The sequence below is a fragment of the Alteribacillus bidgolensis genome (assembly GCF_002886255.1).
Classification (GTDB): domain Bacteria; phylum Bacillota; class Bacilli; order Bacillales; family Marinococcaceae; genus Alteribacillus; species Alteribacillus bidgolensis.
On the sequence record NZ_KZ614149.1, the window covers coordinates 57,672 to 113,023 of the forward strand.

Annotated in this window: 66 protein-coding genes and 1 pseudogene (2 of these 67 cut by a window edge); 49 read left to right on the forward strand and 18 right to left on the reverse strand. The window is 36.8% G+C overall.

Annotated elements, in window-relative coordinates:
* Positions 1-553, reverse strand: the 5' portion of a protein-coding gene (gene mreBH / locus CEF16_RS00285; RefSeq protein WP_091586106.1) for a rod-share determining protein MreBH. The gene continues 455 nt to the left of window position 1, outside the view; the window shows 553 of its 1,008 coding nt (coding positions 1-553); the start codon lies at positions 551-553; the stop codon falls past the left edge of the window.
* A 619-nt stretch (positions 554-1,172) separates the two neighbouring features.
* On the opposite strand from mreBH, the gene CEF16_RS23485 reads away from it, so the two are divergent.
* From CEF16_RS23485 to CEF16_RS00390, 23 genes and pseudogenes are all read left to right on the forward strand, one after another.
* On the forward strand, positions 1,173-1,310 hold the full coding sequence (locus CEF16_RS23485) for a hypothetical protein (protein WP_170031435.1): 138 nt from the start codon (positions 1,173-1,175) through the stop codon (positions 1,308-1,310).
* Between the two features lie 684 nt (positions 1,311-1,994).
* Positions 1,995-2,702, forward strand: a complete 708-nt coding sequence (locus CEF16_RS00290) for a phosphoadenylyl-sulfate reductase (protein ID WP_091586108.1) — start codon at positions 1,995-1,997, stop codon at positions 2,700-2,702.
* A gap of 27 nt (positions 2,703-2,729) precedes the next feature.
* Entirely contained in the window at positions 2,730-3,872 is a 1,143-nt protein-coding gene (sat, locus tag CEF16_RS00295; RefSeq protein WP_091586110.1) for a sulfate adenylyltransferase, read from the forward strand.
* A gap of 35 nt (positions 3,873-3,907) precedes the next feature.
* Positions 3,908-4,503, forward strand: a pseudogene (cysC, locus tag CEF16_RS00300) (adenylyl-sulfate kinase).
* A 41-nt stretch (positions 4,504-4,544) separates the two neighbouring features.
* The gene (gene cobA, locus CEF16_RS00305; protein ID WP_091586112.1) at positions 4,545-5,984 is read left to right on the forward strand and encodes a uroporphyrinogen-III C-methyltransferase; all 1,440 of its coding nucleotides are present in this window, start codon (positions 4,545-4,547) and stop codon (positions 5,982-5,984) included.
* A 30-nt stretch (positions 5,985-6,014) separates the two neighbouring features.
* On the forward strand, positions 6,015-6,779 hold the full coding sequence (locus tag CEF16_RS00310) for a sirohydrochlorin chelatase (RefSeq protein WP_091586113.1): 765 nt from the start codon (positions 6,015-6,017) through the stop codon (positions 6,777-6,779).
* Positions 6,772-7,227, forward strand: a complete 456-nt coding sequence (locus CEF16_RS00315) for a precorrin-2 dehydrogenase/sirohydrochlorin ferrochelatase family protein (protein WP_170031438.1) — start codon at positions 6,772-6,774, stop codon at positions 7,225-7,227. Before CEF16_RS00310 ends, CEF16_RS00315 begins: the two co-directional genes overlap by 8 nt.
* A gap of 164 nt (positions 7,228-7,391) precedes the next feature.
* The gene (locus CEF16_RS00320) at positions 7,392-9,110 is read left to right on the forward strand and encodes a M20/M25/M40 family metallo-hydrolase (protein WP_245917728.1); all 1,719 of its coding nucleotides are present in this window, start codon (positions 7,392-7,394) and stop codon (positions 9,108-9,110) included.
* Between the two features lie 115 nt (positions 9,111-9,225).
* A complete protein-coding gene (locus CEF16_RS00325; RefSeq protein WP_211295838.1) occupies positions 9,226-9,867 on the forward strand; it encodes a thiamine diphosphokinase in 642 nt (213 codons plus the stop codon).
* A gap of 94 nt (positions 9,868-9,961) precedes the next feature.
* Positions 9,962-11,269 (forward strand): Na+/H+ antiporter family protein, encoded by a 1,308-nt coding sequence (locus CEF16_RS00330; protein WP_091586117.1) that lies wholly within the window; start codon positions 9,962-9,964, stop codon positions 11,267-11,269.
* Positions 11,270-11,644: 375 nt separating this feature from the next.
* Positions 11,645-12,949, forward strand: coding sequence for a lysine N(6)-hydroxylase/L-ornithine N(5)-oxygenase family protein (locus tag CEF16_RS00335; RefSeq protein ID WP_091586119.1), 1,305 nt, complete (start codon positions 11,645-11,647; stop codon positions 12,947-12,949).
* A 171-nt stretch (positions 12,950-13,120) separates the two neighbouring features.
* Positions 13,121-13,366 carry a hypothetical protein gene (locus CEF16_RS00340; protein ID WP_091586121.1) on the forward strand — a complete coding sequence of 82 codons (246 nt, stop codon included), beginning with the start codon at positions 13,121-13,123 and terminating at the stop codon, positions 13,364-13,366.
* A gap of 85 nt (positions 13,367-13,451) precedes the next feature.
* On the forward strand, positions 13,452-13,772 hold the full coding sequence (locus CEF16_RS00345) for a helix-turn-helix domain-containing protein (protein ID WP_091586123.1): 321 nt from the start codon (positions 13,452-13,454) through the stop codon (positions 13,770-13,772).
* A 202-nt stretch (positions 13,773-13,974) separates the two neighbouring features.
* On the forward strand, positions 13,975-14,187 hold the full coding sequence (locus CEF16_RS23490) for a transposase (protein ID WP_170031441.1): 213 nt from the start codon (positions 13,975-13,977) through the stop codon (positions 14,185-14,187).
* A 55-nt stretch (positions 14,188-14,242) separates the two neighbouring features.
* Positions 14,243-14,674, forward strand: coding sequence for a DDE-type integrase/transposase/recombinase (locus CEF16_RS00350; RefSeq protein ID WP_245917955.1), 432 nt, complete (start codon positions 14,243-14,245; stop codon positions 14,672-14,674).
* Between the two features lie 3 nt (positions 14,675-14,677).
* On the forward strand, positions 14,678-14,830 hold the full coding sequence (locus CEF16_RS00355; RefSeq protein ID WP_091586126.1) for an IS3 family transposase: 153 nt from the start codon (positions 14,678-14,680) through the stop codon (positions 14,828-14,830).
* A gap of 168 nt (positions 14,831-14,998) precedes the next feature.
* Positions 14,999-15,379, forward strand: a complete 381-nt coding sequence (locus CEF16_RS00360) for a hypothetical protein (protein ID WP_091586128.1) — start codon at positions 14,999-15,001, stop codon at positions 15,377-15,379.
* A gap of 26 nt (positions 15,380-15,405) precedes the next feature.
* Complete coding sequence (gene rnhA / locus CEF16_RS00365) at positions 15,406-16,008, forward strand: ribonuclease H (protein WP_091586130.1); 603 nt, start codon at positions 15,406-15,408, stop codon at positions 16,006-16,008.
* Positions 16,009-16,079: 71 nt separating this feature from the next.
* A complete protein-coding gene (locus CEF16_RS00370; protein ID WP_091586132.1) occupies positions 16,080-16,592 on the forward strand; it encodes a type 1 glutamine amidotransferase domain-containing protein in 513 nt (170 codons plus the stop codon).
* 193 nt (positions 16,593-16,785) lie between these two features.
* Positions 16,786-17,316 carry a peptide-methionine (S)-S-oxide reductase MsrA gene (msrA, locus tag CEF16_RS00375; protein WP_091586134.1) on the forward strand — a complete coding sequence of 177 codons (531 nt, stop codon included), beginning with the start codon at positions 16,786-16,788 and terminating at the stop codon, positions 17,314-17,316.
* Positions 17,317-17,319: 3 nt separating this feature from the next.
* Positions 17,320-17,760 carry a peptide-methionine (R)-S-oxide reductase MsrB gene (gene msrB / locus CEF16_RS00380; RefSeq protein WP_091586136.1) on the forward strand — a complete coding sequence of 147 codons (441 nt, stop codon included), beginning with the start codon at positions 17,320-17,322 and terminating at the stop codon, positions 17,758-17,760.
* Between the two features lie 277 nt (positions 17,761-18,037).
* A complete protein-coding gene (locus tag CEF16_RS00385) occupies positions 18,038-18,472 on the forward strand; it encodes a ferritin-like domain-containing protein (RefSeq protein ID WP_091586138.1) in 435 nt (144 codons plus the stop codon).
* Between the two features lie 308 nt (positions 18,473-18,780).
* Positions 18,781-19,650 carry an alpha/beta hydrolase gene (locus tag CEF16_RS00390; protein WP_091586140.1) on the forward strand — a complete coding sequence of 290 codons (870 nt, stop codon included), beginning with the start codon at positions 18,781-18,783 and terminating at the stop codon, positions 19,648-19,650.
* A 314-nt stretch (positions 19,651-19,964) separates the two neighbouring features.
* Here the strand turns inward: CEF16_RS00390 and CEF16_RS00395 are convergent, their stop codons facing one another.
* The gene (locus tag CEF16_RS00395; RefSeq protein WP_091586142.1) at positions 19,965-20,144 is read right to left on the reverse strand and encodes an FbpB family small basic protein; all 180 of its coding nucleotides are present in this window, start codon (positions 20,142-20,144) and stop codon (positions 19,965-19,967) included.
* Positions 20,145-20,442: 298 nt separating this feature from the next.
* Between CEF16_RS00395 and CEF16_RS23495 the strand changes: the two genes are divergently transcribed.
* The 9 genes from CEF16_RS23495 to CEF16_RS00435 all read left to right on the forward strand — a co-directional run bounded on the left by CEF16_RS23495 (position 20,443) and on the right by CEF16_RS00435 (position 26,125).
* Positions 20,443-20,589 carry a hypothetical protein gene (locus CEF16_RS23495; protein WP_170031447.1) on the forward strand — a complete coding sequence of 49 codons (147 nt, stop codon included), beginning with the start codon at positions 20,443-20,445 and terminating at the stop codon, positions 20,587-20,589.
* A gap of 88 nt (positions 20,590-20,677) precedes the next feature.
* A complete protein-coding gene (locus tag CEF16_RS00400; RefSeq protein WP_091586144.1) occupies positions 20,678-21,097 on the forward strand; it encodes an MBL fold metallo-hydrolase in 420 nt (139 codons plus the stop codon).
* A complete protein-coding gene (locus CEF16_RS00405; RefSeq protein ID WP_091586146.1) occupies positions 21,098-21,652 on the forward strand; it encodes an MBL fold metallo-hydrolase in 555 nt (184 codons plus the stop codon).
* Positions 21,653-21,869: 217 nt separating this feature from the next.
* Positions 21,870-22,316, forward strand: a complete 447-nt coding sequence (locus CEF16_RS00410; RefSeq protein ID WP_139185972.1) for a YtxH domain-containing protein — start codon at positions 21,870-21,872, stop codon at positions 22,314-22,316.
* A 163-nt stretch (positions 22,317-22,479) separates the two neighbouring features.
* The gene (locus CEF16_RS00415; protein ID WP_091586150.1) at positions 22,480-23,280 is read left to right on the forward strand and encodes a VLRF1 family aeRF1-type release factor; all 801 of its coding nucleotides are present in this window, start codon (positions 22,480-22,482) and stop codon (positions 23,278-23,280) included.
* A gap of 196 nt (positions 23,281-23,476) precedes the next feature.
* Positions 23,477-23,866 (forward strand): OsmC family protein, encoded by a 390-nt coding sequence (locus tag CEF16_RS00420; RefSeq protein WP_091586152.1) that lies wholly within the window; start codon positions 23,477-23,479, stop codon positions 23,864-23,866.
* A gap of 64 nt (positions 23,867-23,930) precedes the next feature.
* Positions 23,931-25,292 carry an MATE family efflux transporter gene (locus tag CEF16_RS00425; RefSeq protein ID WP_091586154.1) on the forward strand — a complete coding sequence of 454 codons (1,362 nt, stop codon included), beginning with the start codon at positions 23,931-23,933 and terminating at the stop codon, positions 25,290-25,292.
* Between the two features lie 20 nt (positions 25,293-25,312).
* On the forward strand, positions 25,313-25,501 hold the full coding sequence (locus CEF16_RS00430; RefSeq protein WP_091586156.1) for a hypothetical protein: 189 nt from the start codon (positions 25,313-25,315) through the stop codon (positions 25,499-25,501).
* A gap of 15 nt (positions 25,502-25,516) precedes the next feature.
* Positions 25,517-26,125, forward strand: coding sequence for a histidine phosphatase family protein (locus CEF16_RS00435; RefSeq protein ID WP_091586158.1), 609 nt, complete (start codon positions 25,517-25,519; stop codon positions 26,123-26,125).
* 62 nt (positions 26,126-26,187) lie between these two features.
* On the opposite strand, the gene CEF16_RS00440 is transcribed toward CEF16_RS00435, so the two are convergent.
* Entirely contained in the window at positions 26,188-27,720 is a 1,533-nt protein-coding gene (locus CEF16_RS00440) for an AbgT family transporter (protein WP_091586160.1), read from the reverse strand.
* Positions 27,721-28,067: 347 nt separating this feature from the next.
* On the opposite strand from CEF16_RS00440, the gene pdaA reads away from it, so the two are divergent.
* On the forward strand, positions 28,068-28,838 hold the full coding sequence (pdaA, locus tag CEF16_RS00445) for a delta-lactam-biosynthetic de-N-acetylase (protein WP_091586162.1): 771 nt from the start codon (positions 28,068-28,070) through the stop codon (positions 28,836-28,838).
* 59 nt (positions 28,839-28,897) lie between these two features.
* On the opposite strand, the gene CEF16_RS00450 is transcribed toward pdaA, so the two are convergent.
* A complete protein-coding gene (locus tag CEF16_RS00450) occupies positions 28,898-29,239 on the reverse strand; it encodes a GAF domain-containing protein (RefSeq protein ID WP_091586164.1) in 342 nt (113 codons plus the stop codon).
* A gap of 134 nt (positions 29,240-29,373) precedes the next feature.
* On the opposite strand from CEF16_RS00450, the gene CEF16_RS00455 reads away from it, so the two are divergent.
* The 5 genes from CEF16_RS00455 to CEF16_RS00475 all read left to right on the forward strand — a co-directional run bounded on the left by CEF16_RS00455 (position 29,374) and on the right by CEF16_RS00475 (position 34,263).
* Positions 29,374-30,258, forward strand: coding sequence for a DNA-3-methyladenine glycosylase family protein (locus CEF16_RS00455; protein WP_091586166.1), 885 nt, complete (start codon positions 29,374-29,376; stop codon positions 30,256-30,258).
* Positions 30,259-30,279: 21 nt separating this feature from the next.
* Complete coding sequence (locus CEF16_RS00460) at positions 30,280-31,512, forward strand: PucR family transcriptional regulator (protein ID WP_091586168.1); 1,233 nt, start codon at positions 30,280-30,282, stop codon at positions 31,510-31,512.
* Positions 31,513-31,632: 120 nt separating this feature from the next.
* Positions 31,633-32,745, forward strand: coding sequence for an alanine dehydrogenase (gene ald, locus CEF16_RS00465; protein ID WP_091586170.1), 1,113 nt, complete (start codon positions 31,633-31,635; stop codon positions 32,743-32,745).
* A 226-nt stretch (positions 32,746-32,971) separates the two neighbouring features.
* Entirely contained in the window at positions 32,972-33,733 is a 762-nt protein-coding gene (locus CEF16_RS00470) for a DeoR/GlpR family DNA-binding transcription regulator (protein WP_091586172.1), read from the forward strand.
* A 290-nt stretch (positions 33,734-34,023) separates the two neighbouring features.
* Entirely contained in the window at positions 34,024-34,263 is a 240-nt protein-coding gene (locus tag CEF16_RS00475) for a hypothetical protein (RefSeq protein ID WP_091586174.1), read from the forward strand.
* An 8-nt stretch (positions 34,264-34,271) separates the two neighbouring features.
* Here the strand turns inward: CEF16_RS00475 and CEF16_RS00480 are convergent, their stop codons facing one another.
* The 4 genes from CEF16_RS00480 to ectA all read right to left on the reverse strand — a co-directional run bounded on the left by CEF16_RS00480 (position 34,272) and on the right by ectA (position 36,984).
* Positions 34,272-34,439 carry a PLDc N-terminal domain-containing protein gene (locus CEF16_RS00480; RefSeq protein WP_091586280.1) on the reverse strand — a complete coding sequence of 56 codons (168 nt, stop codon included), beginning with the start codon at positions 34,437-34,439 and terminating at the stop codon, positions 34,272-34,274.
* A gap of 175 nt (positions 34,440-34,614) precedes the next feature.
* Positions 34,615-35,001: an ectoine synthase gene (locus CEF16_RS00485; RefSeq protein ID WP_091586176.1), complete on the reverse strand. Its 387-nt coding sequence runs from the start codon at positions 34,999-35,001 to the stop codon at positions 34,615-34,617.
* Positions 35,002-35,115: 114 nt separating this feature from the next.
* Positions 35,116-36,402, reverse strand: coding sequence for a diaminobutyrate--2-oxoglutarate transaminase (ectB, locus tag CEF16_RS00490; RefSeq protein WP_091586178.1), 1,287 nt, complete (start codon positions 36,400-36,402; stop codon positions 35,116-35,118).
* A gap of 63 nt (positions 36,403-36,465) precedes the next feature.
* Positions 36,466-36,984, reverse strand: a complete 519-nt coding sequence (ectA, locus tag CEF16_RS00495) for a diaminobutyrate acetyltransferase (protein ID WP_281259130.1) — start codon at positions 36,982-36,984, stop codon at positions 36,466-36,468.
* A gap of 756 nt (positions 36,985-37,740) precedes the next feature.
* Between ectA and CEF16_RS00500 the strand changes: the two genes are divergently transcribed.
* Positions 37,741-39,150 carry a Glu/Leu/Phe/Val family dehydrogenase gene (locus tag CEF16_RS00500; protein WP_091586180.1) on the forward strand — a complete coding sequence of 470 codons (1,410 nt, stop codon included), beginning with the start codon at positions 37,741-37,743 and terminating at the stop codon, positions 39,148-39,150.
* Between the two features lie 223 nt (positions 39,151-39,373).
* Here the strand turns inward: CEF16_RS00500 and CEF16_RS00505 are convergent, their stop codons facing one another.
* Entirely contained in the window at positions 39,374-40,276 is a 903-nt protein-coding gene (locus CEF16_RS00505) for a TIGR01777 family oxidoreductase (RefSeq protein ID WP_091586182.1), read from the reverse strand.
* 370 nt (positions 40,277-40,646) lie between these two features.
* On the opposite strand from CEF16_RS00505, the gene recX reads away from it, so the two are divergent.
* From recX to CEF16_RS00520, 3 genes are read left to right on the forward strand one after another with little or no spacing between them, the layout of a single operon-like run.
* A complete protein-coding gene (gene recX, locus CEF16_RS00510; protein ID WP_091586184.1) occupies positions 40,647-41,483 on the forward strand; it encodes a recombination regulator RecX in 837 nt (278 codons plus the stop codon).
* Complete coding sequence (locus tag CEF16_RS00515) at positions 41,464-41,772, forward strand: YfhH family protein (protein ID WP_091586186.1); 309 nt, start codon at positions 41,464-41,466, stop codon at positions 41,770-41,772. Before recX ends, CEF16_RS00515 begins: the two co-directional genes overlap by 20 nt.
* A gap of 15 nt (positions 41,773-41,787) precedes the next feature.
* Positions 41,788-42,054, forward strand: coding sequence for a YfhJ family protein (locus CEF16_RS00520; RefSeq protein WP_091586188.1), 267 nt, complete (start codon positions 41,788-41,790; stop codon positions 42,052-42,054).
* 18 nt (positions 42,055-42,072) lie between these two features.
* On the opposite strand, the gene CEF16_RS00525 is transcribed toward CEF16_RS00520, so the two are convergent.
* A complete protein-coding gene (locus CEF16_RS00525) occupies positions 42,073-43,062 on the reverse strand; it encodes a metal-dependent hydrolase (protein WP_091586190.1) in 990 nt (329 codons plus the stop codon).
* 99 nt (positions 43,063-43,161) lie between these two features.
* Here CEF16_RS00525 and CEF16_RS00530 point away from each other — a divergent pair, with 99 nt between their 5' ends.
* The 3 genes from CEF16_RS00530 to CEF16_RS00540 are packed head-to-tail and all read left to right on the forward strand — an operon-like array spanning position 43,162 to position 45,346.
* Positions 43,162-43,488, forward strand: coding sequence for a hypothetical protein (locus CEF16_RS00530; protein WP_091586192.1), 327 nt, complete (start codon positions 43,162-43,164; stop codon positions 43,486-43,488).
* A 12-nt stretch (positions 43,489-43,500) separates the two neighbouring features.
* Positions 43,501-44,610 carry an A/G-specific adenine glycosylase gene (gene mutY / locus CEF16_RS00535; protein WP_091586194.1) on the forward strand — a complete coding sequence of 370 codons (1,110 nt, stop codon included), beginning with the start codon at positions 43,501-43,503 and terminating at the stop codon, positions 44,608-44,610.
* Positions 44,588-45,346: an SDR family NAD(P)-dependent oxidoreductase gene (locus tag CEF16_RS00540; protein ID WP_091586196.1), complete on the forward strand. Its 759-nt coding sequence runs from the start codon at positions 44,588-44,590 to the stop codon at positions 45,344-45,346. Before mutY ends, CEF16_RS00540 begins: the two co-directional genes overlap by 23 nt.
* A gap of 100 nt (positions 45,347-45,446) precedes the next feature.
* Here the strand turns inward: CEF16_RS00540 and CEF16_RS00545 are convergent, their stop codons facing one another.
* From CEF16_RS00545 to CEF16_RS00565, 5 genes are all read right to left on the reverse strand, one after another.
* On the reverse strand, positions 45,447-45,809 hold the full coding sequence (locus tag CEF16_RS00545; RefSeq protein ID WP_091586198.1) for a hypothetical protein: 363 nt from the start codon (positions 45,807-45,809) through the stop codon (positions 45,447-45,449).
* A gap of 252 nt (positions 45,810-46,061) precedes the next feature.
* On the reverse strand, positions 46,062-46,382 hold the full coding sequence (locus tag CEF16_RS00550; RefSeq protein ID WP_091586201.1) for a hypothetical protein: 321 nt from the start codon (positions 46,380-46,382) through the stop codon (positions 46,062-46,064).
* Positions 46,383-46,450: 68 nt separating this feature from the next.
* Positions 46,451-47,416 (reverse strand): NADPH:quinone reductase, encoded by a 966-nt coding sequence (locus CEF16_RS00555; protein WP_091586203.1) that lies wholly within the window; start codon positions 47,414-47,416, stop codon positions 46,451-46,453.
* A 28-nt stretch (positions 47,417-47,444) separates the two neighbouring features.
* Positions 47,445-48,605 carry an LL-diaminopimelate aminotransferase gene (locus tag CEF16_RS00560; protein WP_091586205.1) on the reverse strand — a complete coding sequence of 387 codons (1,161 nt, stop codon included), beginning with the start codon at positions 48,603-48,605 and terminating at the stop codon, positions 47,445-47,447.
* Positions 48,606-48,806: 201 nt separating this feature from the next.
* Positions 48,807-49,031 (reverse strand): cytosolic protein, encoded by a 225-nt coding sequence (locus CEF16_RS00565; protein WP_091586207.1) that lies wholly within the window; start codon positions 49,029-49,031, stop codon positions 48,807-48,809.
* Between the two features lie 96 nt (positions 49,032-49,127).
* On the opposite strand from CEF16_RS00565, the gene fabL reads away from it, so the two are divergent.
* The gene (fabL, locus tag CEF16_RS00570; protein WP_091586209.1) at positions 49,128-49,877 is read left to right on the forward strand and encodes an enoyl-[acyl-carrier-protein] reductase FabL; all 750 of its coding nucleotides are present in this window, start codon (positions 49,128-49,130) and stop codon (positions 49,875-49,877) included.
* 71 nt (positions 49,878-49,948) lie between these two features.
* Positions 49,949-50,155 (forward strand): gamma-type small acid-soluble spore protein, encoded by a 207-nt coding sequence (locus CEF16_RS00575; protein ID WP_091586211.1) that lies wholly within the window; start codon positions 49,949-49,951, stop codon positions 50,153-50,155.
* A gap of 142 nt (positions 50,156-50,297) precedes the next feature.
* On the opposite strand, the gene CEF16_RS23500 is transcribed toward CEF16_RS00575, so the two are convergent.
* A complete protein-coding gene (locus CEF16_RS23500; RefSeq protein WP_170031450.1) occupies positions 50,298-50,459 on the reverse strand; it encodes a hypothetical protein in 162 nt (53 codons plus the stop codon).
* Positions 50,460-50,648: 189 nt separating this feature from the next.
* On the opposite strand from CEF16_RS23500, the gene ntdP reads away from it, so the two are divergent.
* Positions 50,649-51,176 carry a nucleoside tri-diphosphate phosphatase gene (gene ntdP, locus CEF16_RS00580; protein ID WP_091586213.1) on the forward strand — a complete coding sequence of 176 codons (528 nt, stop codon included), beginning with the start codon at positions 50,649-50,651 and terminating at the stop codon, positions 51,174-51,176.
* 12 nt (positions 51,177-51,188) lie between these two features.
* Positions 51,189-52,931, forward strand: a complete 1,743-nt coding sequence (locus CEF16_RS00585; RefSeq protein WP_091586216.1) for an ABC transporter ATP-binding protein — start codon at positions 51,189-51,191, stop codon at positions 52,929-52,931.
* A gap of 114 nt (positions 52,932-53,045) precedes the next feature.
* Here CEF16_RS00585 and CEF16_RS00590 read toward each other — a convergent pair whose 3' ends face one another.
* Together CEF16_RS00590 and CEF16_RS00595 are read right to left on the reverse strand one after the other, a co-directional pair.
* Positions 53,046-54,128 carry an FUSC family protein gene (locus CEF16_RS00590; RefSeq protein WP_091586220.1) on the reverse strand — a complete coding sequence of 361 codons (1,083 nt, stop codon included), beginning with the start codon at positions 54,126-54,128 and terminating at the stop codon, positions 53,046-53,048.
* Positions 54,129-54,253: 125 nt separating this feature from the next.
* On the reverse strand, positions 54,254-55,352 hold the 3' portion of the coding sequence (locus tag CEF16_RS00595; protein ID WP_091586224.1) for a glutamate-1-semialdehyde 2,1-aminomutase. 200 nt of this gene lie beyond the right edge of the window; the window shows 1,099 of its 1,299 coding nt (coding positions 201-1,299); its start codon lies beyond the right edge, outside the window — the gene reads right to left on this strand; its stop codon occupies positions 54,254-54,256.

Genomic DNA, 55,352 nt, shown 5'->3' on the forward strand with positions numbered 1-55,352 from the left:
AGTTGTCACCGCCCCGGCGTATGGAATGAGAAGATACAACGCCTCCGTAGGAGATAATACCCACTTCAGTTGTTCCTCCTCCAATATCTACAATGACATTAGCTGTTGGTTCTTCTACCGGTAAATCTGAACCTAGTGCTGCAGCAACGGGTTCCTCTATTAAATGTACTTCTTTTGCACCGCAGCTCATTACCGCGTCCCTGATAGCTCTTCTTTCGACTGATGTCGAACCACAAGGGGTGCAAACGATTACTTTTGGTTTTCGGACGGAAAAACCAACATTTTTACTTGTTTTTTTCATGATTTGTTTTAACAACGTGGAAGTTACATCATAATCAGCAATCACGCCTTGTTTCAGCGGTCTCATCGCTACTATTTGACCAGGTGTTTTTCCAACCATTTCTTTAGCTTCCGTTCCAACTGCAAGTACATCCCCTGTATCTGTATTTATAGCTACTACGGATGGCTCATTTAGAACGATTCCTTTTTCTTTAGTATAAACGAGGATATTTGCAGTACCCAGGTCAATTCCTATTTCAGTATTTGATATCATTACAATTCACCCTTCTTCAGGTTAATAGTTCCCACTCGTCATTTTATCGGGAAGTGAAAGGTACAGTAAGGGTCTAATAGATTAGAAAAACTAAGTAGATGAATAGAACAGGAAGTTAAACACAGAAAAAAAGACTCATTTTATAAAAATATAAAATGTTGTTATGTCTAAAGTAGTTAAAAAGAAAGGAAGGAAGGGAGAATGAACATGGGTAAAAGGGCCCTCTTTTAAAATTGCAATCAGTTTTTTTAAAGAAAATGTAAGTTTTTGAGGAAATATGTAATAAAATAGAAATATAAAGAGAGGGAAATAAATTCTTGTCAAGACTCATGTACTAAAGCCAATCCTGCCTTAAGCAAGATTAAATGTATAAACAAAAACCCTGTAAGATAAACAGCCATTTATATGGATTAAGACATACATATCTTATCGGTCTCATTTGTAACAATTGGAAACATAGAAGAGCTTAAACGAGAAAAATTATATTACGGACGTCTGAAAAAGAATGTATCTTTATTATAAAACCTTAACGTCTATTATATAAAAGAATGGGATTTGGTATAAAGATGATAGATTATTATAATAAGAAATAACTAACAAAAGAGAAAGTTGGGGGAAAATGAAGCGTTTGCTTCTTATTCCGTGTTCTATATTAATTGGATTTTTTCTGCACGTAAACATGGATAAATCACTCGCTGAAGAGCCGTCTCTGACATCAGTTGGAGAATCTGCTGCAGTGATTGAACTTATCGACTAGCAAAACGATGCCAAAAAACGGCATCTTTTTTTTATACTTGAATCAATTTCATAAGTGCTATTTTGATTATCAAAAACGAACATTATATGATTGTAGTGGAAGACGGCGACTCCTTTGGGATAAGCTTGAGCTGAAGACCCCGCAGGCCGCTTGCTGCCGAGGAGACTGAAGCCAAGCCCGCGGCAAAGAAGACCCTACGATATTTATAATGATATGGAAATGAATGATGAAATTCATCCACTTAAGAAAAGTTTAACTTTGTTAAAGGAACAAAGTACAAGTAAAACTACCATTTCCGCCATAACGGCGGCAAGCCGAGTTTTTAAATCATCTGGAAAGTGATAATCTTCCCTATTTATAATAACTTTTCAATATTATTGGTCCACATCTAACTGCCGCATTAAGCCACTTGCGTTCAAAAATTAAGCAAAAACTGCTTTATCTTAGCCGCACTCCCTTTCTATACTGTTTTAAACCGTTGGAAAATATAAGGTGGCGCTAAACTTTTATAAATACATTATGGCTCGGCTCTAAGCCGGTTTTTTCTATTTTAGCATTGACTTTTTATGCCATACTAACTAAAATACTGTTTAACAAGTAAACATATAATCCTTATAAACATAGTATGAATTAAAAGTGAAATACAAAGGTGTTCAGTCCAGCAAACGAAAGGGAGGTAAGCGAATGCTGACCTATCAAACTTCAACTGAAAATCGATTGAAAGAAATTAATGATCAGGTACTGGCTAGAAAAGAAGCATTAGATGTTATCCGCTGGGGGTACGAACAATATGGAAACGACTTAGTGTACGCTTGCAGCTTTGGAGCGGAAGGAATCGTCTTAATTGATCTGATTAGTAAGATTAAACCAGATGCTGAGATTATATTTTTGGATACAGATTTTCATTTTAAAGAAACGTATGAGCTTATTGACAAAGTAAAAGAAAAATATCCATTATTAAACATTCACATGCTGAAGCCAAAATGGACGCCGGCCGAACAAGCGGAAAAGGAAGGGGATCGTTTATGGGAGACTAATCCCGACCGCTGTTGTCAAATTCGTAAACTAGAACCTCTTGAAAATGCACTGAACCAATATAGTGCCTGGTTATCAGGCTTAAGAAGAGAGCAATCACCAACTCGCCAAAACACGCAATTTGTAAATAAAGATAATCGTTTTTCCTCTATTAAAATATGCCCTCTTATTCATTGGACCTGGGAAGATGTATGGATGTATATTGAAACATTTAATCTCCCATACAATCCGCTCCATGATCAAAATTATCCAAGTATCGGCTGCGTTCAGTGCACATCTGCCGTACTTGAAGGGGACGATTTAAGGAGCGGCCGCTGGTCAGGACAAGGAAAAACAGAATGCGGTCTGCATAAATAAAAGTAATAGAAAAAAGGGAGTGAAATTATGACTCTAAGCCATCCTCACGGCGGAACGCTAGTAAACAGAAAAGATTTTTCGAAGAATACTGCAAGTATAGATGCAGTAATTCAACTGGATAACATTGCAATAGCTGACTTGGAGCTTATTGCAAATGGAGCGTTCAGCCCGCTGACGGGTTTCTTAAACCAGAAAGACTATGAATCTGTAGTGGATAATATGCGTTTATCGGATGGTACGGTTTGGAGTATCCCTATTACTTTACCAGTTCCAGAGGACACATCGCTTTCCTTAAACACAGGAGATGAGGCTCTTCTTGTATATGAAGGAACGACCTACGGAACGATTCAAATTGAGGAGTTTTATACTCCAGATAAAGAAAAGGAAGCAGCTAATGTCTACAAAACGACAGAAGATGCACATCCAGGTGTTAAGAAACTGTATGAACGGCCGAACATTTATGCAGCTGGAACAGTGACTTTAGTAAAAGAAATACCTCATCAGCAGTTCCAGCAATATTATCTTGAACCTGCTGAAACAAGAGAAACTTTTGCTCAAAAAGGCTGGGAAACCATTGTTGGGTTTCAAACGAGAAATCCAGTACACCGTGCTCATGAATACATTCAAAAAACGGCTCTTGAAACAGTAGATGGGTTATTTTTAAATCCTCTTGTAGGGGCAACAAAAGCGGATGACATCCCAGCAGATGTTCGAATGGAAAGTTATGAGGTTTTACTTAAAGATTATTATCCTGAAAACCGTACCTTCTTAGCTGTTTTTCCAGCGGCAATGAGATATGCAGGGCCGCGTGAAGCCATTTTCCATGCAATGGTTCGTAAAAACTATGGATGCACCCATTTCATAGTTGGAAGGGACCACGCCGGGGTAGGCGATTACTACGGAACCTATGATGCCCAGCACATTTTCAGGGAATTTACAGCAGAAGAACTAGGAATTAAACCGTTATTTTTCGAACACAGCTTTTATTGCAGCAAATGTAAAAACATGGCTTCTGCAAAAACCTGTCCGCACGGTAAAGAAGATCATGTAATCTTATCAGGCACGAAAGTGAGAGAAATGCTTAAAAACGGAGAGCATCCACCGGCAGAATTCAGCAGACCGGAAGTAATTGAAGTATTAATCAAAGGATTGAAAGAGAATGTCTCCTAATTTCATAAATGCCAAAAGAAGAAAGGAAGTACAAAATGGGAACAAAAAATATCGTTTGGCATGATGCTTCAGTTACACGAACGGAAAGAAATAAGAAAAATGAACATGAAAGCTTTGTACTTTGGTTCACTGGTTTATCTGGATCAGGCAAATCCACCTTAGCTAATGCCGTTTCTAGAAAGCTATTTGAGGATAATAAGCAAACGTACGTATTAGACGGTGACAATGTACGGCATGGATTGAACAGCGATCTTGGTTTTCCACCGGAAGATAGAAAAGAAAACATCCGCCGTATGGTGAAATATCCAAGTTATTTGTAGACAGCGGCCAAATAGTCAGCACGGCATTTATCTCTCCTTATCGTGAAGACAGACAACAGTTTCGAGATCTGTTATCTGAAGGAGAATTTATAGAAGTTTTTGTGCAATGCAGCTTAGACACTTGTGAAAAAAGAGATCCAAAAGGCCTTTATAAAAAAGCACGAAACGGGGAGATTCCTTCTTTTACAGGTATTGGTTCTCCGTACGAGGAACCGGAAAAACCAGAAATTATCGTAAACACAGAAGAATATACCATTGAGGAAACGGCCGATTTCTTGATAAATTATCTTAAAGGAAAACAGCTTGTATAAATTAATTCAACGATGAATGGCGAAGGTGGGGAGGACCAAAAATGAAAGAAGGAAAAGTATATTTGGTAGGGGCAGGTCCCGGTGATGCAGGCTTAATTACAATAAAAGGGGAAGAATGCTTAAAAAATGCTGATGTCATTCTATATGACCGGCTTGTTAACCCTCTTTTACTTGAAAAAGCAAAAGAAAGTGCAGACCGAATTTATTGCGGTAAGCTGCCAGACCGTCACCACCTCCGTCAAGATGCCATTCAGCAGCTCATGGTTGAAAAAGCGAGAGAGGGGCTTGACGTTGTTCGTTTAAAAGGAGGCGACCCTGGGATTTTTGGAAGATCAGGCGAAGAAGCTGCGGCTTTAAAGGAAGCCGGGATTGTATATGAAGTCGTTCCAGGAATAACATCAGGCATAGCAGCTCCTCTTTATGCAGGTATTCCAGTTACACACCGCAACATTTCAGGAAGCTTTGCTGCAGTTACAGGCCATAGTAACTCAGAGAATGGACAGCCTTCTCCGAATTGGAAAGCACTAGCTAAAGCAGTGGATACGATTGCTTTTTACATGGGAGTAAAAAATCTTCCGGCTATTACGGAAAAATTAATTTATTTTGGAAAGCCAGAGCATACTCCGGTATTGATTATAGAATGGGGAACTACAGGAAGGCAGCGGGTGATCGATGGAACACTTGCTGATATTTCTGAGAAAGCAAAAATGGAGCAAGTACAGAATCCTGCGATAACGCTGGTTGGAGAGGTAGCAGCTCTGCGTGAAAATTTGTCATGGTTTGAGCATAAGGCTTTACACGGCAGATATGTATGGGTAGTTAAAACGTCCCCTCAGCCAGGAAAAATTGCTAAAACCTTGATAAATAATGGTGCAGAGGTATTGGAAGCTCCGAGATTCATAGAAGAAGATTCTAATACACCAATCCCTGACGATTTAGCTCATTTTGATTCTCTGGTCTTTCATTCAGATGACAGTGTCTCTTTATTTTTTGAAACGCTAAGAAAACAAAAAATAGATATCCGCCGCCTGCCGGAAAGGGTTTATGCTCGTTCTAAACGAACGAAAAAGAAACTAGAACAGCATGGAATTTTTCCGTTTTTAGAGGAAGCGCCAGCAGACGATAAGTCTTTGCTTATTGGAAAAAAAGAAGATTTACCTTCAGATAATGATCATAAAGTGGATTGGATAAGCCATGCATTAAAGGTCAGTCCCCAAACTCGTAAAACAACAGCAAGAATCGTAAATGATAATCTTATTAATACAATTGTACTGCCTTGTGCTAAAGCGGTAGATACCCTTTTAACTGAACTGGACGTTTTAGGAGTGTCTGCAGTAGAATGGGTAAATAATAAAACAATTATTTGCTATGGCCCGCAAACAAAAGAAGCAGCTCAAGCTGCAGGTTTGAATGTCTACTGTACACTGTCTAAACCAGAAAACGAAGAATTGCTTCATAGTTTTTCTGCTTTAAAACGATAATTTTCTATATTTTTAATAAAGGGTGATCCAATGCAAGGAGTACTTTACGTAGGCCACGGCAGCAGGGTTAATGAGGGGAATGACCAATTAAAAGCGTTCGTTGATATTGCAAAAAAAGAGATCGATGTTCCTATTCAAGAAACATGTTTTTTAGAATTGGCAGATCCTTCCATATTAGAAGGAGCAAGAAGGTGTATAGAACAGGGAGCGGAGTCATTAGCAGTGGTTCCGGTTTTATTGCTGGCAGCTGGTCATATCAAAAAAGATATTCCTGAAGAATTGGAAGAAGTTAAACGGAGGTACCCGGATTTAAACCTTCAATACGGTGAACCATTTGGCCTGGAAACAAAAATACTGCTAGTACTGCAGCAGAGGCTCGAAAAAATGGGATGGACGCATGAACAATCGGCAGATATTTTGCTTGTTGGCCGCGGCAGCAGCGATGAACAAGCTATTGATGATTTTCACGTTATTGCCTCACGTCTTAAAGAAGTAACGAAAGCTCAGAAAGTAGAGACAGCTTTTCTGGCTGCCGCTCGTCCTACTTTTGATGAAGGGCTCGAAAAAATAAAGCAGAGCCCTGCGGCTCACGTCTTTGTGGTGCCTTATCTTTTATTTACAGGAATACTTATGCAAGAAATGCAAATGAAAATTAATGCCGCCAATCAAGAAAGTGATACAAACATTCACTTGTGTGATTTTTTAGGGTTTGATGAACAGTTAATCACAATTCTGAAAAAACGGACAGAAGAGACTCTTCAACAACCTGAATTTTTAGCAGATGAGCATGTTTAATTTCCCTGTTTTTATCAACCTTGAAAATAAGGATGTTGTAGTGATTGGCGGCGGCAGTGTTGCGAATCGAAAAGTAAAAAAACTATTATCTGCATCTGCAAAGGTTACCGTGGTAGCACCAGAACTCCATTCCGAGTTGGAACCTCTTTATACGAACGGAAAGATTCATTGGTTAAAAGAGAGCTGCAAACCCAAACATTTAACCTCTGCTTTTATGGTCATATCTGCATCTGGCAATAAAGAAGCTCAACACATTATTAATAGTACGGTTGCTCCTCATCAGTTAGTAAACGGGGCAGACAATCCATCCATCGGAAATATAGCTTTTCCGGCTTCTTTTGAAGAAGAGGACTATCATATTGCTATCTCAACAAAAGGAAAAAATCCATCTGCAGCAAAAAAATTAAAACAACAACTTCAAAAATGGTTTCACCCTAGAGAACAATAGGGAACAGGAGCCCCCAACTTTTGGGAAGGCTCCTTGTTTGGTTAGAAGGCGTACCGGTAAGCACGTTGAAAACATAATATACCAAAAACTCTTTCCTTGCGGCTTGATGAAAAGGAAGAGATAATAAAAAAAGAGGCTCAGCAAGGAATGGAGGGAGCAGCGAAATGAAGCAAACAAAGGCAGAAAAGCGAACAGCTCTTTCCCCTAAAGAATTGTTTCAGACTATTTCTCTATCAAAGGATATGTCTGACAGTTTAGAACGGATAACTACTGCTTTAATGAATATACCAAGCGTTACAGATACAATAGGTGAAAAAGAATTGGCAGATTATCTTTTTGCCTTTTTACGAGAATTTCCATATTTTCAAAGGTATCCAGCTCAATTATGGGAGCAGCCCCTTCCAAATGACCAGCTTCAGCGTAAAAATGTGTTTGCTTTAGTAAAAGGTGAAAACATTTCTTCAAATAAAACGGTAGTGTATCACTCACATATGGATACCGTAGGCATCAAAGACTTTGGCTTTTTAAAAAAGTTTGCCTTTAATTCAAAGAAGCTGTCCCAACATTTTGCCAGCTCTAGTCAAAATGCAGTACTAAAAGAAGAAGCTGAAAGCGGCGACTGGTTATTTGGCAGAGGGTCTGTTGACATGAAAAGCGGCATTGCGGTTCATCTAATGAATCTATTTTCGTTTAGTGAACAGATAGAAGAATTAAATGGAAACGTTTTACTTCTGCTTAACCCAGCAGAAGAAAATGATCATTCTGGAATCATGGAAGCGGTGAGGGAATTTCAAAGACTAGAAGAAGAGGAGTCATTAGAGTTATCCCTTGCCATCAATAATGATTACACCACCGCTCTCTACGATAACGATCCAAACCGCTATATATATACAGGCTCAGCTGGTAAAATTCTTCCTTGTTTTAGTATTTTTGGAAGAGAAGCACACGTAGGAGAAACATTATCTGGTATTGATCCGACGTTCATTTCATCTGAGTTAAACAGGCGAATTAACTACAATATGAATTTAACAGAACGAATGGAAGGGGAGCTTGTTTTGCCCCCGACTTGTTTATATCAAAGAGATAATAAAGAATCTTATAATGTACAGACTGCGCTTAGCAGCAGATTATATTTTAATTATTTTATTTACAAAGAAAGCCCTAAAAACATATTAGACACTCTCCTCAAAGAAACCAAAGCAGCCTGTGAAGAGGTTAAGAATCATATGAAAGATCAGCACCTCAATTTTTTGGCGTATACTCACATGCCTGCCTCTGAGCACCTGGACTGGGAAATTGAAGTGATGACTTTAAAAGAGTATTGTGTACATTTAGAAAAGAAAGGTATACATTCAAGCCTGCTATGGGATGAGGTATTAAACAACAGTGACACTACTGATAAAAGGGAACTCTGCTTTGAATTAGTAGAGAGACTGCATGAAGAAGATCCAGATAAAAAACCGATGGTGATATTGTTTTTAGCACCGCCATTTATCCCTTATAATCATTTGGATGAAGGTATTAAAATCGAAAAAGAAATACTTGATCTATTACAAGAAACAATGGAAGAAGCGGAGAGGGAGTTTGGAGAAACGTTTGTAATGAAACGGTTTTTTCCGTTTTTATCTGACAGCAGCTTTTTGTCATTAAAAGAAACAGGAGAAGAAGCGAATTACCTGAGAGAAAACTTTCCTGAGATGGAAAAAATTTATCCGATTCCGATGCAAACAATTCAAAAATTGAATTTACCTGCGGTAAATCTCGGTGTTTATGGAAAAGATGCGCATAAACGTTCGGAACGGTTATTTAAGCCTTACAGCTTCAATACGCTGCCGGACTTGATTCAAAAAGTAACACTAAAAATGCTGAATCGCGAACAATGACCTTGAGTAACACTCAGTACTCAATGCCAGCGTTAGATCAGTTGCAGAGCCGCTATCTGCATTTTTCTCGATTAAGTATATGTCGGAGTCACTTTTATTAGAAAGTAGGATCTTAATGAGAGTACTATTGTTTGCCGGAGGTGCTTTGTTTCCGGAAGCTTTTCAAGAAATTACAGAAGATGATGTATTAATTGGAGTGGACAGCGGAGCTTGGGCTCTACTAGAGCACGGTTTTTCTCCTGATGCAGCTATCGGTGATTTTGATTCAGTCACTATCGAACAAACAGAATATATTATTCAATGCTCCAAAGAGGTAATTAGTTGTGACGCATATGATAAAGACAAAACGGATACGGAAATGGGGCTTGAATTTGCTTTAGATAAAAAACCAGACAGCATAAAAATGTTTGGTGTCACAGGTTCGAGACTTGATCACACTTTAGCTAACTTACATCTTTTAGAAAAAGCGTTAGAAAAAAGGATTGAAACAGAGATCATTGATCAGCAGAATAAGTTATTTTTAGTGGCGGATTATAAAATCATAGAAAAGGATACTTATTCTTATGTCTCCATTCTGCCAATGACTGAAAAGGCTGAAGGAGTAACATTAAAAGGGTTTTTATATCCATTAAATGAAGCCTTGCTGCTGCGAAAGGAAGCGTTGGGTATAAGTAATAAAATAGTAAATAAAGCAGCAGAAATAGTTGTAAAAAGTGGACTGCTTCTTGTGATAAAAAGTAGAGATGGGAAAGAATGACACATTTGAAATAACAATTAAGTATTGCACCAGTCTAATATGGCCCTTATACTTTAATTTGGCAGAGAGCTAAATGGAAAAGGGGTCTTTTTTTATGATTACCGTTATTATATCTGTACTAGTTATGATTCTTCTTAGTCTTTTCCGGGTAAATGTGGTACTTGCTATACTTGCTGCTGGCGTTACAGCTGGGCTGATGTCAGGATTAGGCTTAAATGATGCGCTTGATCTGTTGATTACAGGAATGGGAGGTCAGGCGGAAACAGCCTTGAGTTATATCCTGCTAGGGGTTTTTGCTATGATGATTGGCTACTCAGGGATAACTGGGGTATTGGTCTCATCTCTTGTACGCGTATTAAAAGGAAAGCGCGGCTTCTTAATTATGGTCATAGCAGCAGCTGCTTGTTTATCTCAAAATGTTATACCTGTACACATTGCTTTTATCCCGATACTTATTCCTCCATTACTAAAGCTGTTTGATGAAATGAGTATCGATCGGCGGGCTGTAGCATCGGCTTTAACATTTGGTTTAAAAGCGCCATATGTTATGCTTCCCGTTGGCTTTGGTTTTATATTTCATAACACGATTGCTCAGGAGATGGCAGCAAGCGGTATGGAGGTAGCAGTAAATGATATTTGGAAAGCGATGTTTATTCCGGGTCTAGGGATGATTGCCGGACTTCTCATTGCTGTCTTTGTTACGTATCGAAATCCAAGAAAATTAGAGGCAGAACACAAAGCATCGACGGATCCTTCAGGTTATCAGGACACAGGAGGTTCTCCATTCACAATAAAACATACCTTTACGATATTAGCAGTCTTAGCTGCACTTATCATTCAAATCGGAATGGATTCTCTTATATTTGGAGCGTTAACCGGCATTATTCTTATGTTTATTTTTAGAGTTGTTCCCTTCCGTCATGGCGATGACATGGTCAATGATGGGGTCAAATTGATGGGTATGATTGCTTTTGTTATGCTGATTGCTTCAGGTTTTGCAAATGTCCTTGAGGAAACTAGAGCTGTAGACGACATGGTTTCTAATGCGGTAAATGCAGCAGGAGGAGCAAATGTAATGACAGCTGCTATTATGCTGCTTGCAGGTTTGGTTGTGACAATGGGTATTGGTACTTCCTTCGGTACGATTCCTATTTTAGCAGCTTTGTTTGTGCCATTTTGTATGAGTGTCGGTTTTTCTCCGCTAGCTACTGTTGCGCTAATAGGAACAGCAGGTGCTATGGGGGATGCCGGATCACCAGCTTCTGACAGTACGTTAGGTCCTACTTCTGGCTTAAATGCAGATGGAAGGCATCATCACATTTGGGACACATGCGTGCCAACGTTTCTTCATTATAATATACCATTGTTTTTATTCGGTTTAATAGCTGCCGTTATATTATAATAATAACACCACCTAAATTAGGTGGTGTTATTTCATGGGGCTGTCCCATAAGTCGAGTCGGCTAAATTTTTTAATTAACTTCAGCTTAAATACCGTAGACAAAAGCGTTGTCAGCTAAGAAAAAGGATCTTTTACTAACGCGTCCTGTGGAAGTACGGCCGACATTAGAACGTCCGGTTCGTCAAAGCAACAGCTGAAGATCTCGCAGTGAGCGGTCTTTGCTTACGAGGAAGCTGAAGCATTGCCCTCGGCAAAGAAGACACTACGAGAACGATCAAAGAGAGTTTGAGTAGATGTCGCACTTGTGCCCTGAGGGTGAAAGCGAAGTTTTGGTACAGCCACTTAAAATTGTAATGTGAAGAAAGGTAGAGATCGATGAATACAAAAAATCTTTATGATGTAATTGGAGTTGGAATTGGTCCATTTAATTTGGGATTAGCCGCTTTACTAGAACGGGTTGATAATATAAACGGCCTTTTTTTTGAACAAAATAGTACGTTTGAATGGCATCCTGGAATGCTGCTTGAGGGTACTGTACTAAATTCGCCTTTCCTTGCTGATCTTGTCACCTTTGCAGATCCAACTAGCCCTTACACAATAATAAATTACTTACATAAGCATAATCGATTATACCAATTTTATTTTAATAAAGATTTGAAAATTCCGAGAAAAGAATATAATTCATATGCAAAATGGGTCGCTAATAAGCTCACCGCTTGTCATTTCGGATATCGAGTAACCGATGTAGAAGAAATCCCGGAAAAAGAGTGTTATAAAGTGCAAGTATTACATGTTAACAACGGAGAAAAGCATACCTATTTCACCCGCCATGTGGTAGTTGGTACTGGAAGCACTCCGCTTTTCCCTCCAGAATTAGATGAAAAAATTGATGAAGACATCTATCACAGCAGTTTATATGGACTGAAAAAAGAACGGATAAAAAATGGAGATAAGATTATGATCGTTGGATCAGGACAAAGTGCAGCTGAAATATTTTATGATCTGCTCGAGGACCAAAAACACTATGATTATGACCTTACTTGGTTTACCCGTTCAGCAGGTTTCTATCAGTCAGAAGCAGCAAAACTGGCCAGGGAGGTGTTTTCGCCCGATTTTATTAAATACTTTCGTTCGTTAGGGTTTGACGCCAGACTAGAAGCACTGCCTGAACTGGATAAAGGGAGAAAAGGAATAGAACAAGAAACGCTTATGAAAATTTATGAATTACTCTATCACCGTTCTATTGAAAGAAAGGATCCTTCTGTTACCTTACAGCCAATGACAGAAATAAAAGATATTAAACGAAAGAATAAAGAATATAACGTATACTGCGAACAGTGGCAAAAGGGTGAAAGGTTTGAAAAAACAGCAGATAAAGTAATTTTAGCGACAGGATACAAACCAAACATTCCTAATTGGATAAGAAAAATGGCTGATAATTTAGTTTGGGAAGATAATAAAAGGTATAAAGTGGATGAGTACTACCGTCTTGTTTTTAATGATGAGAGATCACATTATATTTATACATTAACTAATATAGACCATTCCCATGGGACCGCTGCAACAAATCTAGCTTTATCGGTTTTAAGAAACCAAACGATTATAAACGATATGTGTGGTTTTGAACTCTATCCACTTCAATATGATACAATTTTTCAGCAATTTTCGCTTAAAAAATAAACATGCATATTTTTTGGTAAAAAGGTACAAACTCTTATCACTAACTTATTTTTCCTATTGTGCTTAGTTGAAAAAATGTAATAATATGTAAAATCTGCTTCGCACGTTTGGGAAATGTATGTGATGGAAATCAAAATACCGTCAGTAAAAACTACAGAAGGAGGAATTTTAATGAATAAGAAGTTACTTTACTCTGCATTGTCCGGTGTGTTAGCTGTTGGCGTATTGGCTGCTTGCGGTGGAGTAGAAGAAGAAGATCCAGCAATGGAAGGTGATAATGGTGGAGGAGAAGAGGATGTAGAAATTGAAGATGATGCAGAAAACGGCGGTGGCATGGAAGACGAAGGCAATGAAGACGGCGGTATGGAAGATGAAGAAAATGAAAATGGCGGAATGGAAGAAGAAGAGGAAGAATAATACCAGCATCTTATAAAAAGAGCCCTTAATTGGGTGCCGACCTCCGAAAGTTAGAGTAGAAAATCTAACTTTCGGGGGTGTTTTTATGGCCAAATATAGTGAAGAGTTTAAAATAAAGCTTGTTACCGAATATTTAAATGGAAATCTTGGATATAAATCATTAGCGAAAAAATACAATATGCCCTCTCAAACACCAATACAAGATTGGATAAGAGCCTATAAAACAAAAGGGATAGAGGGATTAAAGCGAAGAAAAATAAAGGAAGCGTACTCTGTTCCATTTAAAATGGATACGATACAATTTATGGTAGAGACAGGTGCTTCTTTTCAGGAAACTGCTGAACAATTTAGATTGAATAATCCTTCATTAATTCAGTTGGATGAAACTTTAATGAACAAGGGATAGAAGGCCTGAAACCAAGATTAAAGGGGCGACCTTCTATGTCTAAAAACACCAATAAACCAAAGAAAAAAGAAGAGAAGAAGTTAACCACGTAAAGAAGAACTAGAACGCGAGAATGAATTATTGCGACTAGAAAATGCCTACCTAAAAAAATGAGAGCTTTTCGAGAGAATCCGGATGCCTTCCACGAAAAGCACAAGCAAAGGTGGCATTCGAACTCAAAGAAGAGGGATTCCGATTAAAAGATATTCTCCTCGTCGTGGGTATTCCAGAAGCAACCTACCACTACCATGTTAAAAATTTTGACAGAGAAGATTCGGACTCAGAATTAAAAAAAATCATCACGGATTTATTTAAAAAGTTTCATGAACGTTATGGTTATAAACGGATCACGAGAGAAATTAGGACATTCTATTAACCATAAAAAAGTGTATCGCATAATGCGAGAATTGGGATTAACATGTGTGAAATTTATGAGGAAATCTCGTAAATACAATTCTTATAAGGGGAACGTTGGAAAAGTAGCGAAAAACAGATTATCCCGCCGCTTTAGCACACCTATCCCTCTACAAAAAGTAGTAACCGACATTACAGAATTCAAATGTCTAGGCGAAGAGAAGTTATATTTAAATCCGATTCTTGACCTTTATAACGGGGAAATTATTGCTTATAATATCAAGAAACGTCCCACGTTAGATCTTGTCATAGAACCTTTAAAAGAAACAATAGAGATAATAAAGAATCGTGCAACCTATCGCACCGCCATCCATTCCGATCAAGGCTGGCATTACCAGCACAACCAATGGGTGAGGACATTAAAAGAAAATAAAGTATTCCAAAGCATGTTACGTAAAGCAACCTGCGCAGACAGTGCTTCGATAGAATTTCTTTGTGTTTTAAAGTAAGAAATGTATTATGGGGAAGAGTTAGTAAGCTATGAAGAATTAAAAAGGCGGATTGAAGAATATATCTATTGGTACAACCATGAACGATCAAAAGAAAAATTGGCTGGTTTAAGTCCAGTCGAATACCGAACACAACCCAGCCAATCAGCTGCATAATAAAAACTCTAACTTTTAGGGGTAACCACCTTGGGGCTCTTTTTTTGTACATGAAGAAAGTTGAACTTTTTTAATAGGTAAGTTTTCTTTTGTTGAAATTTAAGATAAGTAATGCAGCAGCAATAATAAATAATAAGAATTAATTTATCATTGAAGGGGGAAAACGTAATGTCAGGGAAAGAATTGATATTTATCATCATTCTGCCTTCTACTGCAGCTATAATAACAATGTTCGTAACTCTTGCGATGCAATGGATGCTTGAAAAAGAAGTAAATCATAAACAACCCTTTTTTCTCTTTCATATTGTGAATATAATATTTATTGTATTGATGTGCGGAACAAGTTCTATTGTATTTTATGGTTTAATTCTGAAAGGGCTGGAAATAAAAGGGTGGTTGGCTACATTTTTAAATGCCTACGTGTATCCTCTCCCCTTGATTATTCTCCTTTACGCTTTAACGGTACCGTTTTTCCGTTCTTATATGCAGCCTTATCGTATAAAAAGAGACACTAATATCGTGTACTTAAAAAACAGCGGTAAAAAATGAAAAAATTTATAGGAGTGTTGTTAATAATGGCAAAAAAGAAATTCTATGTTGTTTGGAAAGGAAGAAAACCAGGTATATATAGCAGCTGGTCGGAATGTGAAAAACAAGTTAAAGGATTTTCAGGGGCGTCCTTTCGTTCTTTCTTATCAAAAGAAGAAGCAGAACGTGCATTTAATAATGAAAATAAGGATATTCTTCCCGTTAATAAGGAAAGCAATCAACCATACATAGAAGAAAGCATTTCAGTGGACGCAGGCTCTCATGGCAATCCTGGTTTTGTAGAGTATAAGGGCGTTTGTACAAAAACTGGAGAGGTAATATTTTCTCATCCTGGAATAGATATGGGAACGAATAATATGGGCGAATTTTTAGCAATCGTCCATGCCCTTTCATATTGCCAAAAGAATAATATCAAAAAACCAATATACACAGATTCTGGCACAGCGATGAACTGGGTGAAAAAAAAGAAAGCAAATTCAAGCTTAAAGCGTTCAAAAGAAACAGAGGAAATTTGGAACTTAGTTGAACGAGCGGAAAACTGGCTGAAACATAATGAGTGGAACAACCCTATTTTAAAGTGGAACACAAAGGAATGGGGAGAAATAAAAGCAGACTATGGAAGAAAATGATGTTTAAAGGAAAATGTGAAGGGTATAAATACCAACGTGGCTATGAGAGAAACACGAAGGAGTGATAAATGATGAGTAAAAAAATCGCAACAGTCATGACGAATATGTTTGAAGACTCCGAGTATACGAGCCCAAAAGAAGCTTTTGAAAAAGAAGGTCATAAATTAACTGTCATTGAGAAAGAAAAAGGTAAGACAGTGGAAGGGAAAAATGGAGAAGTGAAAGCCACAGTTGATGCTGCAAGTGAGGATGTGAATCCTTCTGATTTTGATGCCTTATTTATTCCAGGTGGTTTTTCTCCTGATATGCTGCGTGCAGATGAACGATTTGTGAAATTTGCTAAACATTTTATAAATGAAAATAAACCTGTATTTGCTATTTGTCACGGCCCGCAGCTTCTAATAACAGCAAAAGCATTAGAAGGACGCAAAGTGACCGGCTTTACTTCAATACTTGTAGATCTTGAATATGCAAAAGCAGATGTGCATGATGAAGAAGTGGTTGTTTGCAATAATCTTGTTACAAGCCGCACCCCTGATGATTTACCAGCATTTAACCGAGAATCAATAAAACAGCTTCAATAAACCATTAAGAAAAGGGCAGTCGTTCCAGGCTGTCCTTTTTCTTATACTTTAGGAATGTTTAACTTTGTTAAAGAATCGAAGTATAAACATTTGACTCGGCGGCAAGCCGAGTTTTTCTAAAGCAGATTTTCTGTATATAAATGAAGTTAATGATATAATTTAAGATAAGGTAAAAGCAGGAAGGAGGGGGAACGTGGCTGAGCAAACGAAATTAGCTACATTTGCTGGAGGATGTTTTTGGTGTATGGTCGGCCCTTTTGAACAATTTGAGGGGGTTTTATCCATTACCTCAGGATATACTGGCGGTTCCACTGAAAATCCAACTTACGAAGAAGTATGCTCGAATAAAACAGGACATGTAGAAGCAGTTCAAATAGAATATGACCCGGAAAAAGTATCTTATAGAGAGCTATTAAATACGTTCTGGAAGCAAATTGATCCTACAGACCGCGGAGGTCAATTTAATGACAGAGGGGACTCCTACCAAACTGCTATATTTTACCATGATGAGCCGCAAAAATTAGAGGCCGAACAATCAAGAAAAGAGCTTGATAAAGAAGGCCCATTTAATAATCCTATTGCAACACCGATCATACCTGCCAAGACTTTCTATCCAGCTGAAGAATATCACCAGGATTATCACAAAAAAAACCAATTCCATTATTTAATGTATCGTAAAGGGTCAGGAAGAGAAGGGTTCATAAAAGATTATTGGGGTGAATGAAAAATGGCACATAATCATAATAAAGAAGAACTGAAAAAAAAACTTACACCTATTCAATTTGAAGTCACTCAAAACAATGGAACAGAACGTCCCTTTGATAATGAATACTGGAATTTGATGGATGAAGGGTTATACGTCGATATTATTTCTGGAGAACCTCTATTTAGTTCAGACCATAAATTTGAATCGAATTGCGGCTGGCCTAGTTTTACAAAACCTCTTTACCCAGAGAGCATTGTGGAAAAATTTGATACTTCGTTTGGTATGAGAAGAACAGAAGTAAGAACGAAACAGTCCGATTCACACCTTGGTCATGTTTTTCCTGATGGCCCGCCGCCTGACGGATTAAGATATTGTATTAACTCTGCAGCACTAAAATTTATTCCAAAAGATGATTTAGAAGAAGAAGGATATGGAGAATATCAAAAGCTGTTTCAAAAGTAAGGTATTTTTTTACAGTTTCCCTGTACGCAAGAAGCGAGAGAAGATCCTCTGTTAAAAACGCGAACGCCCTGATACATTTGTGGAAATTCTATACTTTACCGGGGTGAATATAGAATTTCCTTTTCCGTTTCCATTTAATAGAATATTTGTCTTTATTTAAAGAGGTTTAACCGTTTATGTAAAAGGGTACTATTTATAGTGGACAGTATGTGTTTGATAGAACAAGTAACAGCAATCGACTAAAATTTCTTTGTAGTTATTGAAGGAGGAATCGATAATGGATGCAAAAATGAAAGAACTAATTGATGGCTTAAATGAAGACTTAGCAAATGAATATGCAGCCGTTATTATGTATAATAACTATGCTGCTGTAGTTTCTGGATTATACCGCCAGGTTTTAAAACCTTTCTTTGAAGGAGAAATAGCTGATGAGCAGGGACATGCTCTTTATTTAGCTGAAAAAATTAAGACACTTGGCGGCACTCCTACGACCCAGCCAGCTGATGTAAAACAAACAGAAGATGTTAAAGAAATGCTTCAAAATGCTCGTCAATCAGAAAAAGATACCATTGAACGATACAAAACACGGGCAAAGCAAGCTGACGAATTAGGTTTAATTGAACTTCAAATTAAATTAGAAGACTTAATTGCCGATGAAACGGGTCACATGGAAGAAATGGAACGTTTATTGGCAGATCCTCGTATGCAATAAAAAGATAGTAAAATGACTGTTCTCTCATAAAAGATGAGGGAACAGTTTTTTATTTATACTTTAGGAAAGTTTAACTTTGTTAAAGGATCATTATAAGTAAAACTACGTCTTCCGCCATAGGACTCGGCGGCAAGCCGAGTTTTTCTAATGTTTTTGGTCAACAGTATAAGCAAAACTACGGTATTAAACATAAAAGACTTGTCAACAAGCTGAGTTTTTCTAATGTTATATAATAAGCAGGTTAATAACATAAGATATATTAACTGCCATAAAGACTCGGGTTATTAAAAAGAAGGGAATAAAGCGGGATGGATACGGAATCTAAAACGATTAAAAAGTACGTGGACAATTACAATTTACCTAGTGACAATGTGAAATATGAATGGGTGAAATATGACGACAGCTCTTTATTTTTTCAATTGTTTTCACCTTCTCAAACTTTGGACAGAAAAAAAACCATTCTGTTTCTCCATGGTTTTTTCGACCATACAGGAACAAATGCCCCGTTAATTTGGCATCTTCTTAACCAAGGGTATAGTGTAGCGGCTTTTGATTTGCCTGGTCACGGCCTCTCAGGGGGGGAGCGCTTTAAAGTAGATTCTTTTCAGCAATATCAAAATGCACTGGAATCTGTTTTAGAAACATTAATGAAGCGTGGTATTACAGAATTACATGGTGTAGGACACAGCACAGGAGGGGCTATACTAGCAGATTATTTGTTAACGAGCGGTCCTGCTCCATTTAAAAAAGTTTGTTTAATTTCACCGCTTATTCGTTCTAATCAATGGTGGGTAAGCAAGCTTTCTACCCCATTACTGTCTCTTTTTCGAGAGGAATTACCGAGAAGGTTTCGTATGAACTCAGGAAACACTGATTTTATGAAAAAGTTAAAAGATGATCCACTTCAAGGAAAAATTATTTCGTTAAAATGGGTAGGTGCTATGTTTGAATGGGAAAAAAAATTAAAAGCCAAAACTCCCATTGATCATAATATTCTTATTCTTCAAGGGACAGAAGATCAGACGGTAGACTGGAAACATAATTTAGAGGCTTATCATAAGTTGTTTCCGAGAGCAAAACGGATGTTAGTATATGAGGGAAGCCATCATTTAATAAACGAAAGAAAAGAGCAAAGAACGGTAGTTTACGATTTGCTCATAAAATATTTGATCGATTAAATAAGCCTTATAATGATGCGGAGAGAAATGAATGCTCCACAACCTATTCCAATTAGGCGGGTCTGGGGCCTGGCCTCACGTATTTAGTTCTGCAAATTAAAGCTGGATTTTTTATAAACAAATTTATTTTGACATCTTTTAGTTTTTGATGATCCAATTTCCCTGTTAGTACCCACCAATTGCTAAATAAATAGCAGTTTATCCACTTTATCATTACATTCTTTCTATTATGAGCAAAACACCACTATTGCTCATCAGTTTACCTCCACTAAAAAAAAGAGCCATCCCCGTTATGACTAGGGGACGGCCTTTTCTCATTTTGCGTACTTCATTTCTTTTTCTTTATAATCTTCTAACTCTTCAACATAAACTTCTTTAGCTTTTCGTTCATCCAGCTTTTTCTCTATTTTGTTTATTGCTGCTGGATCCCTTAAAAGCTCTTCTTTGTTTTCGTTGATTAATTCTTCTAAGGTGGAGCGCATGGGTTTTCTCATTATCCAAACCTTCCTTTATAAAATTTTCTCGTCCATCCAATACCCATTATAACGTTTTATATAACATAAAAAACAGGATAAATGTTAATATTTTTTAAAAAATTGCAATATAAAAACAAAATCAGTTTCATAAAAATCGATTCAATAATTTGTAAGCGTTTACTAATAGAACGGTCATTTACAAATTATCAAACAAGTGTTAGAATATTTATAAATTTAATTCAATTTAAATACAACACTGTTGTATTAACTTTAATATTTCATTAGTCAGAATTTTCAATTTAAGGGAGGGTGAGAAATGACTGTATCTCAAAAAAAGTCAATTGTCAGTATAGAAAAACAAATTGAGGAGTTGAATACAAAGTTAAATAATCTTAAGCATAAGAGTGAGGAGAAATTTGAACAGCTTGAAACAGATGATTTCATTTTAGAAGTTTATAACTAATTACTTTTTTAGTGAATGTTTAGCTATTGGTTAAACATTCTTTTTTTTACTGTTAACCGTAATTAGCAGCATAGAAAGGAGTTAAGAAATGTCAAAAACGTTCCTAAAAACCCAGCACATTCATCAAATCACCTTGCCAACACCCTTTTTGGTGGGACCAGTCCATGTTTATTTAATTGAAGGGGATGCTTTAACATTGGTTGATACAGGTCCTAATACGACAGAAGCATGGGAAGTATTGACGAAATCATTAAAAGTTCGAGGATATCAGCCTGAAGATATTGATCAAATTATATTAACTTATCATCATCCTGATCATGCCGGGTTAACATACCGTTTTGCTGAAACAGCAGAAATAAAAGGGAATTGGAAAAATAATTATTGGCTCGAGGCTGACTCAGAATTTTTTTCTAACATAATTGCTTTTTTTGGTACCTTATATGACCAATTAAATGTACCCTTGCGTCTGAAGAACAAAATATTAAAAGAGAATAAAAACTATATGTGAATGATGAAAAAAACAACACTTAGTTCATCACTTAAAAATGAAAATTTGATAAATGGATTAAGTGGATGGAAAATAATTGAAATGCCCGGTCATGCAAAAACCCACGTATCTATGCTGAGAGAAGAAGATGGATGTTTTATTGGAGGAGACCACATTCTGGGTCACGTTTCTTCTAACGCTATTATTGAGGCTCCATACCCTGGAGAAAAGAATAGGAGCAGATCATTGCTTCAATACCGTGAAGCTTTAGAAAAATGTACGCATTTACCGATTGATAAAGTGCATCCTGGTCACGGTGAGACAGTAATAAATGTTAATGATTTAATAAATAGTCGTTTAAAGGATCAGGAAGCGCGAGCGGAACAACTATTGAATTTATTGAAAAAACACGGTACGAAGGATTGCTATCAAATATGTGCTTTGTTTTTTAAGGAAGTAGTCGATATACAGCCGGATTTAACGATGTCTGAAATATTAGGTCACTTAGATTTATTAGAAGAGAAAAATTTACTATCTGTCACAGTACAAAAAAATAAGCTTTATTATTCTGCTTAGAAAGGATGAAATGTTTACGTTAAACTGTATAAGATAAACTAGCTTTTTGTTATTAAGACTTGTCTTTAAAACAAGTTTTTATATCAATTATTTCTAATGAATGATAATTCATTCAAATTAAGATTTTAAATAAAAGAATATTCTTGCTTCATTGGTGGTATGAAAATACTATATAATGAATGTAGAAGATAAAAGAGAAGGAAGGTGGATGGAAGGAATGGAAAATAAAGAAGAGAAACAATCACGATCACAACTAGGGCTGAAAATTGGATTAGCGGTAGGAAGTGCTTCTGCTGTGGTGTTATTTGGGAATCGTCGTACTAGAGATAAAATAATAAATGGAACAAAACAAACAGCTGCTGCGATCAATGAAGCAAGTAAATTCTTGTCTGAAAATAGAGAAGAAATCATTTCACAGGTTAAAACAGCTTCTAATGAATTATCGGACTTGTTAAAATCAGCAAATGAAGACATTCAACAAATTTCCCAAAGGGCCAGCCATTTAAAAGATACTACTTTAAATGTAAAAGAAAGGACTCAAAAAACGGCTGAAGAACTAAAGGAATTAAAAGAGAAGGAATCAGAAGAAGAAGTGAAACAAATAGATCAAGCGGACAATGTAGAAAGACTCCCCACCGGCCATAATGTTTCAAAAGAAATGTAAGTAAAAAGAGTTGTCTAAAATGACACCTCTTATTTTTAAGATAATCAAATGCGCCTTTAATACTAAACAAGCGAACTTTTTTTTAATATTAAGTTTATGTCCATTTTTAAAAGGAAATAAGAAAAACATAGTGTTGTTTAGTTCGTAAAAGGAGGCATTGGTTATGGGATTATTAGAAGAGCTCAAGAATTACTCTCAACAGCAAGATGAAACGGGAATATTGACTATTTATTTAAATACAGATTTTGGCGATGGGAGCCAGCATAGTGGAGAATGGAAAATACGATTAAAAAATGGATTGAAAAAATTAAAAGAGTATGTGGATACCAGCGGTACGGATGATGAAAAAAAAGCATTTAAAAAGGTAGCGGACCAAGCAGATCAGCACATCTACGATCAGCAGATGAACTTGAAAAAAAGTTATGTTTTTATAGCTTCTGCTGACGGTAATGTTCTCATGGAAAAAATTCTTCAGGTTCCTGTTGAAACTTCATTTCATTGGGAGAAAAAACCAGAGCTAGGCCAATTAGAAGAATTGCAGTCAAATTATCCGGCTGCTGGAATAGTTATGGTACAGAAAAGTGATGTTCATTTTATAGATACTGCACTTGGAGAGATTCGAGAGGAAAAGCATTTCAGCTGGGAAGTTGAATCAGAGGATTGGAAGCAATATGAAGGAAATTCAGCAACAGAAAGAATTTCTTCTGGTTCCACTCAAGTAGATGAAGTCCAGCAGCGCTTTGAGGAAAATCGGCAGCGCTGGTATAAAAATCTGGCTCCTGTTTTAGATAAAGAAGTGAAAAATAGAAACCAGCAAGGTATTTACCTTGTTGGAAATAAAGAATCCATTCGTGATCTTGAAAAGCATCTTGGTGCAAAAGTTATTGATAGCATTTCTAAAAATTTAACTTCAAAGTCTTCTTATGAAGTATTAAACAAAATATACGGCGAAAAAGTGAGATAAAAGAAAACCGGGCCATTGCCCGGTTTTCTTTTATGATGTTAGTAAATAAACAATGTAAAGCATAATACAATGAAAACCACGATAGATCTGTTAGTATATATAAAGAAAACATGAAATTTTCATAGTCCCTTGACGTACCTGACCTATTTTTAAAAAAATAAGAGGAGTTATTATAAACAGAGGAGAGAAGACATATATGGAATTTTGGATGCAAGAAAACAGTTTCACTACAAAAACAGAGTTTGGAGACTTACAAATTTCTGGTAATGCAGATCATGGCTTTAGACCGTATCAATTGCTTGTTTCTTCGGTTGCTGTCTGCAGCGGCGGGGTACTAAGAAAAGTTATGGAAAAACGCAGGCAGACTGTTAAAGATATTTATATAAAAGCGGATGTTAAAAGAAGTGAGCAAGGAGCAAATGAGGTACAAGAAATTCATCTGCATTTTATCATTGATACTGAGAATGTAACAAATACACAAATGAAGAAAAACTTGGAATGGACACGAAAAAATTGTTCGATGGTGCAGTCTGTTAAGGACAGTATTCATATTACAGAAACGTTTGAATTAAAAAATAATAGCTGACCTGAAAGGTTGTTAGAGCAACATATCAATAGAAACGATTGAGCTAGAACAGGAGAGAAAAAAGATGGGCATCGAAAATAAACAAATGGATTTTACAGAAGGCAGCATCATGAAAAAAATGATTTTATTTGCTACTCCCATCTTTTTAGGAAACCTTCTTCAAAGTTCCTATCAAATTATTGACAGTTTATGGGTAGGTAACTTGATTGGAGCAGATGCTCTAGGAGCTGTATCTATTTCCGCGACTATTATATTCACTATATTATCCTTTATTATAGGTATCAATAGTGCGACATTGACTGTGCTTTCACAAAGAACAGGTGCAAAAGACAATGAAGGGCTGCGTGTTTCATTAAATGCTTTTGTATTTGTATTAGGAACACTATCGATTTTTTTAGGCGCGGCAGGATATTTTTTATCTCCGTTTATTCTTAAATGGATGGGAATTCCAGAAAGTATCATGCCGATGGCTTTAAATTACTTACGTATTAATTTCGTTGGGATCATATTTTTGTTTGGCTATAATTTTATAGGAACGGTGCTGCGTGCTGTTGGGGATAGTAAAACACCTTTGCGTTTTATTTTTTTAGCAGTAATTTTAAATACGGTATTAGATCCGATATTTATATCTGTACTTAATTATGGAATGGAAGGAGCCGCTTACGCCACAGTTCTTTCCCAAGGCAGCGCATTTCTTTTCGGAATTATTTATTCTATTAAGAAAAAAGGTCTGCCGTTTACAATTCCATCTCCTCCGCCGTGGCAGGAATTTAAGAGAATTTTTAAGCTCGGACTTCCATCCGGTTTTTCAATGATGGCCATTTCAGGCGGTATACTTGCTATTATGACTGTTGTAACGTCTTTTGGGGAAACAGTTATAGCAGGTTATGGTGCAGCACAGCGTATAGACAGTGTTATTATGCTTCCTGCCATAACGTTGGGTTCTGCTATTACAAGTATGGCTGGGCAAAATATAGGTGCCGATAAATGGCACCGAGTTAATGATATAGCAAAGAGTGGTCTGCTGTTGATTGTAAGTGTTTCTTTAACGATTAGCTTGCTTGTATTTCTATCTGCCCGGCTATTGATGGGGATGTTTGTGGAAGATCAAGCAACCATTAATTTTGGTGCCTCTTACCTTAGAATTATAGCCTTCTTTTATCCGTTTTTAGGCATTAATTTTGTATTAAACGGAATTGTTCGGTCTTCAGGGGCCATGTTTCAAGTGCTCGTTCTTAACATTATTTCTTTCTGGGTGCTGCGTTTTCCTCTTGCTTGGGCCTTCTCCTCTATCTTTTCAGAAAACGGCATTGCCATAGGTATTGGACTGAGTTTTGTTGTCAGCAGTGTGATTGCTGCTTCCTATTATCGATTTGGGAGATGGAGAAATATTAATATTTTTCATGAAGAACAAAAAGATAACTAAAAGAGAAGAGGGTGGAAGTTATGAGCAGCCCAGTTCATAATAAAAAGCGTCAATTAAAGTATTTGAGGCAGCGAGTGATATTGATACAGGAAATGGTAGAACAGATGGAAGGAACAGCCGACGTAAAGTCATCTGATTTAGAACGACTTGATCATATGTTTGATCAAATAAAAGTTAAAATCAAACAATTTAAACAAGATTGGGATTGAGAGGACAGGTTGGATATGGAGATTTATTTAATAAGGCATGGTGAATCAGAAGGTAATCGCGCAGCTAAATTGCAAGGCTGTGAAGATTTTGACTTAACTACTAAAGGAAAAAAACAAGCGGTTAAGTTGGGGAAATATTTTTCAACAGTTAAACTCGACTACTTATACAGCAGTGATCTGGCCAGAGCATATGAAACAGCAAAAGCTTTAGAAAAGTATCAATCTGTTCAAACTATTGCTTCAAAAGAGTTTCGAGAAATACATTTAGGACCGCTCGAAGGCAAAACAAGAGAACAAATATATGAGGAATACCCTGAAGTGAAAAATAAAAATTTACTTCAGTCAGGACTTGCAGGAACAGAGACAGATGAACAAATAACAGCAAGATGCCGTCATTTTTATAAAACAATAAGGAACATAAAAGAAAATGAAAAAGCTGCTGTCGTTTCTCACGGTGGTTTCCTCACTATTTTCTTAATGTATCTGCTCGCTGGAGAACAATGGAATACACTGCACCGTCCATTTCAGATAAACAATACAGGAGTGACAAAACTAAGCTGGAGAGAAGATAGACTTTCTATTCATTATATAAATCAGCATCATCATTTAGAATCAATCGAGTAAAAATCCGGGATTAAAAAGAAGACGCTGCAATTCAGGTGCTGATGCAGCGTCTTTATCTGAAATTAACCGTTATATTCAATTGGTGAGCCTGGCCCAAGATCAATCCCGAAAGCCATCCAGACAATTAACATAATGGTCCATGTAATCATGAATATAATAGAGTAAGGCAGCATGACAGAGATTAAGGATCCAATCCCCATTTTTTTGTCATATTTTTGAGCAAACGCAATAATGATTGCAAAATAAGTCATTAATGGAGTAATAATGTTGGTAGTAGAATCTGCTACACGATAAGCCATTTGGGTGAGCTCAGGTGAATAACCTTGCAGCATCATGATTGGCACAAAAACTGGTGCCATGATTGCCCACTTAGCAGAGGCACTTCCGATAAATAAGTTAATAAAACCTGTAATAATAACAAAGGCGATAATTAAAGGAATCCCGCTTAAGTTAATAGTATCTAAAAACTCAGCCCCGTATACACCTAGCAAAAGCCCCATATTAGTTTCATTGAAATAAGCGACAAATTGACCAGCTGTAAATGCAAGAACGATAAACATTCCCATCGATGCCATTGTTTCAGAAAGCTGGTTTGCAACGTCTTTATCGTTTTTAATAGATTTTGTCACTATTCCATATACTAAACCAGGTACAAAGAAAATGATGAGTATAACAACAACTAATGAACTCATAAATGGAGATTGGACAATAGCCCCTTCTTCTCCACGTAAGGGAGCGGCAGGAGGGACAATTAACAGTGCGAGTAAAAAGACGGTAACAAGGGTGGAAATTCCAGCCCAAAGCATACCTTTTTTCTCTTGAGAAGTAATTTCCTGCAGTTCTTCAGTGTGCTCTTCTTTATAGTCTCCCAAACGCGGTTCTACCATTTTTTCACTTACCAACGTTCCAACAATAGTTAAAAAGAACGTAGATGCAATGATAAAGTAATAGTTCATTGCATTGTTCATACCCTCTGCGTATGCAGTATCAATAGTAGCTGCTGCTTGTATTGTTAATTCCCCAAGCATAGGATCTGTAGCAGAAAGTAATAAATTAGCACTAAAGCCAGCTGATACTCCTGCAAACGCTGCAGCCAGTCCAGCGAGAGGGTGTCTCCCTAAAGCGGCAAAAAGCATGGCGCCAAGAGGCGGAAGAACGACATAGCCCGCATCGGAAGCTACGCTTGACATGATGCCTGCAAAAACTAGTCCTCCTGTAAGAAGAAACTTAGGTACGGATAAAACAAAACTGCGCAAGAGGACACTAATAAGACCAGTTCGCTCCGCAATCCCTATGCCGATCATTGTTGCAAGAACAACGCCGAGCGGTGCAAAATTAATAAAATTCTCAACCATGCTTGTGAACATGTATTCAATGCCATCATTAGAAAGAAGATTGGTGACAGTAATGGTTTCTCCTTCTTCTGCCGGATCTTCAATCTGCAATCCAGCGTTAGAAAGAACAGCGGATGTAAAAACGACAAATATAGCTAAAATAGCAAATAAAGTAATCGGGTGCGGCAGTTTATTGCCTACCTTTTCTATAACGTCCAGTGAACGTTGGACAATCCCTTGTTTTTTGGCATCCTCTGCCATAATGTATTTCCCCCTTTAAAAAAATATGTAAACAATAATATAATATTCTAAAATAATATACAAAAACATTACAAATTAAATACAATTCATTTACATCTTAAAATAATAAGTTACTATTTAGTTGTAATTACTTGTTATGCATATAACTACACCACCTATTTCAAAAAAATGAAAACGCTTACTAATTATTATTTATATCATTTTTTATGGATGAATGTAACCCTTTTTATAATGAAAATTATTTTACTCATATAAAGTATTAAAGTGGATCATATGAAATAAGCGCTCTTTTGAATAAAGAATGAGGAAAAGTAGAACCTATAAAGTAAAAATTGGAGGAATGCCAAATGAAATACATTATTATTACTTCTTTATTCCTCTTCCTAAGTCTTTCTTCATCAATAGACACAGCACTTGGTGAAGAAATTTATAGATGGAATTTTAAGCCTGCAAAGAATAATGAACCATCTGATACGGAAGAAATGTATAAAGATTTACTCGATAAATACGGTGGTTTTTTTATAGGGGATCCAAATCACAAAACATTATATTTGACCTTTGACAATGGATACGAAAATGGTTATACAGCTGATATTTTAGACGTATTGAAAGAAAAGGATGTTCCAGCGGCTTTTTTTGTAACCGGTCATTATTTAAAATCGGCTCCTGATCTAGTTAAAAGAATGAAGGAAGAAGGCCACATTGTTGGCAATCATTCATGGCATCACCCTAGTTTGCCTGAAATAAGCGAAAAGCGGATGGAAAAAGAATTATCAAAAGTGAAGGAAGAATATGAACAAATTACTGGTGAAAAAGAAATGATTTACTTAAGACCTCCGCAAGGAACCTTTAATGAAAGGTCACTTGCTCAAACACAAAAAATGGGTTATATCAATGTTTTTTGGTCGTTTGCTTACGTGGATTGGGAAACAAATGAGCAGAAAGGACCAGATCATGCTTATAAAAGTATTATGAGAAGAATTCACCCGGGGGCAGTAATGCTTTTGCATTCTGTTTCGGAAGATAACGCGGAAGCTTTAGAAAAAGTAATTGATGAATGTGAAAAAAAAGGATATACCTTTAAAAGTTTGGATAACTTATTGTTTAAAACACCTTAAACAACAGTAAAAGGACGGAAGTTCATGGGAACTTCCGTCCTAAGTGTGTAAATATGTATTTATGTACAAAGTTCACCTAATTCGAAAGCCACCGTTTCAAGAGTAGAAACATCTGTTACATCAAATACAATCCATTGTCTGCTTTTTACTACTAATACACCAATCTCCTCGTTACGGTTTTTAATTGGAAAAGCAAGTTGACTTTGCATGTTTTCTCCATCGCCAGCAGAAGCATGAAGGCGGGTTTCTTCATTTTCATGCAGGTATATTCCTGCCCAATTAATATAATCTACTTTTTCACATAATGTCTTAACAGTTTTTAAGCAAATTTCAGAAATGTTGTTGGATTGATAGACAGAAGACAAAATATGGATCGAAGCTAGGTCTGTAGATATAGTCAATGAGATCCTCCTTTTTCTGTTGAATCGCTTCTATTTTACCAAACAATAAAGGCCTTACGGGCTAGTAAGTTTAGGAAATGAAAGAGGACATGGTATAATGCAGACAATAGATTTTTGAAGCAAGGGGGAGTAATATGTGGAAAATAGAAAAGGAACTGAAGAATTTGTATAATTACAAACTGCTTCTCAAACGAATGAAAGGAGATCCATTATTAAGCATTAGTGAATCATTGGAGTCTATTCGAATACCTGTGCAAGACGGAGGGATAAAAGAAGGGGTTTTGCTGCAGTTTAGTGATACTTCTTCAGCAGTAAAAGCTGAACTATTTGGAGAAAAGGTCAGAAAAGATGCAGCTTTTTATCAAGTGAATAGAATATTTTTATGGGAACGTTCCTTACACAAAATATTTGATCATTTTTCAACGACAGATTTAGCTCCCCTTTTCAAGTGTTTTGCAGGCGTCCCGCTTGCTCTTGATTTTGAGTTATATGGATGTTTAATGAAAACTATTATTCATCAACAGCTAAATATGAAATTTGCTTATACTCTTACTACCCGTTTTGTTCAAACATATGGGGAACAAGTAGATGGTGCTTGGTTTTACCCTGCCCCTGAAAAAGTAGCTGCCCTTACAACATTTGATTTACAACAACTCCAGTTTAGTAAAAGAAAAGCAGAATACGTTATCGATACATCAAAGCTAATTGAAAAAAACAACCTTAATCTGAATAATTTGATATACAAAAGGGATGAAGAAATAATTCAAGAATTAACATCTATTCGTGGTATTGGCCCTTGGACAGCTCAATGCTTTTTATTGTTTGGATTAGGAAGAGAGAACCTTTTGCCGGCAGGTGATATCGGAATTCAAAATGGTTTAAAGAAACTTTGGGGAAGAGATCACAAACCTTCTGTAGAAGAGATAAAAGAACGTGGGAAGCAGTGGTCCCCTTATGCAAGTTATGCTGCTTTTTATATATGGTTGAGTACAGAATTTCCAGAGTATTGTTTATTTTAGTACATATTGGGGGAGTTAAAAGTGGTCGAACAGTTTTTGAGAAAATTTCAACGTCGGTTTTACTCCTTAGAAGAATTTGCTGATTATATTAGTGAACTTCTTGACGGTCCGGTGACTATAGAGGATGCCAATCACAGGCTGCTTGCATATAGTACCCATAAAGAACACACGGATTCCGCTAGGGTTTCTACTATAATTGGAAGACGAGTACCTGAAAAAGTGATAAATACACTTTGGAAAGAAAGGATTATTCCTGCTCTTCATCACCAAAATGAGGCAATGTATATTCGTGAAATTCAAGAAATTGGTTTAGGTAATCGTATGGCTGTTTCAATAAAAAAAAGTAACGAGATATTAGGATATATATGGGTCCTTGAAGTAAACAGCTCTTTTGGGGAGCGGGAAGCATCCTTGCTGCAAGCAGCTGCAGCAAAAGCAGTTACTCAATTACAACAAGTTCATTATCTAAAAAAAGAACAAGAGAAAAACAGTCAAGAATTGTTTTGGAGATTATTAACAGGCGAGGTTATGGAAGAGGAAGGTATTCAAAATAATCTTCAAAATTGGTTTTCTAAAATGCCGCAACATTTCTCTGTTGTTGTGTTTGAAACAAATGAAGAAATGGTTGACCACGTTCACAAGAATATTGTGTATATAACAAACACATCTCAAAAGATAAAAAAATTATTATATACAACAGATAGAAATATGTTGATTATGCTCGTGGAACCAGTGCACAAAAGAGAAGAAAAAAGTCTTCGTCTATTTATAAAAGAATGTATACAGTTGTTAAAAGAGAGGATTGGTGTGAACCAGGTACTCGCTGGAAGCGGTGAATTGTGTTCACATTTTTCGGAAGTAAAAGATAGCTATGAGAAAGCTTTAGAGGTCATTACAATAAATAAACAGCTGCGACCGGATAAGGAAAAATTTGTGTTTTATCACGAATTAGGATTTTATAGATATGCGAAGGTTTTATTGGAGCAAAAGAAACGAGAAAGCTATACAGAACCGGTATTAGAATTACTAAAAGAATATGACATTAAAAATAACACGGAGTTATACAAAAGTTTAGTAGTTTATCTTCAGCATGATGCAAATATGAAAGAAGCTTCTGAAAAATTGCATATTCATGTTAATACATTGGCTTATAGAATGAAGCGAGTGGAGGAGCTGACAAATATAGATTTAGGGAATGCCCATCAAAAATCATCTTTGCTTTTAGAAATTAGTTTAACTGACTTAAGTGGATAAGAGCAGTCATTTGTGATTTTTCACAAACGGCTGCTCTCACTTTTTGGAATGTTAACGATGAAGCATCATATTACCTTCCTCTATAATGTCAGTAAGACAAAAAACATAGGGGGACGATTAATGATTATCGGAGTTCCAAAAGAATTAAAAAATAATGAAAACCGTGTAGCATTAACACCTGCAGGCGTAGTGTCATTAATAAAAGCAGGACACGATGTTTTCATAGAGACAGCAGCAGGAGAGGGAAGCGGTTTTTCGAATGAAGAGTATAAAACAGCAGGTGCGATAATTAAATCAAATCCGCAAGATGTTTGGAAACAAGTAGATATGGTCATGAAAGTTAAAGAACCACTAGAGGAAGAATTTATATATTTCAGAGAAGATCTTATTTTATTTACCTATCTTCATTTAGCAGCAGAACCAAAACTTGTTCAGGCATTAACAGAATCAGGTGTAACGGCTGTTGCTTATGAAACCGTCGAAATCGATGGAGTTCTGCCGTTATTAACCCCAATGAGTGAAGTCGCTGGCAGGATGGCTGCACAGATTGGTGCTCAGTTTCTAGAAAAATCAAAAGAAGGAAAAGGGATTTTACTTTCTGGTGTTCCAGGAGTTAAAAGGGGAAAAGTTACCATCATTGGGGGAGGAGTAGTTGGAACCAATGCAGCGATCATTGCTTCGGGTTTAGGGGCTGAAGTAACGATTATCGATCTAAATCCACAAAGGCTCCGTGAAATAGATAATACGTATAACGGTAAAATACAAACTTTAATGTCTAATCCTATGAACCTCTATGAAGAGGTTAAACAATCTGATCTTGTAATTGGTGCTGTATTAATTCCTGGAGCCAGGGCTCCGAAACTTGTAACAGAAGAAATGATCGCCTCTATGTCTGCTGGTTCCGTAGTTGTTGATGTGGCCATTGATCAAGGCGGGATTATAGAAACAGCTGACCGGATTACAACGCATGATAATCCTACGTATATAAAGCATGATGTGGTGCATTATGCAGTGGCTAATATGCCTGGTGCAGTCCCTAGGACTTCCACGATTGCATTAACAAATGTTACAGTGCCTTATGCTCTTGAGATTGCAAACAAAGGAATCGTTCAATCCGCTAAAGAGAACAAATCTCTTAGAAAAGGGATAAATGTAGCAAATGGTAAGATAACATATGAAGCAATAGCAAAAGATTTAGGTTATACTTCACAAACGCCACTAGCCGTTTTATAGCATAAAACTAAAATCAACCAGGGGCTGTCCTAAGGGATAAGCTCCTTTTTTGTGTTATAAAGCACATGGATTTCATAACAATGAGTAAGACTAAGGCTTCCCCAATTAAACTTGGCGGCAAGCCGAGTCTTTCTAATCTTTCATTATAAGTGATTTATGTTAAAACACTTGAAAATTACTTATAATAACTTATAATGGAAGACAGGGGAGAAGAGAGGTATGTTTTATGTATCAAGAAGAACGAATGGCAGCTATCATCGATTATTTAAAACGCCACCAACGCATGAGTATTCAAGATATGTGCCAGAATTTTCATGTCTCACGAGATACTGCCAGGAGAGATGTCGTAAAGCTAACGGAACAGGGACTTGTTATTAGAACCCATGGCGGTGTGATGCTTCCTCGAGTAAAAGAATCACTAAAAGACTACGCAGAACGCTTAGAACGGTCTGCAGAAGAGAAAAATAAAATTGCAAAACATGCCTCGCAGTTAATTGAATCAGAAGAAGTGATTATGCTAGATGCATCTACTACTGTGCAGTTCACAGCTGAAAAGATTCACAGCAGCCGGTTAACTGTTATAACTAATTCAATTGTTAATGCCGAAAGTGTTTCTCCTAAGAACGATACAGAAATTTATTTACTAGGGGGCCGCTTAAATCCAGAGCACCGTTTTTTATTCGGACCGAATACTCTTAGTAAATTAGAACAGTACTATGCTGATAAAGCGTTTATGGGCGTAGTAGGAATAAGTGAAGATGGTTTTTATTACGCTCATGAAGAAGATGCTGCTGTGAAAAAGAAAATGTCTGAAAGAGCAGACAAAGTATATGTTCTAGCCGATCATTCTAAATTTCATAAAAAGCATTTTTATAAAGGAATGGATTTGAGCATAGCAGATGTTATTATCACAGATCGTCTGCCATCAGACGACTTCATTACTTTATTTAATGATAACGGCATTGATATGATCATTGCCGAATCATAAAAAGCATATATCGGCGTTATCTTCTTTAAGAAGAGCGTAACGATAGAATTAAAAAAGGTCTGCACCAAGTTTTTGGGTGCAGGCCTTTTTTCTATGTACACTGCTTAGAAATATTATCAGCAAAACTATGGCATTCAATGTACAGGAAATCGAGTTTTTCTACCCAGGATGGAGGAAGCCCCGCGTTTGCCTTGCCGTTCTAAAGACTACAGCAATATGATAAAGTAGCTGACTTGGAATAAAAAACCCTTCATTTGGATTTTATCCTTTGAAGCAGGAGGGTAAAACGCATGGCTTATTATGTATATAAAGGAAAAGTGAATCATCCAGCTTATGAACTTCCATTTATAATATATTTTGATCCATATGAAGAATCGGTTTGTATAACAACCACATATATGAGTGCACCAAAACCATCCATTTGCAACTATCAATACCCTGCCAGGTCATTAAATGATGTCCGCACACTCATAAATAAGATGGGAGCTAATGGTGATGATGTAATATTTAAATATTATTATCTCCACTAATGAATGTGTTAATTGTTCCGAATAATTAAATAAACAATTAAACCAATTACTGGAAAAAAAAGAGTGCCGATCAATACAATTAGTGCAAATTCTTTACTGTTGCCTTTTCGGATAGAATCACGGTAGGCCCACACACTTGTGAAAATATTTAATAAAAAAAGACCTAAAATAAACATGAGAATGAATCCAAAGAAACCTAATACCTCCAATTATTAACACCCTTTCATTTTTAAAATTGCTTTATACACTAATCATACGGAAGTTCTTAAAAAATGTTTCATTTCTCCACTTTATTTAATAAAAAAGCAAATAAAAAACCTCCAGCTGTTATAAGCAGCTGAAGGAATGTTTTTAGTCAACGTCTGCAGGATAAACCCCGTTTTCGTCGTGTACTTCACGACCGCTAACCGGCGGATTAAATACACACACCATACGCATATCTGTTTTTGCTCGAAGCATATGTTCGTCATGCTCATCAAGTGCATAAAGTGTATCAGCTTTGATAGGATGAACTTTATTGTCGCTAAGTGTTTCTACTTCTCCTTCTCCTTCAATGCAATATACAGATTCAAGATGGTTTTGATACCAAATATGTGTTTCTGTGCCGGCTCTAATGATTGTGTCATGGACGGAATACCCCATGTTGTCCTTTTTTAAAATTAAACGTCTGCTGACCCAGTTACCGTCATCTACTTCTTGTTCAGTACCTAAAACATCTTCTAGTTTAACTACTTTCATGTTGTTTCCTCCTAATTTTTTTATGAATAGGGTTTGTCATAAAGAAAAGCCTGATCAAAAGGATGTTCTAATAGACCAGGCCTTTCTTATGATTAACAAAATTGTATGGTTTCATTATGATGTAACGAGATCTTTTTCTTCTGCAACGACCTCTTCAATAGCTTTTTGAAGAATGGCAAGTCCTTTTTCTAATCCTTCATCATCAATTGTAATTGGAGGGAAAAGCTTGAATACTTCATCGTCTGGACCAGCTGTTTCCATAATCAATCCGTGTTCAAAACATTTACCTGCAACTTTATCTGCCAGGCCGTCCACTTCACTGGCAATTCCTTGCATAAAGCCTCTGCCGCGGTGAGTCCCTTTCAATTGAGGATATTTTTTAATCATATCATTTAGGAATTGTTGAATTCGTTGTGATTTCTCTTGCACACTTTTTTCTAGTTGGTCATCCTTCCAATAGTTAAGTGCTTCTGTTGCTGTCACAAACGCCATATTGTTCCCGCGGAATGTACCATTATGTTCACCTGGGGCAAATTTATCATAATCCGGGTGAATAAGTGTAAGAGCAAGCGGAGAACCATATCCGCCAATTGATTTAGAAAGACAAACGATATCAGGTTTTATACCTGCAGGTTCGAAACTGAAGAAGGTTCCTGTACGGCCCACACCAGCTTGAACATCATCAATGATTAGCAGGATGTCGCGTTCACGGCAAATTTTTTCAACAGCTTGAAGCCATTCCATGCGAGCTGCATTTAGACCGCCTTCACCTTGAACAGTTTCCAGAATAATAGCTGCTGGAGTATCAATACCGCTGCCGTTATCGTCTAATAAACGTTCCATATATTCAATTTCCTGATTTGTGTTTTGAATATAATTGTCAAATGGCATTGTTACAGCATTTTGAAGCGGAATGCCAGCGCCCTTTCGTTTAAAAGCGTTTCCTGTAACGGATAGAGCACCGATGGTCATTCCGTGAAATCCATTTGTAAAACTAATAACATTTGTGCGTCCGGTCACTTTCCGAGCAAGTTTCAGAGCACTTTCTACTGTATTTGTACCGGTAGGCCCAGGAAACATAACTTTATAATTTAGATCACGAGGTTTTAAAATAACTTCGTGAAATTTTTCAAGAAATTCACCTTTTGCTTTGGATGCCATATCAAGTGAATGAGTAATACCATCTTCCTGTATATATTCAATTAATTTCTTTTTCATATTGTCATCATTGTGACCGTAATTTAAGGCACCTGCTCCAGAAAAGAAATCTATATATTCTTTTTTATCTAAATCCCATAATTTGTAGCCTTTTGCTTCATGAAATACAGTTGGAAATCCACGTACGTAGCTGCGGACTTCAGATTCATGTTCGTTGAAAATGCTCAAGTCATTTTGATTCATGCTAATTGTAGATCCTCCTTAGTGGTCTATCAGCGATTATAGTAATTTTTAAGGGTTCAAAAGTTATTTATCAAATGGACCGATACGGAATGTTAATTCAGCTTCATGTCCTTCTCCTGGAAAAAGTTCTTCTGCGAAACATTCGGAAACCTCACAAGTAGTGTTATGGGTACGGGCCAGTTTTTTAAACAGAGCCTGTGACGCCTCATTGGAAGGTGTGACAGTAGCTTCCAAATATTTCACATCATCGCAACCTGTACGTTCTACGAGTTCATTTAATAGCCGGGATGCCAGTCCTTTTCCACGCTGGGAAGAGTCTACACCGACTTGCCACACAAATACTGTGTCTTGTTTTTCCGGAGGGATGAATGCTGTGACAAAGCCAACTAATTCACCTTTTTCTTTTGCCACTACGCAAGTTTCTGCAAAAAACTCACACATCATAATGTATTTGTAGGAAGAATTCAAATCTAATGTTGAATTTTTTACAAGTTCCCACATGTCAGCTCCGTCTTCAACTGTTGGTTTTTCAAATGTTAGTGAATCAACAGTACTTACAGTACCAGTCATCTTCGTTTCCATCCTATTATCACCTTCGTTTTGATTAATAAGGACCTTAATAACCTATTCCTCCTGACTATGAAACTTAAACACTCCATACTTCTCCTCTGTGGAGAAGCAATGTGTTTCTCATTGTTCATGAATTAATAATAGGATGGACAGAATAAAAGTTCAAATGCTCTTGATAAGGATTAATAGTGCTTAGTTAGGTTTAATGGTGATGGCTGCCAGTAATACTTGCCGCGCTTACATAATGCTAGCATATAGTTGGTTATACACCGTTTTTGTCTAAGTCATTGATTTTTGGTTACAGTAAAAAATCCACAAAATCCCTGAGGTATCAGCTTTTATTGGAATTTTAGATTGTTTAAGAAAAAATCTGAAATTTTTGGATGAACAGTTTTATCAAAGCATTACATATTTTTTGGCTTTTATGTTCTATTTTTAGGAAAGCTTGTATTGGCTGGCACAAGGTACAAGAAAAACTGCGCCATTCAACGCATGGGACGTACGCGCCGTTGTCACAGGACATGGCGCTTTTATACTATGCATAGATATTTGAAAGACAGAATAAGGGCACTGTCCACTTGTTATCGCTTTACAGGTTCGTCAATCGTAAAGCTTTTGCAGGCGGCATCTTTTACATGGTGGTAAGCTGAGTTTTTCTAAAGTAAAAAGGATTTATGAAAGATTTATTGAATGGAACAAGGGTTTCAAAAAATGATGATTAGGTAATGAGGGGAGTATGCATGCAATAAGTCAAAAGGAGGAGAAATAATGGAAAGATCCCAAACAAAAAAATTAATCGAAGAAGTGGTTGCCGAATTAAAAAACCAGGATTTTTTGAAAATGGATATAACGGACAAAAAGGAACGTGAAACGGTTTTAAATTCTGCTGGAGAAATTTTAAAAACAACAGATAAAATAATAAAAAGCTACATACGGGTTTCTAGAGAAGGAGGAATGATTGAGCGTATTCCTGCTTACCGAGTTCAGCATAATAATATCAGTGGTTTTTATAAAGGCGGCATACGCTTTAGCGAAGAAGTTAGTGAGTCAGAAGTTGAAAACTTAGCTATTTTAATGACATTAAAAAATGCTTTGCATGGGCTTCCCTTTGGGGGAGCAAAAGGCGGGGTGCATGTAAATCCCCGAAACTACACGGAAAGAGAACTTAATTTAATAAGTAAAAAATATGTTCAGCGTTTTGCGCTAAATTTAGGACCAACTCAAGATATCCCAGCACCCGACTTAGGAACGAATGATAAGATCATTGATTGGATGGTTGGTGAATATAAAACAATCAATCCAGGCCAAGCTTATACAGGGTCATTCACAGGAAAAAGTGTAGAAAATAACGGTGCAACAGGACGGAGAGAATCTACTGGTATCGGGACGTTTTTAAGTTATATTTATTTATTAAATGCTTGGTTTTTGGCTAAAAAGGAAAATACAAGCATGGAATATAAAGAAAGAAGTAAACAATGGAATACACTTGAAAAACTTTATAATAAATTTAAAGAAGCAGATCCAATAGAAGTAACTGTCCAAGGTTTTGGAAACGTAGGCAGCATAGCTGCACTTGAAGCGTATAATTGTTCAGAAGTGAAACATCGAGTTACCGCTGTATCAGACCAATTTGTGACCTTAATTAATAAAGAAGGTTTAAACATTGAAAAATTAGTGGCATATACAAACAAACATAAAAGACTTCCACAAACGTCTCAGCAATTAAAAGAAGCAAATCTAGAAGCAGAAATTAATAAACCGCAAGACATATTAACACTTCACACAGATGTTTTGATATTTGCTGCTATTGAAGATCAAGTTACAAAAGAAAACATGAAAGATATAAAGGCTGATGTCCTTGTAGAAGGTGCAAATGCTCCTGTTTCTGTCGAAGCAGATTTATTTTTGCAAGAAAAAGGAAAAATCATTGTGCCCGATATTCTGGCTAATGCGGGCGGGGTGCATGTATCCTATTTAGAGTGGAAACAAAGCCGAGTAACAGAAAGCTATTCGAAAGACGAAATATTACAGGAAATGAGCAGTCAAATGAAGGAAACTCTTAAAAAAGTTTTTAATGAATATTTTACAACCAGAGAACATACGATGAGATTTACTTGTTATTCGATCGCGTTAAGACGATTAATCACCTTGTTACATCGGCATGGCAAGTTGTTTTAACAGAAGCCGTATCATATGCTTTATTATGTCAGGAAACAGGAAATGCAATGGATGCGGTGCTTGTTTGACTTCTTTATAAGATACTGGCAGGCATACTAGGCGATTTAGCACGTCAACACTTGTTTTATACGCAAAAAAAGCCGCTCTTCCTTTATTTGAGCGGCTTTTATCATCAAATGAATCATCTTGTCGGGCTGCATCACATCTCTAATTGAATCTATCTTTATTTTAGTAAATCTTCAAGAGTATCTTCTAAATACGGAAATGCAAAAGAATATCCCCAAGTTAGTGGCTGTTCAGGAATCACTTTTTGTCCTTCTAGTATGAGGATGCTCATCTCACCAAGCAAACTTTTTACAGCAAATGATGGTGCGGGGATCCAATGAGGTCTATTCATCCGTTTTGCTAATTTTTGACCAAAATGTTTCATCTGTTCTGGGTGAGGAGATGTAACGTTCATTGGTCCGCTTGCTTTATTATGTTCTATAGCAAAAACAATCATTTCAACCACATCCTTTAAATGTACCCATGAATACCATTGGTCTCCTGAACCAATCGATCCGCCAGTAAAAAATGAGTAAGGAAGCATCATTTTAGGAAGTGCTCCTTCTTTATCGTCTAGTATAAGTCCAAATCTTGCGTAAACCGTTCTTATCCCAAAGTCCTCTGCTCTTGAAGCCTCGTACTCCCATTTTTCACAAACATCCTGCAGAAAGTTACGGCCTTCTGGACCACTCTTTTCTGTAAATACTTCTGTTTTAGAAATACCATAGTATCCAACAGCCGAGGCATTAATTAAAACGTTTGGCTTTATTTCAAGTGCTTGTATGATGTGTATGACTTCACGAGTCGCATCTATGCGGCTGTTACGTATTAATTTTTTTTGGGTTTTTGTCCAGCGGCTGCTTATCGATGCTCCCGCTAAATTAACGATGGCGTCTAAAGGAGGTAGATGATTTTCAGGAGCACTTTTTTCATGAAGCCATTCAACAAATGTAATGTTTTCTTTGTTTTGTTTGTTCTTACTGTTTCTTGTTAAGATGTAAACATGATGACCATTTTTCGTAAGATATCCAGTTAAAGCGGAACCGACCATTCCAGTACCGCCTGTTACAGCAATATTCAATACATTCCCTCCTTTGTGCACTGTTAAAAAAGTATAAGTTTTTATTGATAAATGGTATAAGTAAACGTACGGTATTTAAACTTACAGGATGTACTAATGCCGCCGTTACCACAGGACGTATACATGGACTTACACGGGATGTGTTGACTTCTGCACCCGGAACAGAACGTTTGCGAACGTAGCAGGAGTCCTTAGATAACACCACGTCAGATGTGTGTTGTGTTATTAGTAGATGATCTTTTGCCTTTTTCTAGGCAGTTTCCTTGTATATGGCGACAAGCCGGGCTTTTCTTATTTTCTATAATACCTTTACCCTATATAAATAAAGTATAATCTCATATATTTCAGCTGAGTAACGAAGGGGAAACCAATGAAAATATCAAAGATAACTACTCAAAAAAATAGAAATGACCGTTTTAATATTTTTACCAATGAAAATGGTTATGAAGAATACGCGTTTAGTGTTGATGAAAATGTACTTGTGAAGTTTCAATTGAAAAAGGGAAGTATTATAACTAAATCTGAAAAAGCTGAGATTTTGCAAGCAGACCAACAAAGGAAAGCCTTTAACGATGCAATTTATTACCTCACTCATTCGATGAGAACGGAATACCAAATAAAACAGTACCTTATAAAAAAAGAATATAACGTAGGCGTCATTGAAGAGGCAATTAGAAAAATGAAAGAGTATCATTATATAGATGATGAAGAATTTGCCATGGCCTTTGTTCGGACAAAAATAAAAACAACTGATAAAGGTCCATCTATAATAAAGGAAGAACTTTTTCAGAAAGGTATTTCTTCTGAAACAGCCGAAAAGGCGCTTCTTCAATTTACTTTCCAAGCTCAACTTGAAGCTGCTCAAACATTTCTTCAAAAGAAAGGGAAACAAAAACAAAATGAATCTGCTTCAAATATGAAAAAACGTCTTCTTAATCGTTTGATTCAAAAAGGGTATTCCTTAGAAACAGCATTACAAGCTTGGGAAAACGAACATCTAGAAGTTTCTCAAGAAGAAGAGCTTAAAGCTTTATGGATGCAAGGAGAAAAAGCAAAGAAAAAGTTGAAAAACAAGCATACCGGTAAAAATTTGGAGTTGAAAATCAAAGAATTTTTGTACCGTAAAGGTTTTCCGATACATTTAATTGATAACTACTTACAAGAAACAGATTTATTGGAGGATGAAAATGGTGGAAAAAAGATATAGTCAAATGAACGAAAAAGAATTAAGAGATGAAATAGCACATTTAAACGAAAAAGCAAAAAAAGCAGAGCAAATGGGAATGGTAAATGAATTTGCTGTCTTGGAGAGAAAACGAGTGATGGCAGAAGCTTATTTAATAGACCCCGACGATTTTATGACGGGGCAGCGTTATGCTATAAAGCAGGAAGGCGGCACTTTTTTCATCAAGTATTTTAATGGAGTATTTGCATGGGGATATCGGAATGGATCTGAAGAGCTTGAAGCACTACCTATTTCTTTATTAGAAGATTAATCAAGGGGCAATAAAGTGGAAGACCTATTTCAACGGCTAACAAAAAAGTTATTAGATAACAATTCAAATTTATCAGCGGGACAAGCTAGAACTTGGATTGAACGTCTTTGGGAAGATTTTGAAGTGATAAGAGCAAAATCTGGCAGGCAGTATGAAGGAAGTGCCGTAACAGAAACAATAGTTACAAAATGGATTGAACAATACGGGGCTCACTCACACAAGTATGAAGCGACAAATATGAAATTTAACAAACTAAATAAAGAAGATCATTTCAAGCATTAAAAAAGGGAAAATACTATTTTACTTAAATAGCTTTTCCCCTTGCTTTAATTTTTTTTCTAACGTTTCGTCACTGTAAATCCAGCCTGTGTAGGAGGTATAGATACTTAAATCCTTTTTTAGCCGTACAACAGCAACAAAAGGATAATAGCCTTTACTTCGATAACGAAGGTCAATAAATTTGACTTCCCAGCCATTATCTATTTCGGTTACTATCCAACGGTAAGTGGGTGAAAAAGAAAGGAAAGCTTCCAGGTTCCGATCGTTACGCGCTGCGTTAATAATCTTATCGTCAGGAATGGGTTCAAATGGATAACTTTCAAAGTATTGAAGTTTCCCGTTTCGAGATTCCGTTACATGGAGCCGTTCTTTTGTTCGAATGACCAAGTGCCACTTATTCCAGTTAAAAGTTGGGGAAATGAAAAAATGAGTAGCTCCTGGATGGAACTGGGCTGCACGTTTAAGTACTTTATTGCGTGCCATAAACCTCCACACATAATAAAGAAACAGGCAAAAGTATAGCAATAGAAACGTTATTCCCGGCGGTGCCCCGTAACGCCATAGGATAAACCCAAAAATATGAACTAGAAAGATCAACGGATCGAATATATTAATAACGCCTAATGCAATCCAGCGTCTAGTAAACGGTGATAATGCCTGGGTTCCATAAGCATTAAAAATATCAACAAATACATGTAGAAAAACGGCGATAAAAGTCCATATCCACAAATGGAAGAAGGAGATTTCAGGAGAAACGGCATAAACACTTCCGGATACAATTAGCGGCCACAGGAGGACGGCTGGAATCGAATGAGTCGGCCCGCGATGATATTTAATGTAAACTGCATTGTTTCTTAGCTTAAGTATGGTATCAAAGTCGGGTGCTTGTGAACCGATAATCGTTGCAGCCATTACCGTCTGAAAGGCCGCAGGATTTTCAGCCACTATGGGGTCGAGAACAGCTAGACCTCCAAGCCCGATACCCATCACTGCATGTGTTGCGGTATCCATTGCCATAGTCCTCCTCTCTCTTATGTAGAAATCGTTCGTTAGGCAGACCTTATTTTAGTTATACCCTATTATAAGGGTTGTAAAAAGGGGTTGAGATGAATGGATGAAAATCTTCATATTTTTATGGAATATAAAATAATACCCGAGGAAGAACAGAATTACACTAGAATTATGGAAGAGATAGCTGAAGTACTTCCAAATTATGAAGTTGAAAACTTCCAGTGGTTTTCCGCTGCTGACCAACAAGGTTTATTTGTCGAAATGTTTGAAGTTCCGACACTGTCTCACTATCATACCTTAAGAAAGTGGCGCTGTTCAAAGGATCATCATATATTTGGAAAATTAGATGATTGTGTAGAAGGCGGAATCAAGAAAATACATTGCTGGGCTTTCAAAGCGAAAACAGACCAGCTTAAATTACGTTAATGGAGGGACATCATGGAGCCGCATCTTCAGAAAATAGATATAAAGGAATTTCAACATGATTTAATAGACTGGTATAACCACCATAAGCGGGAGCTTCCGTGGAGGAAAAATCAGGACCCCTACCGTGTTTGGGTGTCTGAGATTATGCTGCAGCAGACCAAAGTAGATACAGTCATTCCGTATTTTAATCGGTTTATGGAATGGTTCCCTACACCAGAAGCGTTAGCAGAAGCCAAGGAAGAGAAGGTAATGAAAGCTTGGGAAGGGTTAGGATATTATTCAAGAGTTCGTAATTTGCAAACAGCCGTAAAAGAAGTAGTCGAAGAATACGGAGGTAACGTTCCTTCTTCTAAAAAAGAGTTTTCGTCTTTAAAAGGTGTAGGTCCTTATACGGCTGGTGCTGTGTTAAGTATAGCTTATGAAAAGCCTGAGCCAGCAGTAGACGGGAACGTCATGAGAGTTTTTTCGAGAATTCTTCTTATAAAAGAAGACATCGGCAAAGCAAAAACACGAAGGTTGTTTGAATCCTTTATTCCTAAATTCTTAGAAGGTGTTAAACCATCTGAATTTAACCAAGCGCTCATGGAGCTAGGAGCTTTAGTTTGCACACCCAAGTCACCTGGATGCTTACTATGTCCAGTACAAAAACACTGTGCTGCAAGGGCAGAAGGTATTCAAGATGAACTGCCTGTCAAAGAAAAAAAGAAAGCACCAGCAGCAAAAGAAATGGCAGCGGTTGTATTGAAAAATAAAAAAAGCCAGACCTTATTTCATCAACGTGGAGAAAAAGGTTTATTAGCTCGTTTATGGGAATATCCAAATGTAGAGGTCCCTGCTGGTGTTTCTCCAGAGGAAACAGTACAGACATATTTGAAAGAAAGCTTCGGTATAGAAGCTGACATAGGACCGAAAGTACAAAAAGTACAGCATGTATTTTCGCACTTGGTTTGGAACATCACTGTGTATGAAGCTGTAGTATTAGAATTTCCTGAGAACATACAAGATTGTAAGTGGCTTGATCCATTAGAAACAGAAGGGCTTGCCTTTCCAGTTTCTCATCAAAAAATATTAAAAGCACAAAAAGAAAGAGGGAATCAATATGGAGCTGGATTTAAAAAATAAGAAAGTTCTAGTTACTGGCGGATCGAAAGGCATCGGTAAAGGTATTGCTGCTTCTTTTATTCAAGAAGGAGCAATCGTAGGTATTGTGGCCCGTTCGAAAGAAGGGTTAAAAAGGGTAAAGGATAATTTAAAGAATGTTTATACGATAAAAGCTGATTTACTGTATGAAAAGGAGAGAAAAAGAGCGTTTAAAGAATTTGTAGATAAATTTTCAGTGGTAGACATTCTTGTTAACAATGTAGGGGGAAGCAGTGGGGGGAAAGTTGAAGATACAACTATGGCAGATTTTGAAAAAGCAATGAATTTAAACTACTTTTCTGCTGTACATTTTAGCAAGATGGCTTTTTCAGTTATGAAAGAAAACCAGTCAGGAAGTATCGTTAATATTTCTTCTATATTTGGAAGAGAATCAGGTGGAAAACCTACATATAATAATTCTAAGGCTGCATTAATTAGTTTTACGAAAGCATTTGCTGACGAAGCTATTAAAGAAGGAATAAGAGTGAACTCTGTAGCTCCAGGTGCCATTCTGCATCCTAGCGGCAATTGGCAGAAACGTCTCGAGGATAACCCAAAAAAGATTAATGAATTTGTTCAAAGGGAAATTCCAGCTGGCCGGTTTGGGACAGTAGAAGAAGTAGCTAATGTCGTAACATTTCTTGCATCAGACAAAGCTTCATGGGTAACAGGAGCAAGTGTAAACGTAGACGGCGGCCAATCTAAGATGAATATGTAGAAGAAATATAATTTATTCATACATGTATTTTCCTTATTTGGCAGCACCGCAGATGGTAAAAAAAGAAAAAGGGATGTATAAGGGCAGCGAAAGCAATCTATTAATGTTTATTGTTTCTCATATTCCTTTTTGGCTCATGGTTTTGCATGTGCAGTTCCTTAATTTGTTTTTTTGTTTCTGGTGTGCCGAGTTCGTATAACATATCAAAAATTTTATCCATGCCATGCTGGTATTCATGTTGATCCGTTTCTGTCATGGATTCATCAAAATGCCGAAACGAAAAAAGATTTCGAATTTCCATATCATGGTCTTGTGTTTCATTTAATAGAGTATCCAATTGTTCTAACTCTTCTGGAGTAGCTTCAATTTCGTATTGGATAAGGGTGCTGTCTGGTATTTTTACTGGGCTTACATCATCCATGCTGATAGGGTTTAAATTTACGTAATATTTTTGTTTACTCATTTTGTGGCCTCCTTATCAGTTATTTAATATTTTGCGTCTCCTTACATTTTTTATACTTTAAGGAAGTTTAAATTTGCTAAAGGATCAAAGTATAAGTAAAACTTAGACTTTCGCCATAAGGATTTAGCGATAAGCCGAATTTTTTTAATACATTAAAAGCCGGTCCTTTTTAGAAAAGACCGGCTTTTTTACAATAGCTGTATTGGTAAAAAATAGAAAAAACATTGACAAACGGATTTTTTCATTAATGTACTACAAGGAATCAATGCCGAGTTCTTCAAATAATTCTCTTGTTGCTGGCGTTCCAAGCTCATAGATCTTTTGATAAAGTTCTTTCATTTCTGTTTGCATTTCATTTTTTGCATGATCTGCTTTGGATTCATCATGGACTCGAGCTAATATTTGACCTCCGCTTAGATCTTCTTTTTGTACAGCATTCATTTTTTTCTCTAATGTTTGTTTTTCTTTTAGAGTGGCATTTATTTCGTATTGAATCGTATTTTCACTCGTTTTGACCTCAGAAATCCCCATAATAGAGGGTTCTAATTGTACGTAATAGGTATTGCGCTCCATCGAATCTCTCCTTTTTCTTTTTGGAGACGTTATACCCTGTACAGGAATAAATTACACTGAAATAAAAATCAACCAATTTGTAATACTATGGTTCCATTAAATGTATTAGCTTCAAGCGCTTTATGAGCCTTTACAGCTTCTTCTAATTTGAAGGATGTTGCAAGGTGAGGCTTAAGACTGCCATTTGTCAGAGAATCATTTATTTCAGCAGCTGCATACTGCAGGGCATCGACTGAAGCGGTGAATAATAATACACCTAATAAAGACGCATGTTTTTGATTTAGTAAACGCCAAGGAAGCTCAGGTGCGTTATTTTTTGGAGAGCCTATTGCTACTATCCTTCCACCTGTTTTCAACAGATTAAAATCACTTTCCATGTTTTCACTTAAAGACATATCTAAAATGACATCGACACCTTCATTGTTTGTTGCAGCCAGCACTTTATCTTCAAGGTTTTCGTTTTTGTAATTAATAACGTGATGAGCTCCTGCTTTCTTCGCTATATTTTCTTTTACCTCCGAGCTGGCTGTGGCAAGTACCGTGGCCCCAGTTTTAACGGCTAATTGCACTGCTGCGTTTCCAACTGCGCCTGAAGCACCGTAAATCAATACATTTTCTCTTTGTTTCAAATGAGCTCTATTATATAAAGATAAATGAGCGGTAAGTACTGGAATTCCTAAAGTGGCTCCTTCTTCAAAGCTTATATTATCGGGTAATCGATAGACATAATCAACAGAAGCTGTTACAAATTCAGCCGCTGTCCCTTTTATGTTTGTCGCCCAAACTCTGTCTCCAATTTCCAAGGATTGAACATTAGACCCAACTTCTGCTACAACTCCCGCTAAATCAAAATGGGGAATATGAGGAAAGGACGGAACTTCCCTGATTCCTTTCCGAAAATAAGTATCAACAGGGTTTATTCCGCTTGCTTTTACTTCTACTAATATATCATCTGGTTTTGGTGAAGGTTTTTTCATAGATGTAGTTTCTAACACTTCTGGACCTCCGTATTGATTAAAAACAACAGCTTTCATTGTTTCAGCCTCCTTAGTAAATATAATCTTAGTACTTATTTATAAGCGCAGTTAGTTTTTCGCCTGCTTTTTTTAGTAAATCTTCTTCTTGTACCAGAGCAATACGAACATACCCTTCACCGCCAGCTCCAAAAGCATTTCCAGGGGTTACAACTACGCCATATTCTAAAGCTTCCAATGAAAAAGACAAAGATGTACACGGAGCAGGGACTTTTGCCCAGATAAACATCCCCCCATCAGGAATGCGTACTTGCCAGCCTTTTTTATGCAATACGTTAATAAAGACATCACGCCGCTTTTTATACACTCTCCGGTGATGTTCTAAATAAGAAAGTTCATTGGTTAAAGCATAGGCAGCTGCTTTTTGAACAGGCTGAAAAACACCGTAATCTATATTTGATTTTATATCAGCCAAAGGCTTTAAATAAGATGGAAAGCCTATTAAGTATCCTATCCGTGCACCGGCCATGTTGAAACTTTTTGATAAAGAATTAAATTCGACTGCAATTTTTTTAGCTTCAGGGATATGAAATATGCTTAAAGGATTTTGATTGGAAAAAATGAGTTCTGCATACGCAAAATCGTGGACAATTAAAATGTTATGTTCTAATCCAAAGGATACTGCTTGTTTAAAATAGTTTAAATCGGCCACGGCTGCAGTCGGGTTACCTGGATAATTTAGAATCATCATTTTTGCTTTTTTTACTATCTCTATTGGAATATGGTCAAAGTCAGGCATGAAATTATTTTCTTCATGTACGGGAACCGTATATAATTGGGCATCTGCCAGGGAAGTGCATGCAGAATAGATAGGATAACCCGGATCAGGAGCTATAATGTAATCACCAGGGTCTAAATAAGCCAGTGCCAAATGGGCAAGGCCATCTTGGGAACCCATAAGCTGCAAAACTTCTTCTGGATTTAAATTGATATCAAATCGATGATTATAGTAGTGAACAACAGCTTCTTGAAACTCCTTTGTTCCTTTTAGAGAATATCCATACTGATCTTCCTTTTTTACTTCTTTGGAAAGAATAGACCGTACAGATTCTGGTGGTGGAAGATCTGGACTCCCGATACTTAAATCGATCATATTTTCGCCAGCTTGTATTTTTTTATTTTTCTTCTCTGCCAACTCTGTGAAAACACTTGAAGAAAGCGTGTTCATTCGCTGTGCTGGTTGTATCATGAATAGACCATCCTTTCTATACTTATTATAAAGGATAAAATATGTTTTATGGGTACATGAGATAACAATTATTAACATGAAATTCCTGCTCTAACTCATATATCATGAAAGACGTGGCAGGCGTACGGATTGCTTCCTAACAGTAAAACAAAAAAACTGTCCCTCTAAGTTGATTTTGGGACAGTTTCTGCATAGTTGATTTTATTCAGGATGAATGGTTGAACCACGTTCCAAGCTTGCTTCATTAAGGTGAAACGAATGCCTATTTTTTATTTCTTCCATTATCTCTCGATAAATCATGCCGCCTTCAGAGTTTAGATATGGAAGTATTTGCTGAAAGCTTTCGTGAAAATGAGCAAGTTCTTTATCAGTCCAGTTCTTTTTGGAAGTCATGACTAATTCAGAGAAATCACGCCCAACATACATGTAACCTCACCTCTTTTTAACGTTATTTTATCTGTAAGGAGGAAACCTTATACGTTATAATATTTGAAGATTGTCTAAAGGTATAGGAGGAAAAGAATGGAGAATAAAGTAGCCCTTGTCACTGGCAGCAGCAGAGGAATAGGAAAACAAATAGCTTTAAAATTAGCTGAAAAAGGATATAATATCGTCGTCAACTATGCTCGAAGTAAAACAAAAGCGATGGAAACTGCTGATGAAATTGAATCATTAGGAGTAAAAGCAGCCATTGTGAAAGCGAATGTAGGAAAAACGGAAAAAATCAAAGAATTGTTTTCGACAGTGAATGATACATTTGGTCGTTTAGATGTGTTTGTAAATAATGCAGCTTCTGGAGTATTAAGACCAGCAATGGAATTAGAAGAAAATCATTGGGATTGGACGATGAACATTAATAGTAAAGCATTATTGTTCTGTGCTCAGGAAGCGGCTAAATTAATGGAAAAAAATAATGGTGGTAACATTGTAAGTTTGAGTTCCTTAGGTTCCCAGCGCTATTTAAAAAATTATACAGCCGTTGGAGTTTCAAAAGCAGCCGTTGAAGCACTAACACGATATTTGGCAGTGGAACTTTCTGAGAAAGGTATTGTGGTTAATGCTGTATCTGGCGGGGCGGTAAATACTGAAGCACTCACGCATTTTCCTAACCGCGATGAGTTATTAGAAGAAGCAAAGAAAAAAACTCCTGCCGGTCGAATGGTAGAGATGACCGATTTAGTAAACGGGGTTATGTTTTTAATTTCAGATGAAGCTTCGATGATTCGGGGGCAGACTATCGTTATTGATGGAGGAATTTCTCTTTTAACTTAAAAAATTTTTCATTTCTTTATGGATAAATTCTGTCTTTAAGGGGCAAGTTAATCCATGTGGAGGTGAATAAGATGGATAGAAATCAAAACCAACAACAAAACGCTTCACAAACTAACGCACAAAAAGTTCGCCAGCAAAACGCAGCAGCTGCTAGAAATCAAAGCCAGCAGACTGAATTTGCAAGCGAAACGGATGCACAGCAAGTAAGACAACAAAATCAACAGTCTCAACAAAAGAAACAACAGAATCAACAACAGCCAAACCAACGTCAGCAATAACTAGAACAAAAAAGGGCTCTTTGGAAGGGTTGCTTCCGAAGAGCTCTTTTTTTAAGCTTCTTTATACATTTAAAGGAATAAAAGTATAAGTGAAACTACGACTTCCGCCATAAGGATTCGGCGGCAAATCGAGTTTTTCTAATTAAAACATTGGGAAAACATATTGTACTAAAAACCATAAGAATCCAAAAAAGATAAGGACGTATGCAAAATATTTTATAAAGGTGGCTGCTACATTAGATTTATCTTCTTTTTTCTCTATATGTCTTTCTTCATATTCATGATCCGGAGTTTTTCTAGACATGACACTTCCTCCCCGTTTTTAATTTATTGAACTTTTCCCTCCCTTCTTTTTTCATAAACATGTTCAAATTTCAGAAGAAAGCCTGATAATATTTTTGGAGAAGAAGCAATTTTTTAGTTTAGTTTTCTTTATAGTAAACAAGATGTATAATACATAAGATAGAGAATAGAAAAGAGGAAGGAGAAGGGCATGGAATTCCCGGAAACCGGAAGAATAATCGAAATTCAAAGCTATAAGCATGACGGAACTCTTCACCGTATCTGGGAGGAAACCCTGATCTTACAAGGTACATCCAAAGAAGTGGTTGGCGGTAATGATCGAATCCTTGTTCATGAATCCGATGGAAGGACATGGAGGACTAGAGAACCAGCAATTTGCTATTTTCATAGAGAAAAGTGGTTTAACGTTATTGGAATGGTTCGAGCCGACGGAATTCATTATTATTGTAACTTAGGTACTCCTTTTGTGTGGGATGAAGAAGCTTTGAAATATATAGATTATGACTTAGATATTAAAGTTTTTCCTGACATGACATATCATTTACTAGATGAAGATGAATTCAAAAAACATAAAGAAGAAATGAATTATCCAGAAAAAATTAATCTGCAAATTTCTAAGTCTGTAGAAGAACTTCAGAGCTGGATTTATCAAAGAAAGGGGCCGTTTGATCCCCAGTTTGTGGAACAATGGTATGAACGCTATTTGTTTTTTCGTTGATAGAGGTGAATAATGGGTAGTATTAAAAGATATTTGCAATTTGTAAAGCCGTATAAAAAAGTTATTTTTATTACGATTATCATTGGAGTATTAAAATTTGGAATTCCGCTTTTAACTCCACTGATCTTAGCCTATGTCATAGACGACATAATTCTAGCAGAAACGATAGCAACCGATGAAAAATTAAATACGTTATTTTGGCTTGTTGGAGGGACAATTCTAGCTTTTCTTGTTTTAAGACCCCCGATTGAATATTATCGGCAATATTTTGCTCAATGGACAGGCAGCAAGGTTTTATATGACATAAGAGATCAATTGTTTGCTCATATTCAAAAATTAAGCTTGCGGTTTTATTCTAATCGAAAAGCCGGCGAGATCATTTCCCGGGTAATACATGATGTCGAACAAACAAAAAATTTCGTTATCACTGGTTTAATGAACATTTGGCTTGATATGGTAACGATTGTTATCGCAGTAATAATTATGTTAACGATCAATAGCTGGTTAACATTAGTTGCGCTTGCATTATTTCCTTTGTATGTTTTTTCGATCAAATATTTTTACTCGAGACTGCGTGATTTAACTAAAGTCCGCTCACAAGCATTAGCAGATGTACAAGGCCACTTGCATGAACGGGTTCAAGGGATGAATGTAATTCGAAGCTTTGCGCTAGAAGAATATGAGCAAGAGCAATTTGGAAAAAGAAACATTCATTTTCTTAATAAAGCGATTGATCATACAAAATGGAATGCAAAGACTTTCGCCGTTGTAAATACAATTACTGACATTGCTCCATTAATTGTTATACTAGCTGCAGGTTACTTTGTGTTAACATCAGGGCTTGAGGTCGGTGAGATGGTAGCATTTGTTTCATACATGGAGCGTTTGTACAACCCATTAAGAAGGTTGGTCAATTCTTCGACAACATTAACGCAATCCATAGCTTCAATGGATCGTGTTTTTGAATTTGTAGATGAAAAATACGATATCCAGGATAAAAATACTGCTATCCCGCTTGAGCATACAAGCGGAGCTATAGAATTTAACAATGTTACATTTCAATATGAAGAAGATAGTGAAATAGTATTAAAGAATATTGATCTATCCGTAACAGCTGGAGAAACAATTGCTTTGGTTGGGATGAGCGGTGGCGGGAAAAGTACATTAGTCAGTCTTATTCCAAGGTTTTACGATGTCAGTTCTGGTGCGGTAAAACTAGATGGAATAGATATTCGTGATTATGAAGTACGAACCCTTAGAGACAAAATTGGGATGGTTCTGCAAGATAATATTTTATTTAGTGATTCTGTAAAAATGAATATATTAATGGGCAACCCTCATGCAACCCATCAAGAAGTAGTGGAAGCAGCCAAAGCAGCAAACGCAGATGGGTTTATCAATGAACTGCCAAATGGTTATGACACCCCGGTAGGAGAGCGCGGAGTGAAATTGTCTGGAGGTCAAAAACAAAGAATTGCAATTGCCAGGGTATTTTTAAAAAATCCGCCGATTTTGATTTTTGACGAGGCTACCTCGGCTCTAGATTTGGAAAGTGAGCATCTTATCCAAGAAGCAATGCAAAACCTGGCTAAAAATAGAACAACATTTATTGTGGCTCACCGACTTTCAACGATCACGCACGCCGACCGGATTATTGTAATAGAAAATGGTACAGTTGTTGAATCAGGTAATCACTCTCAATTAATGCAGCATGAAGGTTCTTATCGGAAGCTGTTTGAAGTACAAAACGTTTAGGTTGAATAAGGAGGCAGTGTGAATTTAATCGACTGCCTCCTTTATATATAACTTAAAAGCATAAGACAATATCCGCCAATACATAGACAGCAAGTGCTTCTAATAACGAGTTTATTACTCTGTTCTTTTTTCGATATCTACGTTATTATCAGATTTATGATAGCTGAAAAAGCTTTCTACCAGAGTGTCTAAATGTTCTAGCTGCTCATTGTATTCAATAATGTGAGATACCACAGGAAGAATGTGAAGCCATTCTTCACGATCAATTTCTTTATGATCATATAAATCCATAAATAAATCTGTTAAAGACTCTCTTCCTTCATCCACTTCTTCGGCCATCTCTTCAGTTAAGTGTATATTTACTTTTCCTACATATCGAAGCAAAATTCTATCGTGGTAATCAGTCAGGTAATCTAGCTGTTGTTTAATTAATTTCTGCATGCGGTCTGGCATATGTTGAATTTCATTTTCATAACGATCAAACGTTTTAAGAATGACAAATGATTTTTTTAACGTTACAATCATTTGTTTAAAAACAACGAGTTTGCGTCCTTTGCTTAATTTGTTTTTAAGAAAATAATTACGCTCTTCTTTATAAAGCAGGAACAAATTGTCTAATTTAATGATCGATTCATTTATTAGCGGGATATCTTTTTTAAGTGATTGCTGGTTTGTCTCATGTCTAGTAATAAGTCTGATCCAGCGGATGACTTCTTCTGTAAGATCAGAAATTTTATAATATAATTTTGTTTCGTGTTTCGGGGGTAAAAATATAAGGTTAACAATAAATGCTGCAAAAACCCCAAGCATTATTAATGAAAATCGTTCAAATGCAAAAAATAAAAATCCTTCTTGCGGGTTGCCCATAATAATTATAATTGTAACGAGAGCTAGCGATATAGCAGATGATTCAAGCTTTAATCTTAAAATAATTACAATAGCAAGTATAACTGCTGTTCCTATGATAACTGGATCGTGACCGAACGTTACTGCAAATAAAATAGCGATAGCAGCACCGATAACATTTGCTTGAATCTGTTCGAGTATAGTTTGGTACGTTTTAAAAATAGAGGGTTGTATTGCAAAAGTAGCTGAAATTGCCGCGAAAAACGAGGGTTCAAGGCCTGCCCACGCAGCAGCATACATAGCTAAAACAATGGAAAGGCCAGTTTTGAAAATTCTTGCCCCGAGTTTCATGAAAACGTTCGATTCCTTTCTTTCCCAGCGGTAGAATCCGACAGGTTTTTGATGTCATTTACATGCAAGGTCGATTACTGTTTCTTTATATTTCCACGAAAGGAAATGAGTATCCATAAAAAACTTCACTGTTCTTTTTCTATTTCATCAAACGCTTTTTCTGCTGCTTTTAGCGTTTCTTCAATGTCTTTTTCCTCATGAGCCGTAGTGATAAACCAGGCTTCGTATTTTGATGGAGCTAAATTGATTCCCTGATTTAACATTTTTTTGAAAAACTTGCTAAAGAGTACATCGTTACTGTTATCTGCATCATCATAGTTTTGTACTTTTTGTGAAGTAAAGTAAAGAGTTAAAGCGCCTTTTAAGCGATTGACAGTAGCTGGAACCGTATGATTTTTAATAATGTTATTTAAACCGTCTTCTAAACGAGAACCTAAGTAATCTAATTTTTCATATACTCCCTCTTCTTGCAGGACTTCTAAGCAAGCAATCCCAGCGCTGATGGAAGCTGGGTTCCCTGACATCGTACCTGCTTGATAAGCTGGTCCAAGAGGAGCTACGTTTTCCATAATATCGATTCTTCCTCCATAAGCTCCAATAGGCAGGCCGCCTCCGATGATTTTTCCCATAGCTGTCATATCAGGGGTTACACCTAGCAAATTTTGCGCTCCCCCATACATAAATCGAAAAGCTGTAATCACTTCATCGTAAATAACCAGTGACCCTGCATTATGAGCCAGCTGATTAACAGTCTCTAAAAATCCAGGAACTGGTTCGACAATTCCAAAATTGCCTACAATCGGCTCAACTAAAACGGCTGCTACTTCATTACCCCATTTATCTAAGGCTTTTTTTAAGTTTTCGGGATCATTAAATGGAACGGTGATAACTTCCTCTGCAATATTTTTTGTCACCCCGGCAGAATCAGGAGATCCAAGCGTTGATGGGCCTGAGCCAGCAGCTACTAAAACAAGATCAGAATGGCCATGGTAACAGCCTGCAAATTTAATCACTTTAGTACGGCCAGTGTAAGCTCTCGCCACGCGGATCGTTGTCATAACTGCTTCTGTTCCTGAATTAACAAAACGCACTTTTTCTAAAGAAGGAATCGAGTTTTTTAACATCATAGCAAATTGGCTTTCAAGTTTTGTAGGGGTTCCATATAAAGTTCCATTATGGGCTGCATTCGTAATTGCACGGGTGATGTGGGGATGAGCATGGCCG

Bases quoted from the DNA above. Each gene is read 5' to 3' on its own strand.
- CEF16_RS23485 (WP_170031435.1), top strand. From the start codon at position 1,173: ATGAAGCGTTTGCTTCTTATTCCGTGTTCTATATTAATTGGATTTTTT.
- CEF16_RS00290 (WP_091586108.1), top strand. From the start codon at position 1,995: ATGCTGACCTATCAAACTTCAACTGAAAATCGATTGAAAGAAATTAAT.
- sat (WP_091586110.1), top strand. From the start codon at position 2,730: ATGACTCTAAGCCATCCTCACGGCGGAACGCTAGTAAACAGAAAAGAT.
- cobA (WP_091586112.1), top strand. From the start codon at position 4,545: ATGAAAGAAGGAAAAGTATATTTGGTAGGGGCAGGTCCCGGTGATGCA.
- CEF16_RS00310 (WP_091586113.1), top strand. From the start codon at position 6,015: ATGCAAGGAGTACTTTACGTAGGCCACGGCAGCAGGGTTAATGAGGGG.
- CEF16_RS00315 (WP_170031438.1), top strand. From the start codon at position 6,772: ATGTTTAATTTCCCTGTTTTTATCAACCTTGAAAATAAGGATGTTGTA.
- CEF16_RS00320 (WP_245917728.1), top strand. From the start codon at position 7,392: ATGAAGCAAACAAAGGCAGAAAAGCGAACAGCTCTTTCCCCTAAAGAA.
- CEF16_RS00325 (WP_211295838.1), top strand. From the start codon at position 9,226: ATGAGAGTACTATTGTTTGCCGGAGGTGCTTTGTTTCCGGAAGCTTTT.
- CEF16_RS00330 (WP_091586117.1), top strand. From the start codon at position 9,962: ATGATTACCGTTATTATATCTGTACTAGTTATGATTCTTCTTAGTCTT.
- CEF16_RS00335 (WP_091586119.1), top strand. From the start codon at position 11,645: ATGAATACAAAAAATCTTTATGATGTAATTGGAGTTGGAATTGGTCCA.
- CEF16_RS00340 (WP_091586121.1), top strand. From the start codon at position 13,121: ATGAATAAGAAGTTACTTTACTCTGCATTGTCCGGTGTGTTAGCTGTT.
- CEF16_RS00345 (WP_091586123.1), top strand. From the start codon at position 13,452: ATGGCCAAATATAGTGAAGAGTTTAAAATAAAGCTTGTTACCGAATAT.
- CEF16_RS00350 (WP_245917955.1), top strand. From the start codon at position 14,243: ATGAGGAAATCTCGTAAATACAATTCTTATAAGGGGAACGTTGGAAAA.
- CEF16_RS00355 (WP_091586126.1), top strand. From the start codon at position 14,678: ATGTATTATGGGGAAGAGTTAGTAAGCTATGAAGAATTAAAAAGGCGG.
- CEF16_RS00360 (WP_091586128.1), top strand. From the start codon at position 14,999: ATGTCAGGGAAAGAATTGATATTTATCATCATTCTGCCTTCTACTGCA.
- rnhA (WP_091586130.1), top strand. From the start codon at position 15,406: ATGGCAAAAAAGAAATTCTATGTTGTTTGGAAAGGAAGAAAACCAGGT.
- CEF16_RS00370 (WP_091586132.1), top strand. From the start codon at position 16,080: ATGAGTAAAAAAATCGCAACAGTCATGACGAATATGTTTGAAGACTCC.
- msrB (WP_091586136.1), top strand. From the start codon at position 17,320: ATGGCACATAATCATAATAAAGAAGAACTGAAAAAAAAACTTACACCT.
- CEF16_RS00385 (WP_091586138.1), top strand. From the start codon at position 18,038: ATGGATGCAAAAATGAAAGAACTAATTGATGGCTTAAATGAAGACTTA.
- CEF16_RS00390 (WP_091586140.1), top strand. From the start codon at position 18,781: ATGGATACGGAATCTAAAACGATTAAAAAGTACGTGGACAATTACAAT.
- CEF16_RS00395 (WP_091586142.1), bottom strand. From the start codon at position 20,144: ATGAGAAAACCCATGCGCTCCACCTTAGAAGAATTAATCAACGAAAAC.
- CEF16_RS23495 (WP_170031447.1), top strand. From the start codon at position 20,443: ATGACTGTATCTCAAAAAAAGTCAATTGTCAGTATAGAAAAACAAATT.
- CEF16_RS00400 (WP_091586144.1), top strand. From the start codon at position 20,678: ATGTCAAAAACGTTCCTAAAAACCCAGCACATTCATCAAATCACCTTG.
- CEF16_RS00405 (WP_091586146.1), top strand. From the start codon at position 21,098: ATGATGAAAAAAACAACACTTAGTTCATCACTTAAAAATGAAAATTTG.
- CEF16_RS00410 (WP_139185972.1), top strand. From the start codon at position 21,870: ATGGAAAATAAAGAAGAGAAACAATCACGATCACAACTAGGGCTGAAA.
- CEF16_RS00415 (WP_091586150.1), top strand. From the start codon at position 22,480: ATGGGATTATTAGAAGAGCTCAAGAATTACTCTCAACAGCAAGATGAA.
- CEF16_RS00420 (WP_091586152.1), top strand. From the start codon at position 23,477: ATGGAATTTTGGATGCAAGAAAACAGTTTCACTACAAAAACAGAGTTT.
- CEF16_RS00425 (WP_091586154.1), top strand. From the start codon at position 23,931: ATGGGCATCGAAAATAAACAAATGGATTTTACAGAAGGCAGCATCATG.
- CEF16_RS00430 (WP_091586156.1), top strand. From the start codon at position 25,313: ATGAGCAGCCCAGTTCATAATAAAAAGCGTCAATTAAAGTATTTGAGG.
- CEF16_RS00435 (WP_091586158.1), top strand. From the start codon at position 25,517: ATGGAGATTTATTTAATAAGGCATGGTGAATCAGAAGGTAATCGCGCA.
- CEF16_RS00440 (WP_091586160.1), bottom strand. From the start codon at position 27,720: ATGGCAGAGGATGCCAAAAAACAAGGGATTGTCCAACGTTCACTGGAC.
- pdaA (WP_091586162.1), top strand. From the start codon at position 28,068: ATGAAATACATTATTATTACTTCTTTATTCCTCTTCCTAAGTCTTTCT.
- CEF16_RS00455 (WP_091586166.1), top strand. From the start codon at position 29,374: ATGTGGAAAATAGAAAAGGAACTGAAGAATTTGTATAATTACAAACTG.
- ald (WP_091586170.1), top strand. From the start codon at position 31,633: ATGATTATCGGAGTTCCAAAAGAATTAAAAAATAATGAAAACCGTGTA.
- CEF16_RS00470 (WP_091586172.1), top strand. From the start codon at position 32,972: ATGTATCAAGAAGAACGAATGGCAGCTATCATCGATTATTTAAAACGC.
- CEF16_RS00475 (WP_091586174.1), top strand. From the start codon at position 34,024: ATGGCTTATTATGTATATAAAGGAAAAGTGAATCATCCAGCTTATGAA.
- CEF16_RS00480 (WP_091586280.1), bottom strand. From the start codon at position 34,439: ATGTTTATTTTAGGTCTTTTTTTATTAAATATTTTCACAAGTGTGTGG.
- CEF16_RS00485 (WP_091586176.1), bottom strand. From the start codon at position 35,001: ATGAAAGTAGTTAAACTAGAAGATGTTTTAGGTACTGAACAAGAAGTA.
- ectB (WP_091586178.1), bottom strand. From the start codon at position 36,402: ATGAATCAAAATGACTTGAGCATTTTCAACGAACATGAATCTGAAGTC.
- ectA (WP_281259130.1), bottom strand. From the start codon at position 36,984: ATGGAAACGAAGATGACTGGTACTGTAAGTACTGTTGATTCACTAACA.
- CEF16_RS00500 (WP_091586180.1), top strand. From the start codon at position 37,741: ATGGAAAGATCCCAAACAAAAAAATTAATCGAAGAAGTGGTTGCCGAA.
- recX (WP_091586184.1), top strand. From the start codon at position 40,647: ATGAAAATATCAAAGATAACTACTCAAAAAAATAGAAATGACCGTTTT.
- CEF16_RS00515 (WP_091586186.1), top strand. From the start codon at position 41,464: ATGGTGGAAAAAAGATATAGTCAAATGAACGAAAAAGAATTAAGAGAT.
- CEF16_RS00525 (WP_091586190.1), bottom strand. From the start codon at position 43,062: ATGGATACCGCAACACATGCAGTGATGGGTATCGGGCTTGGAGGTCTA.
- CEF16_RS00530 (WP_091586192.1), top strand. From the start codon at position 43,162: ATGGATGAAAATCTTCATATTTTTATGGAATATAAAATAATACCCGAG.
- mutY (WP_091586194.1), top strand. From the start codon at position 43,501: ATGGAGCCGCATCTTCAGAAAATAGATATAAAGGAATTTCAACATGAT.
- CEF16_RS00540 (WP_091586196.1), top strand. From the start codon at position 44,588: ATGGAGCTGGATTTAAAAAATAAGAAAGTTCTAGTTACTGGCGGATCG.
- CEF16_RS00545 (WP_091586198.1), bottom strand. From the start codon at position 45,809: ATGAGTAAACAAAAATATTACGTAAATTTAAACCCTATCAGCATGGAT.
- CEF16_RS00550 (WP_091586201.1), bottom strand. From the start codon at position 46,382: ATGGAGCGCAATACCTATTACGTACAATTAGAACCCTCTATTATGGGG.
- CEF16_RS00555 (WP_091586203.1), bottom strand. From the start codon at position 47,416: ATGAAAGCTGTTGTTTTTAATCAATACGGAGGTCCAGAAGTGTTAGAA.
- CEF16_RS00560 (WP_091586205.1), bottom strand. From the start codon at position 48,605: ATGATACAACCAGCACAGCGAATGAACACGCTTTCTTCAAGTGTTTTC.
- CEF16_RS00565 (WP_091586207.1), bottom strand. From the start codon at position 49,031: ATGTATGTTGGGCGTGATTTCTCTGAATTAGTCATGACTTCCAAAAAG.
- fabL (WP_091586209.1), top strand. From the start codon at position 49,128: ATGGAGAATAAAGTAGCCCTTGTCACTGGCAGCAGCAGAGGAATAGGA.
- CEF16_RS00575 (WP_091586211.1), top strand. From the start codon at position 49,949: ATGGATAGAAATCAAAACCAACAACAAAACGCTTCACAAACTAACGCA.
- CEF16_RS23500 (WP_170031450.1), bottom strand. From the start codon at position 50,459: ATGTCTAGAAAAACTCCGGATCATGAATATGAAGAAAGACATATAGAG.
- ntdP (WP_091586213.1), top strand. From the start codon at position 50,649: ATGGAATTCCCGGAAACCGGAAGAATAATCGAAATTCAAAGCTATAAG.
- CEF16_RS00585 (WP_091586216.1), top strand. From the start codon at position 51,189: ATGGGTAGTATTAAAAGATATTTGCAATTTGTAAAGCCGTATAAAAAA.
- CEF16_RS00590 (WP_091586220.1), bottom strand. From the start codon at position 54,128: ATGAAACTCGGGGCAAGAATTTTCAAAACTGGCCTTTCCATTGTTTTA.